49 protein-coding genes (1 of these 49 running past the window's edge) are annotated in these 56729 nt (G+C 72.8%); 20 read left to right on the top strand and 29 right to left on the bottom strand.

Annotated features, from left to right (window positions below; genetic code table 11):
- Both ACFU5F_RS20700 and ACFU5F_RS20695 read right to left on the bottom strand, forming a co-directional pair.
- Window positions 1–193, bottom strand: partial view of a hypothetical protein gene (locus ACFU5F_RS20700; protein WP_383889153.1) — the 5' portion only. 1850 nt of this gene lie to the left of the window's left edge; the window shows 193 of its 2043 coding nt (coding positions 1–193); it begins with the start codon at window positions 191–193; its stop codon lies beyond the left edge, outside the window.
- A gap of 259 nt (window positions 194–452) precedes the next feature.
- On the bottom strand, window positions 453–1580 hold the full coding sequence (locus tag ACFU5F_RS20695) for an alpha/beta hydrolase (RefSeq protein WP_383889151.1): 1128 nt from the start codon (window positions 1578–1580) through the stop codon (window positions 453–455).
- A 167-nt stretch (window positions 1581–1747) separates the two neighbouring features.
- Between ACFU5F_RS20695 and ACFU5F_RS20690 the strand changes: the two genes are divergently transcribed.
- From ACFU5F_RS20690 to ACFU5F_RS20665, 6 genes are all read left to right on the top strand, one after another.
- The gene (locus ACFU5F_RS20690) at window positions 1748–3628 is read left to right on the top strand and encodes a phosphatidylglycerol lysyltransferase domain-containing protein (RefSeq protein ID WP_383889148.1); all 1881 of its coding nucleotides are present in this window, start codon (window positions 1748–1750) and stop codon (window positions 3626–3628) included.
- A gap of 110 nt (window positions 3629–3738) precedes the next feature.
- Window positions 3739–4605, top strand: coding sequence for a dihydropteroate synthase (folP, locus tag ACFU5F_RS20685; protein WP_383889145.1), 867 nt, complete (start codon window positions 3739–3741; stop codon window positions 4603–4605).
- Window positions 4602–5105 (top strand): nuclear transport factor 2 family protein, encoded by a 504-nt coding sequence (locus ACFU5F_RS20680; RefSeq protein WP_383889142.1) that lies wholly within the window; start codon window positions 4602–4604, stop codon window positions 5103–5105. The genes folP and ACFU5F_RS20680 overlap by 4 nt, the downstream gene beginning before the upstream one ends.
- A gap of 141 nt (window positions 5106–5246) precedes the next feature.
- Window positions 5247–5606: a dihydroneopterin aldolase gene (gene folB, locus ACFU5F_RS20675; protein ID WP_383889139.1), complete on the top strand. Its 360-nt coding sequence runs from the start codon at window positions 5247–5249 to the stop codon at window positions 5604–5606.
- Window positions 5603–6214, top strand: coding sequence for a 2-amino-4-hydroxy-6-hydroxymethyldihydropteridine diphosphokinase (folK, locus tag ACFU5F_RS20670; RefSeq protein WP_383889136.1), 612 nt, complete (start codon window positions 5603–5605; stop codon window positions 6212–6214). The genes folB and folK overlap by 4 nt, the downstream gene beginning before the upstream one ends.
- A 123-nt stretch (window positions 6215–6337) precedes the next feature.
- A complete protein-coding gene (locus ACFU5F_RS20665; RefSeq protein ID WP_383889133.1) occupies window positions 6338–6823 on the top strand; it encodes a DUF3180 domain-containing protein in 486 nt (161 codons plus the stop codon).
- Between the two features lie 24 nt (window positions 6824–6847).
- Here ACFU5F_RS20665 and folE read toward each other — a convergent pair whose 3' ends face one another.
- From folE to dacB, 6 genes are all read right to left on the bottom strand, one after another.
- Window positions 6848–7453 (bottom strand): GTP cyclohydrolase I FolE, encoded by a 606-nt coding sequence (gene folE, locus ACFU5F_RS20660; protein WP_383889130.1) that lies wholly within the window; start codon window positions 7451–7453, stop codon window positions 6848–6850.
- A gap of 195 nt (window positions 7454–7648) precedes the next feature.
- Window positions 7649–9664: an ATP-dependent zinc metalloprotease FtsH gene (gene ftsH, locus ACFU5F_RS20655; RefSeq protein ID WP_383889199.1), complete on the bottom strand. Its 2016-nt coding sequence runs from the start codon at window positions 9662–9664 to the stop codon at window positions 7649–7651.
- Between the two features lie 178 nt (window positions 9665–9842).
- Window positions 9843–10403, bottom strand: a complete 561-nt coding sequence (hpt, locus tag ACFU5F_RS20650; protein WP_013001681.1) for a hypoxanthine phosphoribosyltransferase — start codon at window positions 10401–10403, stop codon at window positions 9843–9845.
- Window positions 10404–10499: 96 nt separating this feature from the next.
- On the bottom strand, window positions 10500–11666 hold the full coding sequence (gene tilS / locus ACFU5F_RS20645) for a tRNA lysidine(34) synthetase TilS (protein WP_383889127.1): 1167 nt from the start codon (window positions 11664–11666) through the stop codon (window positions 10500–10502).
- Between the two features lie 190 nt (window positions 11667–11856).
- On the bottom strand, window positions 11857–12981 hold the full coding sequence (locus ACFU5F_RS20640; protein ID WP_383889124.1) for a zinc-dependent metalloprotease: 1125 nt from the start codon (window positions 12979–12981) through the stop codon (window positions 11857–11859).
- A gap of 182 nt (window positions 12982–13163) precedes the next feature.
- Entirely contained in the window at window positions 13164–14816 is a 1653-nt protein-coding gene (gene dacB, locus ACFU5F_RS20635; RefSeq protein ID WP_383889121.1) for a D-alanyl-D-alanine carboxypeptidase/D-alanyl-D-alanine-endopeptidase, read from the bottom strand.
- 79 nt (window positions 14817–14895) lie between these two features.
- Here dacB and ACFU5F_RS20630 point away from each other — a divergent pair, with 79 nt between their 5' ends.
- Together ACFU5F_RS20630 and ACFU5F_RS20625 are read left to right on the top strand one after the other, a co-directional pair.
- Complete coding sequence (locus ACFU5F_RS20630; protein WP_013001685.1) at window positions 14896–15384, top strand: inorganic diphosphatase; 489 nt, start codon at window positions 14896–14898, stop codon at window positions 15382–15384.
- A 187-nt stretch (window positions 15385–15571) separates the two neighbouring features.
- Complete coding sequence (locus ACFU5F_RS20625; RefSeq protein WP_383889118.1) at window positions 15572–17248, top strand: threonine/serine exporter ThrE family protein; 1677 nt, start codon at window positions 15572–15574, stop codon at window positions 17246–17248.
- 69 nt (window positions 17249–17317) lie between these two features.
- On the opposite strand, the gene ACFU5F_RS20620 is transcribed toward ACFU5F_RS20625, so the two are convergent.
- From ACFU5F_RS20620 to ACFU5F_RS20610, 3 genes are all read right to left on the bottom strand, one after another.
- On the bottom strand, window positions 17318–18319 hold the full coding sequence (locus tag ACFU5F_RS20620) for a VTT domain-containing protein (protein ID WP_383889115.1): 1002 nt from the start codon (window positions 18317–18319) through the stop codon (window positions 17318–17320).
- 177 nt (window positions 18320–18496) lie between these two features.
- Window positions 18497–19258: a MerR family transcriptional regulator gene (locus ACFU5F_RS20615; RefSeq protein WP_383889112.1), complete on the bottom strand. Its 762-nt coding sequence runs from the start codon at window positions 19256–19258 to the stop codon at window positions 18497–18499.
- Window positions 19259–19658: 400 nt separating this feature from the next.
- A complete protein-coding gene (locus ACFU5F_RS20610; RefSeq protein WP_383889109.1) occupies window positions 19659–21722 on the bottom strand; it encodes a helix-turn-helix domain-containing protein in 2064 nt (687 codons plus the stop codon).
- 204 nt (window positions 21723–21926) lie between these two features.
- Between ACFU5F_RS20610 and ACFU5F_RS20605 the strand changes: the two genes are divergently transcribed.
- On the top strand, window positions 21927–23369 hold the full coding sequence (locus ACFU5F_RS20605) for a glutamate decarboxylase (protein WP_383889106.1): 1443 nt from the start codon (window positions 21927–21929) through the stop codon (window positions 23367–23369).
- Window positions 23370–23487: 118 nt separating this feature from the next.
- Here the strand turns inward: ACFU5F_RS20605 and ACFU5F_RS20600 are convergent, their stop codons facing one another.
- From ACFU5F_RS20600 to ACFU5F_RS20585, 4 genes are all read right to left on the bottom strand, one after another.
- Window positions 23488–24129, bottom strand: a complete 642-nt coding sequence (locus ACFU5F_RS20600) for a PadR family transcriptional regulator (protein WP_383889104.1) — start codon at window positions 24127–24129, stop codon at window positions 23488–23490.
- A 25-nt stretch (window positions 24130–24154) separates the two neighbouring features.
- Complete coding sequence (locus tag ACFU5F_RS20595) at window positions 24155–24700, bottom strand: DinB family protein (RefSeq protein ID WP_383889102.1); 546 nt, start codon at window positions 24698–24700, stop codon at window positions 24155–24157.
- A 123-nt stretch (window positions 24701–24823) separates the two neighbouring features.
- Window positions 24824–26284 carry an aldehyde dehydrogenase family protein gene (locus ACFU5F_RS20590; protein ID WP_383889098.1) on the bottom strand — a complete coding sequence of 487 codons (1461 nt, stop codon included), beginning with the start codon at window positions 26282–26284 and terminating at the stop codon, window positions 24824–24826.
- Between the two features lie 230 nt (window positions 26285–26514).
- Window positions 26515–27339 (bottom strand): helix-turn-helix domain-containing protein, encoded by an 825-nt coding sequence (locus ACFU5F_RS20585; protein ID WP_383889095.1) that lies wholly within the window; start codon window positions 27337–27339, stop codon window positions 26515–26517.
- A 347-nt stretch (window positions 27340–27686) separates the two neighbouring features.
- Here ACFU5F_RS20585 and ACFU5F_RS20580 point away from each other — a divergent pair, with 347 nt between their 5' ends.
- Window positions 27687–28181 (top strand): ATP-binding protein, encoded by a 495-nt coding sequence (locus tag ACFU5F_RS20580; RefSeq protein ID WP_383889092.1) that lies wholly within the window; start codon window positions 27687–27689, stop codon window positions 28179–28181.
- An 81-nt stretch (window positions 28182–28262) separates the two neighbouring features.
- On the opposite strand, the gene ACFU5F_RS20575 is transcribed toward ACFU5F_RS20580, so the two are convergent.
- The 5 genes from ACFU5F_RS20575 to rpmG all read right to left on the bottom strand — a co-directional run bounded on the left by ACFU5F_RS20575 (window position 28263) and on the right by rpmG (window position 30922).
- Window positions 28263–28529 carry a DUF397 domain-containing protein gene (locus ACFU5F_RS20575; protein ID WP_013001698.1) on the bottom strand — a complete coding sequence of 89 codons (267 nt, stop codon included), beginning with the start codon at window positions 28527–28529 and terminating at the stop codon, window positions 28263–28265.
- 481 nt (window positions 28530–29010) lie between these two features.
- A complete protein-coding gene (rpsR, locus tag ACFU5F_RS20570) occupies window positions 29011–29244 on the bottom strand; it encodes a 30S ribosomal protein S18 (protein ID WP_275456794.1) in 234 nt (77 codons plus the stop codon).
- Between the two features lie 5 nt (window positions 29245–29249).
- Complete coding sequence (locus ACFU5F_RS20565; RefSeq protein WP_383889088.1) at window positions 29250–30488, bottom strand: CobW family GTP-binding protein; 1239 nt, start codon at window positions 30486–30488, stop codon at window positions 29250–29252.
- Window positions 30489–30493: 5 nt separating this feature from the next.
- Window positions 30494–30751 (bottom strand): type B 50S ribosomal protein L31, encoded by a 258-nt coding sequence (locus ACFU5F_RS20560; RefSeq protein ID WP_013001701.1) that lies wholly within the window; start codon window positions 30749–30751, stop codon window positions 30494–30496.
- A 6-nt stretch (window positions 30752–30757) separates the two neighbouring features.
- Window positions 30758–30922 (bottom strand): 50S ribosomal protein L33, encoded by a 165-nt coding sequence (rpmG, locus tag ACFU5F_RS20555; RefSeq protein ID WP_005475851.1) that lies wholly within the window; start codon window positions 30920–30922, stop codon window positions 30758–30760.
- Window positions 30923–30983: 61 nt separating this feature from the next.
- Here rpmG and rpmB point away from each other — a divergent pair, with 61 nt between their 5' ends.
- The 4 genes from rpmB (at window position 30984) to ACFU5F_RS20535 (ending at window position 33055) form a co-directional block, all read left to right on the top strand.
- Window positions 30984–31220, top strand: coding sequence for a 50S ribosomal protein L28 (rpmB, locus tag ACFU5F_RS20550; RefSeq protein ID WP_037702498.1), 237 nt, complete (start codon window positions 30984–30986; stop codon window positions 31218–31220).
- Window positions 31220–31525: a 30S ribosomal protein S14 gene (gene rpsN, locus ACFU5F_RS20545; RefSeq protein WP_383889083.1), complete on the top strand. Its 306-nt coding sequence runs from the start codon at window positions 31220–31222 to the stop codon at window positions 31523–31525. The genes rpmB and rpsN overlap by 1 nt, the downstream gene beginning before the upstream one ends.
- A gap of 255 nt (window positions 31526–31780) precedes the next feature.
- A complete protein-coding gene (locus ACFU5F_RS20540; protein WP_383889081.1) occupies window positions 31781–32314 on the top strand; it encodes a hypothetical protein in 534 nt (177 codons plus the stop codon).
- Window positions 32315–32485: 171 nt separating this feature from the next.
- Entirely contained in the window at window positions 32486–33055 is a 570-nt protein-coding gene (locus ACFU5F_RS20535; protein ID WP_383889078.1) for a DUF4232 domain-containing protein, read from the top strand.
- Between the two features lie 73 nt (window positions 33056–33128).
- Here the strand turns inward: ACFU5F_RS20535 and ACFU5F_RS20530 are convergent, their stop codons facing one another.
- Window positions 33129–34322, bottom strand: a complete 1194-nt coding sequence (locus ACFU5F_RS20530) for a DUF2786 domain-containing protein (protein ID WP_383889075.1) — start codon at window positions 34320–34322, stop codon at window positions 33129–33131.
- Between the two features lie 104 nt (window positions 34323–34426).
- Between ACFU5F_RS20530 and ACFU5F_RS20525 the strand changes: the two genes are divergently transcribed.
- The 4 genes from ACFU5F_RS20525 (at window position 34427) to ACFU5F_RS20510 (ending at window position 40318) form a co-directional block, all read left to right on the top strand.
- On the top strand, window positions 34427–35257 hold the full coding sequence (locus tag ACFU5F_RS20525) for an ABC transporter ATP-binding protein (protein ID WP_383889073.1): 831 nt from the start codon (window positions 34427–34429) through the stop codon (window positions 35255–35257).
- The gene (locus ACFU5F_RS20520) at window positions 35251–37401 is read left to right on the top strand and encodes an FtsX-like permease family protein (protein WP_383889070.1); all 2151 of its coding nucleotides are present in this window, start codon (window positions 35251–35253) and stop codon (window positions 37399–37401) included. The genes ACFU5F_RS20525 and ACFU5F_RS20520 overlap by 7 nt, the downstream gene beginning before the upstream one ends.
- A 394-nt stretch (window positions 37402–37795) precedes the next feature.
- Complete coding sequence (locus ACFU5F_RS20515) at window positions 37796–38545, top strand: Clp protease N-terminal domain-containing protein (protein ID WP_383889067.1); 750 nt, start codon at window positions 37796–37798, stop codon at window positions 38543–38545.
- A gap of 57 nt (window positions 38546–38602) precedes the next feature.
- The gene (locus tag ACFU5F_RS20510) at window positions 38603–40318 is read left to right on the top strand and encodes a bifunctional 3'-5' exonuclease/DNA polymerase (protein ID WP_383889064.1); all 1716 of its coding nucleotides are present in this window, start codon (window positions 38603–38605) and stop codon (window positions 40316–40318) included.
- Between the two features lie 73 nt (window positions 40319–40391).
- Here the strand turns inward: ACFU5F_RS20510 and ACFU5F_RS20505 are convergent, their stop codons facing one another.
- From ACFU5F_RS20505 to ACFU5F_RS20470, 8 genes are all read right to left on the bottom strand, one after another.
- Window positions 40392–43361 carry a BTAD domain-containing putative transcriptional regulator gene (locus ACFU5F_RS20505; protein WP_383889061.1) on the bottom strand — a complete coding sequence of 990 codons (2970 nt, stop codon included), beginning with the start codon at window positions 43359–43361 and terminating at the stop codon, window positions 40392–40394.
- Window positions 43362–43814: 453 nt separating this feature from the next.
- Window positions 43815–44723 carry a glycosyltransferase family 2 protein gene (locus ACFU5F_RS20500; protein WP_383889195.1) on the bottom strand — a complete coding sequence of 303 codons (909 nt, stop codon included), beginning with the start codon at window positions 44721–44723 and terminating at the stop codon, window positions 43815–43817.
- A 168-nt stretch (window positions 44724–44891) separates the two neighbouring features.
- Window positions 44892–46331 (bottom strand): Tat pathway signal sequence domain protein, encoded by a 1440-nt coding sequence (locus ACFU5F_RS20495; RefSeq protein WP_383889058.1) that lies wholly within the window; start codon window positions 46329–46331, stop codon window positions 44892–44894.
- 488 nt (window positions 46332–46819) lie between these two features.
- Window positions 46820–48070: an extracellular solute-binding protein gene (locus tag ACFU5F_RS20490; RefSeq protein WP_383889056.1), complete on the bottom strand. Its 1251-nt coding sequence runs from the start codon at window positions 48068–48070 to the stop codon at window positions 46820–46822.
- The gene (locus ACFU5F_RS20485; RefSeq protein WP_383889053.1) at window positions 48067–49146 is read right to left on the bottom strand and encodes a hypothetical protein; all 1080 of its coding nucleotides are present in this window, start codon (window positions 49144–49146) and stop codon (window positions 48067–48069) included. Before ACFU5F_RS20485 ends, ACFU5F_RS20490 begins: the two co-directional genes overlap by 4 nt.
- Complete coding sequence (locus ACFU5F_RS20480; protein ID WP_383889051.1) at window positions 49143–50492, bottom strand: hypothetical protein; 1350 nt, start codon at window positions 50490–50492, stop codon at window positions 49143–49145. Before ACFU5F_RS20480 ends, ACFU5F_RS20485 begins: the two co-directional genes overlap by 4 nt.
- Before the next feature lie 383 nt (window positions 50493–50875).
- Complete coding sequence (locus tag ACFU5F_RS20475) at window positions 50876–52951, bottom strand: tetratricopeptide repeat protein (protein WP_383889192.1); 2076 nt, start codon at window positions 52949–52951, stop codon at window positions 50876–50878.
- Between the two features lie 584 nt (window positions 52952–53535).
- On the bottom strand, window positions 53536–54876 hold the full coding sequence (locus ACFU5F_RS20470) for a serine protease (protein ID WP_383889048.1): 1341 nt from the start codon (window positions 54874–54876) through the stop codon (window positions 53536–53538).
- Between the two features lie 127 nt (window positions 54877–55003).
- On the opposite strand from ACFU5F_RS20470, the gene ACFU5F_RS20465 reads away from it, so the two are divergent.
- A complete protein-coding gene (locus ACFU5F_RS20465) occupies window positions 55004–55372 on the top strand; it encodes a trypco2 family protein (RefSeq protein ID WP_383889045.1) in 369 nt (122 codons plus the stop codon).
- A 272-nt stretch (window positions 55373–55644) separates the two neighbouring features.
- Window positions 55645–56634, top strand: a complete 990-nt coding sequence (locus ACFU5F_RS20460) for an MBL fold metallo-hydrolase (protein ID WP_383889042.1) — start codon at window positions 55645–55647, stop codon at window positions 56632–56634.
- Window positions 56635–56729: the final 95 nt, after the last annotated feature.

Raw genomic sequence — 56729 nt, 5'->3', positions numbered from 1 at the left:
CGACGTCCCAGCGGCGCATGACCGCCGCGCCCACGGCCGCGGTCGCCGCCGCGACGGCTGCGGTGACCCGGAGCACGGACGGTTCGGAGAACACCCAGGGCCCGAGGGCGCAGACGAGCGAGACGCCGGCGATAGCCGTGGGGGGCAGCAGCCTGTGCAGAGGAGGTGAATGGCGGTGACGTCCACGTGGCATGGCCAGAAACTTACCGCGCGTAGGCGAATGATGGTGGCCCGGGCCGTAAAAACTCAGCCGCCCCTCTCACCTCTCACAAGCCCTCACAAGCTCCCTCACCGCCGGTGCACCAATGCGCCCACCGGCAACTCCTCTGGTGGATCAACCCCATGGAATGCGGATACTCCTTGGCCACATCTGTCGCTCCCCTCGGGCCGGTGAATTCCGCCGAATTGGCGGCGGTCCCGCCGACTGCTCCACGCCGTCGCCCGCACGCCCCTCACCGGTCGCTCAGCCGCCCGCTGATCCACTGCAGAGTCGCCGGGATCTCCCGCCGCCACGTGTTGAAGTTGTGTCCGCCGCTGTCGAGGATGATCGACGAGATCCGTGTCGGCTGCTTCTTCCGCGCCAAGTCGATGAACTCCGACGTGGACCTGTAGTCGGTCTCTCCCTGTTTGCTGCTGGTGACCAGCAGAGAGGTGTCCGGCGCCGGCCTGTGGCGGAGATACCAGAAGAGATCCGCCTCGTTCCGCAGCGTCTTGTCGCCGTGGAAGAGATCGCCGGTCGTCGGGTCGATCGGCGCCCTGTAGTACGGCGAGAGGCCCGCCCCGGCGGCGTACACCCGGGGGTGGTGCATGGCCAGTTTCAGCGCACAGTAACCCCCGGTCGAGTCGCCGACGATCCCCCAGCTGCCGGGCTTTTTGCCGACGCGGTAGTGGTGGCCCACGGCGTCCGGCAGGTCCTGGGCGAAGAACGACTCGGCCGGCGGCCCCCCGGGGACGTCCACGCACTCGGTGTCGCGCGGCGGCGCCACGGTCGGCCGCAGCATGACCAGGATCATCGGCTGGGCCACGCCCTCGCGGGCCAGCCCATGGGCCGTTTGCGGGTAGTGGAGGCCCTTGACGAGCGCCTCGGCGGTGCCGGGGTAGCCGGTGAGGACGACGACGGCGGGGAAGGTCCGGGTGCGGTACCGGGCCTGGAAGTACTCCGGCGGCAGATACACGTAGGCGGGGGTGGCGATCCGGGTCGTACGGCCGACGATCTCGACCTTCTGGATCTGGCCGCCGACCTGGGGGCGGTCGCCTCCGGTCACGTCCACCGGCCGGGTGCCGACGACCTGCAACGGCCCGCCGCCGGTGGCGACGCCGTCGTGGTCGACGACCACGCCCTGGCCGGCCTCCCGGCCGAGGAGGTCGGCCCAGCTGGCGTAGAACCCGAAGGCCTGGTTCGCGACGAGACCGACGCAGGCGAAGAGGGCGATCTGCGTGGCCAGCAGCGCGACGATCCGGCCGCCGACCGCCCGCCAGCCGCGGCGGGCGAGTCTCGGCCACAGCCACACCGTGCCGACGAACAGCAGCACGGCGGACAGAACCGCCAGGACCAGCACGTTGTTGCTCGTTAGACCCATCGGGTTGTCCCTGCCGACCTTTCTTTCCTTGTCTTTCCCTGTCCTTGGGCTGAGCTTTCCGTTGGGGAGTGAACCTCCCTCGCCAAGGCACCGTCCTAGAGGGCGCAATGTCGCCGGATGCCGGAAAGGCACCGGATCCAAGCTCACTCGCGGAACAATGGGATGCGATGTCTGTCAGGACAGATGGGGAAAAGTCGGGCGAGGTTCCGGTGCGTTCGGGCCGCCTCCCGGTGAGCGCCGTCGGGCGCGGATACGGCGCCGTGCGCGGCGCGCTGCGCGGGCCGCGCCCCGAGGCCGTGCCCGCCCTGGTCGCCAGGGCCTGCACGCTCGTCGGGCTGGTGGACATCGCCGCGGGCGTGTTCCCGCGCTTCCGCAACAGCCGGATGCACGCGCTGGCGGAGGTGCTCCCGGGCGCCCTCGGCCCGTTCGCGGCGGCCCTCTCCCTGAGCGTGGGCGTCCTGCTGCTCCTGCTCGCCCACGGCCTGCGCCGGCGCAAGAGGCGGGCCTGGCGCGCGGCCGTGATCCTGCTGCCGGCCGGGGCGATCGCCCAGTTCACCTACCGTCACTCGCTCGTCGGCGTCCTCGTCTCGGTGGCACTGCTCGTCCCGCTCCTGCGCCACCGCGAGGAGTTCCGCGCCCTGCCCGACCCGACCAGCCGCTGGCGGGCGCTCGCCAACTTCGTACTGATGGGCGCCGGTTCGATCGTCCTCGGCCTGCTCGTCGTCAGCGCCCACCCCGGGCGCATGGTCGGCGACCCGAGCCTCGCCGACCGGCTGGAACACGTCATCTACGGTCTGTTCGGCTTCGAGGGCCCGGTCGGCTACCTCGGCAACACGTCCTGGACGGTGGCCTTCTCGCTCGGCGCCCTCGGCCTGCTGACCGCCATCACCACCATCTACCTGGCCTTCCGCCCCGAACACCCGGCGGCCCGCCTCACCGACGAGGACGAGGCACGGCTGCGCGGCCTGCTCGACCGGCACGGCGGCCGCGACTCCCTCGGCCACTTCGCGCTCCGCCGCGACAAGGCGGTCGTCTTCTCCCCCAGCGGCAAGGCGGCGGTGACGTACCGCGTCGTCTCCGGGGTGATGCTCGCCAGCGGCGACCCGATCGGTGACGTCGAGGCCTGGCCCGGCGCGATCGAACGGTTCATGGACGAGGCCAAGGCCCACTCCTGGACCCCGGCCGTCATGGGCTGCTCGGAGACGGGCGCCGAGGTGTGGACCCGCGAGACCGGCCTCGACGCCCTCGAACTGGGCGACGAGGCGGTGGTGGACGTCGCGGATTTCTCCCTCGCCGGACGCGCGATGCGCAACGTGCGTCAAATGGTGAAGCGCATCGAGCGGCTCGGTTACGAGACCCGGGTCCGGCGCGTCCGTGACCTCGGCGAGGCCGAGCTGGAGCGGATCCGGCGCGCCGCGGAGGACTGGCGCGGCACCGACACCGAGCGGGGCTTCTCCATGGCGCTCGGCCGCGTCGGCGACCCGGCCGACGGGGACTGCCTCATCGCCACCGCCCACCGGGCCGACGAGACCCCGGGGGCGTACGGCGACCTGAAGGCCGTGCTCCACTTCGTGCCCTGGGGCCCCGACGGCGCCTCCCTGGACCTGATGCGCCGCGACCGCTCGGCGGACCCCGGCATGAACGAGCTCCTCATCGTCGCGGCGCTCCAGGCGGCCCCCCGCCTGGGCGTCGAGCGGGTGTCCCTGAACTTCGCGATGTTCCGCTCGGCCCTGGCGCGCGGCGAGAAGATCGGCGCGGGACCGGTACTGCGCGCCTGGCGCGGACTGCTGGTCTTCCTGTCCCGCTGGTTCCAGATCGAGTCCCTGTACAAGTTCAACGCCAAGTTCCGCCCCCGCTGGGAGCCGCGCTTCGTCGTCTACGCCGCCTCCCGCGACCTGCCCCGCATCGGCCTGGCCGCGATGCAGGCCGAGGGCTTCGTCCACCTCGCCCTGCCCCGCGTCCTGCGCCTGCGCGCACGGGCCCACCGGCCCTGCGCCCACACGGTGGCGGAGCGGAGCATGGGCGAGCAGAACGTACGCGCGGCCTAGGCGGCCCGGGCCGTGCCGTCACCGTCCCGTCGCCGCCCGTGCCGGGCACGGCCGGCAGACCGCCTCGGCTCGGGTCATGGCCGCCGGCGCCATGGGCCTAGGCTTGACGCATGAGCATGCAGAACGGGCGCGGCCAGGTGGCCGGAATGCCCGTGTGGGACCGTTGCGCGGTCATGGGGGTCGTCAACGTCACCCCCGACTCGTTCTCCGACGGCGGCCGCTGGTTCGACACCACGGTGGCGGTCAAGCACGGCCTGGACATGGTCGCGGAGGGCGCGGACCTGGTGGACGTGGGCGGTGAGTCCACCCGCCCCGGCGCGGCCCGGGTCGACGAGGCGGAGGAACTCCGCAGGGTCGTCCCCGTCGTCAGGGGACTGGCCTCCGAGGGCGTGACCGTCTCCGTGGACACCATGCGCGCCTCCGTCGCCGAGCAGGCCCTCGCCGCCGGTGCCGCCCTCGTCAACGACGTCAGCGGCGGCCTCGCCGACCCCGCGATGATCCCGGTGGTCGCCGACGCGGGCGCCCCCTTCGTGGTGATGCACTGGCGGGGCTTCCTGGAGGGCGGCAACGTCCGCGGCGTCTACGAGGACGTCGTCGCCGAGGTGACGGACGAGCTGCACGCGCGCGTGGAGGCCGTTCTGGAGGGCGGTGTCGCGGCGGACCGCGTCGTGGTCGACCCGGGTCTCGGGTTCTCCAAGGACGCCGAGCACGACCTCACCCTCCTCGCCCACCTCGACCGGCTGCTCGGCCTCGGCCACCCCCTGCTGGTGGCCGCGTCCCGCAAACGGTTCCTCGGCCGGGTCCTGGCGGGCCCGGAGGGCGCCCCGCCGCCGGCGCGCGAGCGGGACGCCGCGACCGCCGCCGTGTCCGCCCTGGCCGCCCGGCAGGGCGCCTGGGCGGTCCGGGTGCACGAGGTCCGCGCCACCGCCGACGCGGTCCGCGTGGCCCGCGCCGTCGAAGGGGCCCGGCAGCGGTGAGCGCTCCCCACACCGACGTCGAACAGGTCGAACTCGCCAACCGGGCCTTCTACGAGGCCATGGAACAGGGCGACTTCGAGACCCTCTCCTCGATCTGGCTGGTCCCGGCCGACGTGGGCGTGGACGAGGAGTACCACGACCCCGCCGAGTCGGGCGTGATCTCCTGCGTGCACCCCGGCTGGCCGGTGCTGACCGGGCGCGGCGAGGTGCTGCGGTCGTACGCGCTGATCATGGCGAACACGGAGTACATCCAGTTCTTCCTCACCGACGTGCATGTGTCGGTCACCGGGGACACCGCGCTCGTCACGTGCACGGAGAACATCCTCAGCGGCGGTCCGGCGCCGGACGGCGGTGACGGGCTGGGGCCGCTGGTGGGGCAGCTGGTGGTGGCCACGAACGTGTTCCGGCGCACGTCCGACGGCTGGAAGCTCTGGTCGCACCACGGCTCCCCGGTGCTGACCGAATCCGATGACGACGAGAGCGAGGACACGCCCTCCTGACGGGGTAGGCGGTCCACCCGAGCCCGCGCGCGTGAGCGTTGTCGTGGCTCGCAGGTAGATTCGAAGGTGGCCGGTGTGCCGACCGCGTACGGACGAGGCGGGTGGCACCGGCCGTTCCCGACGACTGCAGGAGTGATTCGCGTGGATCGTGTCGCGCTGCGTGGCCTCAGGGCCCGTGGACACCACGGGGTGTTCCCGCACGAGCGCGAGGAGGGCCAGACCTTCGTGGTGGACCTCACGCTCGGCCTGGACACCCGGCCCGCCGCCGCCGACGACGACCTGGCGAAGACCGTGCACTACGGGATCGTGGCGGAGGAGGTCGTCGCCCTCGTGGAGGGCGAGCCGGTGAACCTCATCGAGACACTCGCCGAACGCATCGCCCGGGCGTGCCTGGAGCACGACGGGGTCCAGGAGGTCGAGGTCGCCGTCCACAAACCGAACGCGCCGATCACCGTCCCCTTCGACGACGTGACCGTCACCATCACCCGGAGCCGAGCATGACCGCGTCCTTCACCGAGGGTCAGAGCGACCCGACCGTACAGCCGGTGCCCGCCTCCGTCGTGCGGAAGGTGGACGAGGCCGACTCGACCCTGCACAACCCCCGCCGGGCGGTGCTCTCCCTCGGTTCCAACCTGGGCAACCGGCTGGAGAACATCCAGGGCGCGATCGACGCGCTGGAGGACACGCCGGGCGTACGCGTCAAGGCCGTGTCGCCGGTGTACGAGACCGAGCCGTGGGGGGTGGCACCGGGCAGCCAGCCCTCGTACTTCAACGCGGTCGTCGTCCTCAAGACCACCCTGCCGCCGTCCTCGCTGCTGGAACGGGCCCAGGCGGTCGAGGATGCCTTCCACCGGGTGCGGGACGAGCGCTGGGGGCCGCGCACGCTGGACGTCGACATCGTCGCGTACGCGGACGTCGTCTCCGACGACCCGCTGCTCACCCTGCCGCATCCGAGGGCGCACGAACGGGCCTTCGTCCTCGTCCCCTGGCACGACGTCGACCCCGACGCCCTGCTGGCGGGCCGCGGTCCGGTAGCCGCGCTCCTGGACGGAGTCACCCGCGACGGTGTGACGCCCCGAGCCGACCTGGAACTCCACCTGCCCGCGTAGTCGTTAAGGTCTACCGGGTCGGGATCATCCCCGACACCGCCGGGACCGCCGGCCGGGCCGACCACCCGGCGCCCGTGGACCCGGCTTCCGCGGACCATCCATCGGGCTCGTCGAAGGGGCATCGTGAAAGAGCTGCGCATCAGGACGCTGGCCGCGGTGTTCGTCGTGGCGGGGGTGCTGTCCTGGGCCGGGGCCCGGCTGTGGAACTCGGTGGACACCCTGCCGAGCGTCCCGCTGGCCGCGCCCATCGTGCTCGCCCTGATCGCCGCCGTCCTGACGGCCACCGCGCTGTCCCTGCGCAACCGGCTCAAGGCCCAGCGGGAGCGCCGGCCGGGCGCCAAGGGCGTGGAGCCCCTGATGGCCGCCCGCGCGGTCGTCTTCGGCCAGGCCAGCGCCCTCGTCGCCGCCCTCGTCGCCGGGATGTACGGCGGGGTCGGGATCTTCCTCCTGGAGTCCCTGGAGGTCCCGGCCCGCCGCGACCAGGCCATCTACGCCGGGTTCTCGGTCCTCGCGGGCATCGCCGTCATAGTGGCCGCCTTCTTCCTGGAGCGCGTCTGCAAGCTCCCGGAGGACGACGACACGGGTGGCGGCGCGGCCCGGGCGACGTGACCGCCCCGGTGAAGGGCCCCCGGGTCAGCGGGCCATGATGAGGCTCATCGCCTCGTTACGGGTGGCCGCGTCCCGCAACTGGCCGCGCACGGCCGAGGTGATGGTCTTCGCGCCGGGCTTGCGGATGCCCCGCATCGACATGCACATGTGCTCGCACTCCACGACCACGATCACCCCGCGCGGCTCCAGGATCTCCATCAGCGAGTCGGCGATCTGCGTCGTCATCCGCTCCTGCACCTGCGGCCGCCGGGCGTAGACGTCCACGAGCCGGGCCAGCTTCGACAGGCCGGTGATCTTCCCGCTGGTGGACGGGATGTACCCGACGTGCGCGACACCGCGGAAGGGGACCAGATGGTGCTCGCAGGTGCTGTACACCTCGATGTCCTTCACGAGCACCATCTCGTCGTGCCCGAGGTCGAAGGTCGTGGTCAGCACGTCCTCGGGCTCCTGCCACAGCCCCGCGAATATCTCCTGGTACGCCCGCGCCACCCGCGCCGGCGTCTCCTTCAGCCCCTCCCGGTCGGGATCCTCGCCGACCGCGATCAGCAGCTCCCGTACGGCGTTCTCGGCGCGCTTCTCGTCGAACTCGCCGATGGCGCCCCCACCGTCCAGCGTCACGGGGTCGGTCATGCTGTGCCTCGCTCCTGAGCCGAGCCTGCGACGCGCACGGCCACGCGTCTCATTTTTCGGCCATGTTCCGGTTATACGAAAATGCCGTGCCCCCCAGGCTAGAACCTGGGGGGCACGGCATCCATTCCGGGCCTGGTGAGGAGTCCGGGACCGGGAGCCGGGGCTCCCGGTGGCCGGTTCTCACCGGGTGGGGCGTCAGCTCTCCGCGTTCTCCTCCGGAGCCGCGTCGACGGGCGCCTTGGTGGTGATCGCCGGCGTCGCGCCGTTCGCACCGTTCGTCAGTGCCAGCTCCCGGGGGGAGAGCACCGGCGGACGGGTGGAGGGGGTGCGGCGGGAGGAGCCGGTCCAGGCGGGCCGGGGCGGACGCTTGACGATGGGGGCGAAGATCTCGGCGATCTGCTCCTTGCCCAGCGTCTCCTTCTCCAGCAGCTGGAGCACCAGGTTGTCGAGGACGTCGCGGTTCTCGACCAGGATCTCCCAGGCCTCGTTGTGCGCGTTCTCGATGAGCTTCTTGACCTCTTCGTCCACGAGCGCGGCGACCTCTTCCGAGTAGTCGCGCTGGTGAGCCATCTCACGTCCGAGGAACGGCTCGCTGTTGTCGCCGCCGAACTTGATGGCGCCGAGACGCTCGGTCATGCCGTACTGCGTGACCATCGCGCGGGCCAGGCTGGTGGCCTTCTCGATGTCGTTCGACGCGCCGGTGGTCGGGTCGTGGAAGACCAGTTCCTCCGCGGCACGGCCACCCATCATGTATCCGAGCTGGTCGAGCATCTCGTTACGCGTGGTCGAGTACTTGTCCTCGTCCGGCAGGACCATCGTGTAACCGAGGGCGCGCCCCCGGGACAGGATGGTGATCTTGTGGACGGGGTCGGAGTTCGGTGAGGCCGCCGCGACCAGGGCGTGACCGCCCTCGTGGTACGCGGTGATCTTCTTCTCCTTGTCCGACATGATCCGGGTCCGCTTCTGCGGGCCCGCGATCACACGGTCGATCGCCTCGTCCAGCATGTGGTTGTCGATCAGCTTCTGGTCGCTACGGGCCGTCAGGAGCGCGGCCTCGTTCAGGACGTTGGACAGATCGGCACCCGTCATACCGGGGGTGCGGCGGGCGACGGCGCCGAGGTCGACGTCGGGCGCGACCGGCTTGCCCTTCTGGTGGACCTTCAGGATCTCCAGACGACCCTGCATGTCCGGGCGGTCGACGGCGATCTGACGGTCGAAGCGGCCCGGGCGCAGCAGCGCCGGGTCGAGGATGTCCGGACGGTTCGTCGCGGCGATGAGAATCACACCGCCCTTGACGTCGAAGCCGTCCATCTCGACGAGCAGCTGGTTCAGCGTCTGCTCGCGCTCGTCGTGACCACCGCCGAGGCCGGCGCCGCGGTGGCGGCCGACCGCGTCGATCTCGTCGACGAAGACGATCGCCGGGGCGTTCGCCTTGGCCTGCTCGAAGAGGTCACGGACCCGGGAGGCACCGACACCGACGAACATCTCGACGAAGTCGGAACCGGAGATCGAGTAGAACGGGACGCCCGCCTCGCCGGCCACGGCACGCGCCAGCAGCGTCTTGCCCGTACCGGGCGGGCCGTAGAGCAGCACACCCTTGGGGATCTTGGCGCCGACGGCCTGGAACTTGGCCGGTTCCTGCAGGAACTCCTTGATCTCGTGGAGCTCCTCGACGGCCTCGTCCGCACCGGCGACGTCCGCGAAGGTCGTCTTCGGGGTGTCCTTGGTGATGAGCTTGGCCTTGGACTTCCCGAAGTTCATGACCCGGGAGCCGCCGCCCTGCATCTGGTTCATCAGGAACAGGAAGACGACGACGATCAGGACGAAGGGGAGCAGCGACAGCAGGATGCCGACGAAAGCGTTCTGCTTGGTCGGGGAGACCGTGTAGCCGTCGGGGATCTGCTTGTTCTGGAACTTGTCCTGAAGGGTGTTGGCGAGAGTGACGCCCTGGTCGCCGATGTAGCTCGCCTGGATCTTCGAGCTGTCCTCGACCTTTTGGCCGTCCTTGAGCTGCACCTTGATGAGCTGCTCTTCGCCGGTGGTCAGTTTGGCTTCTTTGACCTTGTTGTCATTGATCGCCTGGACCACCTGGCCGGTGTCCACCGTCTTGTAGCCGCCGGACGAGCCGACGACCTGCATCAACACGACCACGGCAAGGACGGCCAGCACGATCCACATGACTGGCCCACGGAAGTATCGCTTCACGTCCATCCATACGGAGCGGTGCCGCCCCGTCCCTCCTGCCATAGTGAGTTTGATAAAAGACTGTTCTTCGGACGGTACCCCAGCATTGTCACCCGAAGCCGCAGGGGACTGCTCGCAATCCCGTCCACGCATGCTCCAACGGCGCGAAACCCGCTGGGGTTCCCGAGCGTCTTACGGGGGTTGTTCAGCCGCCGTAGACGTGGGGCGCGAGCGTACCGACGAACGGGAGGTTGCGGTACTTCTCGGCGAAGTCGAGGCCGTAGCCCACGACGAACTCGTTGGGGATGTCGAAACCGACCCACTCCACGTCGATCGCGACCTTCGCGGCGTCCGGCTTGCGCAGCAGGGTGCAGATCTTCAGGGACTCGGGCTCGCGGGAGCCGAGGTTGGAGATCAGCCAGGACAGGGTCAGGCCCGAGTCGATGATGTCCTCGACGATCAGGACGTGCTTGCCCTTGATGTCGGTGTCGAGGTCCTTGAGGATCCGCACCACGCCGGAGGACTGGGTGCCCGCGCCGTAGGAGGACACGGCCATCCAGTCCATGGTGACCGGGGTGGACAGCGCCCGGGCGAGGTCCGCCATGACCATGACCGCGCCCTTGAGCACTCCGACGATCAGCAGGTCCTTGCCCGCGTACTCCGCGTCGATCTTCGAGGCCAGCTCGACGAGCTTCGCGTCGATCTCTTCCTTGGTGATGAGCACCTCTTTGAGGTCGGCACCCATGTCTTTCGCGTCCACCCGCATCACTTTCGGTCGGTCGTCCCAGGGCCGCTCCCGGACGCGCGCACCCCGTGCGGGGGGTTCGGGGCCCTGTGCGAGGGCCCCCTTCGGCGTCCGGATTCAGCCTTGCCGAATCACCAGTCTGCCACCCTGGCGCTGGGCGACGACCCGGCCGGGGAGATTGATGGCCCCCTGACCGCGCCAGCCGGTGATGAGCCGGTCGACCTCCTCGATGTGCCGGGCGAAGAGGGAACCGGCCGGGGAACCGGCCTCGATCGCGGCCCGGCGCAGGATCCGGCGGCGCACGGCGGGCGGCAGGGCGTAGAGCTTCGCGCACTCCAGCAGGCCCGCGGCGTCCCGGACGCCGGGCTCGGCCTGACGGGCCCAGGTGTCGAGGGCGTCGGCGTCGTCCCGGGACAGCTGGGCCGTACGGGCGAGGGCCTCGACGACGCCCTTGCCGAGCGCCTTCTCCAGGGCGGGCAGGCCCTCGTGGCGGAGCCTGGACCGGGTGTAGGCCGGGTCGGCGTTGTGTGGGTCGTCCCACACGGGCAGCGACTGGACCATGCAGGCCTTGCGGGCGGTCTGCCGGTCGAGCTGGAGGAAGGGACGGCGGTAGCGGCCGTCGGCCCCCGAGACCGCGGCCATACCGGACAGCGAGCGGATGCCGGAGCCCCGGGCGAGACCGAGCAGGACGGTCTCGGCCTGGTCGTCGCGGGTGTGGCCGAGCAGGACGGCGGCGGCGCCGTGGCGTTCCAGCGCGGCGTCGAGGGCGGCGTAGCGGGCGTCCCGGGCGGCGGCCTCGGGGCCGCCGTCGCGGCCGACGGTCACGGCCACGGACTCGACCGGGTCCAGGCCCAGTTCGCGCAGGCGCAGGACGACTTCCTCGGCGCGCAGGTCGGAGCCGGGCTGCAGGCCGTGGTCGACGGTGATTCCGCCGGCGCGGACGCCGAGCTTGGGCGCCTCGAACGCGAGGGCGGAGGCGAGGGCCATGGAGTCGGCGCCGCCGGAGCACGCCACGAGCACGAGCGGCCGCTCGTCCCCGGTGCTCCCGGGGCGGGGGGCACCCGGGCGCGCGGCCGCGCCGCGCCTGACGTCGATGGGTACGACCGCGGGGGGTACGGCCGTGGGGGGCGCGGACGCCGGTTGTGCGCCCGTGTCCGACGACGCGCCGGAGGTCGCGCGGGCGGGCGCGTGCGGGGTGGCGTGTGTGTGGAGTTCGGTGAGGAGGTCGTGGAGTACGCGGCGAACCGCCAGGCGTATCGCCGCGACCGCGGGGTGGGGACCCATGTCCGGTTCCCTTCATGAAATTGTCGGGGGGCGAGCCCGAGTTCGGTCACTCAGAGTGTGTAGATGGTGACAGAACCGGGCGGTTCCCCGAGCATTGCACGCCTACCCCTCGCTCACGGTCCCTCGGACGGGTGATTGGAGGCGCGTTTGCCTGCCGTCGGCCGGTTTCGTTCACCAGCTCACGCGTGGCTCACGACTCCGCCTTGCGATGCACCCGCGCGACCCAGTCCGCCGGTTTGGCGATCTCCGCCTTGGTCGGCAGGGTGTTCGGGGAGGTCCACACGCGGTTGAAACCGTCCATGCCGACCTGTTCGACGACCGCCCGTACGAACCGCTCGCCGTCCCTGTACTGCCTGAGCTTGGCGTCCAGGCCGAGCAGCTTGCGCAGGGCCTGGTCCAGGCGGGAGGCGCCCTTGGCACGTCGTTGCTGGAACTTCTCGCGGATCTCGGCGACCGAGGGCACGACGGCAGGGCCGACGCCGTCCATCACGTAGTCGGCGTGGCCCTCCAGGAGGGACATGACGGCGGTCAGGCGGCCGAGGATCTCGCGTTGCGCGGGGCTCTGCACCAACTCCACGATCGAGTGACCGTCGTCGCCCTCCTCCCCCTCGGGCCGGCCACCCGCGAGTGACTGGGCGGCCTCCCGGATGCGTTCCAGGAAGGTCGTGGGGTCGACCTCGGTCTCCGCCAGGAACGACTGGATCTCGCCCTCCAGGTGGTCCCGGAGCCAGGGGACCGCCGTGAACTGGGTCCGGTGGGTCTCCTCGTGCAGGCAGACCCAGAGGCGGAAGTCATGGGGCCGGACGTCGAGTTCACGCTCCACGTGCACGATGTTCGGCGCGACGAGGAGCAGCCGGCCTCCGCCGTTCTCACCCGCCGGGAGGTCGCGGGTCGCCGGGGCGAACGTCTCGTACTGGCCGAGGACCCGGGAGGACAGGAACGACAGGAGCATGCCCAGTTCGACGCCGGTGACCTTGCCGCCGACCGCGCCGAGGACGGCCCCGCCCGGGGTGCTGCCGCGGCGCTCCTGCATCTTCTCCAGCAGCGGCTTCAGCAGCTCCCGGAAGCCTGCCACGTTGGCCCGGACCCAGCCGGGCCGGTCCACGACGAGGACGGGGGTGTCGTCGCCGGTGTCGGGCAGCATCCGGGTGAAGGCGCGGACGTGCTCCTCGGACGCCCTCGCGTGCCGGCGGAGCTCGGCGACGATGGCCCTGGCCTCGTCGCGGCTCACCTCGGGGCCCGGCCGCACGAGCCGGGTCGCGGTCGCCACCGCGAGATTCCAGTCGACCATCTCGGCACCACCGATACGAGTCATGTCGTCAACCGTACGTGAGCGCTGCCGCTTGGGGCAGGCCGTGACAGGTGGGGGGTGCCCGGGGACCGTGGGTGTGCGGGGGTGGGTTCGTGGTTGCTCGCGCCCACGCGGCGGAGCCGCACGTCGACTCTGCCCCGCGTCCCTGGGAGCTCGGGGCTCCGCCCCTGCCCTCCCCCGCGGCCTCAGCGGCAGCCGCAGGTCGCCAGGGTGGAGGTGGCGTCGGTCAGGGCCTTCTTGGCGAGGTCGGTGTCGGCCATGTCCGTCTCCGTGGCGAGGAAGGCGAAGGCGAGGAGGCGGCCGTCGGCGTCGACGACCGTGCCGGCGAGGGTGTTCACGTTGCTCAGGGTGCCGGTCTTGGCGCGGACGACGCCGGTGCCGGTGGCGTCGCCGGAGTAGCGGCCGCGCAGGGTGCCGGTGAAGCCGGCGACGGGCAGGCCGGTGAGGACGGAACGGAGTGCGGGGTGGGCGGGGTCCGCGGACCTGGCCAGGAGGGCGGTGAGGAGGTCCGGGGTGAGCCGGTTGCCCCGGCTCAGGCCGCTGCCGTCCGCGAACGCGACCCCCGCGAGGGGCAGTTCGAGCTTCTTCAGCTCGCTCTTGATGGCCGCCGCGCCGCCGTCGAAGCTGGGCTTCCCGTCCGTCGCGAGCGCGACGTGGCGGGCGAGGGCCTCGGCGATGTCGTTGTCGCTGTGGGTGAGCATGCGCTCGACCAGGGTCGTCAGAGGCGGCGAGGAGACCGCGGCGAGTTCCGCGGCGTCCTTCGGGGCCCGGGCGGAGCCCTCGGTCCGCGTCCTGATGCCCCGCTCCTCCAGGAGGTCCGCGAACTTGGCGGTCGCGGCCGCCGCCGGATCCGGGTCGCGGTCCGCGCTGCCGCTGGACGAGTCGTTCAGCCGGGCCTCGTCGGCCATGAGCGGGACGACCAGGGCGAGGTTGCCGTTGGGGCCGATGGTGTGCTGCTCGGGGCCCTGGTAGAGGGAGGTGTCGTAGGTGAGGGTGATCTTCTTCAGGTGACGCTTGTCCAGGGCGGCGGCCGTCTCGTCGGCGAGGGTGCGCAGACTCGCGTAGCCGCCCGTGTCCTTGTGCGCGGTGAGGGTGGGATCGCCGCCGCCGACGAGGACGGCCTCGGCGGAGCCGGGGGCCAGGACCACGCGGGTCCTGAGGCGATGGTCGGGGCCGACCGCCGAGAGGGCCGCGACGGCCGTGGCGATCTTGGTCGTGGAGGCGGGGGTCAGGGCGTCGTCCGCGTTCTGGGCGTACAGCTGTTCGCCGGTCCTGACGTCGACGACGGCGGCCGCGCGGCGGGGGCCGAGGACGGATGCCTTCAGGAACGGGTCGAGGGCGGCGGCCAGGGCGCCGGACTCGGGCAGGGGGTTCGCGCCGGAGGCGCCGTCGACGCCGGCCAGCACGGCGGGGGCGCTCGGCGCGGGCTTGGGGGCCCCCGCCGTGCCGGACGACCTTCCCGTTCGGCCGCGCCCGTGATCTGCGCCACCCTGACCGGCCCCCGATGCGGCCCAGTCGCGCTCGGCCGTACGCTGACCGGAGGAGTCCCAGGGTCCGGCGGCGGTCACCGCCCCGGCCGAGAGCACCAGCCCCAGGGTGGCCGCGCCGGCGGTGAACTGGAGGGTCGTGAGCTTCTTCGCGCTCCCCGTGAGCTGCGAGGAGCGTGCCGTGACGGCGCTCGTGACGCGTTCGACGCCGGGTTTCACCGCCCGTGCGACGCGCGCGGCACCGGGTCGTACGGCGCGCGTGACGCGCGCGATCCCCGGTTTCACGCCGTGCGCGACCCGCGCCACATGCGGTCTCGCGGCCCGCCAGACCTTCGGCTCCCGCACGACCACCAGCCCCTTTCGCGATCACCCACCTGCGTGAGGGACACTTAACCACCAGAACTATGTGTTGATCATGGAGGAGCCACCGGTGGAGTTCGACGTCACGATCGAGATTCCGAAGGGTTCGCGGAACAAGTACGAGGTGGACCACGAGACCGGTCGGATCCGCCTGGACCGTCGACTCTTCACCTCGACCGCCTACCCGACCGACTACGGCTTCGTCGAGAACACCCTCGGCGAGGACGGCGACCCGCTGGACGCGCTGGTCATCCTGGACGAGCCGACCTTTCCGGGCTGCCTCATCAAGTGCCGCGCGATCGGCATGTTCCGGATGACGGACGAGGCCGGCGGCGACGACAAGCTGCTGTGCGTCCCGGCGACCGACCCGCGTGTGGAGCACCTGCGTGACATCCACCACGTCTCGGAGTTCGACCGCCTGGAGATCCAGCACTTCTTCGAGGTCTACAAGGACCTGGAGCCCGGCAAGTCCGTCGAGGGCGCCGACTGGGTCGGCCGCACCGAGGCCGAGGCCGAGGTCGAGAAGTCGTACCTGCGCTTCAAGGAGCAGGGTCACTGACCCCGGCCACTCCGGTCGGCTGATCGTACGAACGGGCCGCGTGACCCCTTGTGGGGCGCGCGGCCCGTTCGTGTGCCGGTGCGTGTCGGTGCGCATACTGAGGCGTACCGAGGTGTCGTTCAGGGAGTGCGGCGAAGTGGGAGTGACGGAACCGGGGAAGCGCGGACCCGGGGAGGGTCGTAAGCCGGTGTCGGACGAGGCGGGCGGGGCGTTCGTGCCCGTGGGCGTGGTCCTGGGGATCGACGGCGACGCGTCGGTGACCTCGGAGTTCCAGGTCCCGGCGGGGCTGGACGTACCGGTCGCCGGGACCGAGTCGGAGGCGCAGACGACCTCCGAGTTCGCTCTGCCGGAGGGGCTGGCTCCGCCCGAGCCGGTGGCGGCGGAACAGGAGGTGTCCGCCTTCAGCGTGCCGCGGACCTACAGCGCGCGGCACGCGCCGGTCGCCTTCACACCGGCGGGCGGGGTCCCGGCCGTCAGCCTGACCAAGGACGTGCCCTGGCAGGACCGGATGCGCACGATGCTGCGGATGCCGGTGGCGGAGCGGCCCGCGCCGGAGCCGCCGGCGCGCGCGGAGGGCGACACGGGGCCCGCCGTACCGCGTGTGCTCGACCTCACACTGCGTATCGGCGAGCTGTTGCTCGCCGGTGGTGAGGGCGCGGAGGACGTGGAGGCGGCGATGTTCGCCGTCTGCCGGTCCTACGGCCTCGACCGCTGCGAGCCGACCGTCACCTTCACCCAGCTGGCGGTCACCTACCAGCCGTCGCTGGTGGACGACCCGGTGACGGCGGCCCGGATCGTGCGGCGCCGGGCCACCGACTACACCCGGCTCGCGGCCGTCTTCCATCTGGTGGACGACCTCAGTGCCCCGGAGAGCGCGATCTCGCTGGAGGAGGCCTACCGGCGGCTCGCGGAGATACGGCGTAACCGGCACCCCTACCCCGGCTGGGCGCTGACCGCGGCGAGCGGACTGCTCGCGGGCGCCGCGTCCCTGCTGGTCGGCGGTGGGGTCGTCGTGTTCGTCGCGGCCGCGCTGGGCGCGATGCTCGGCGACCGGCTGGCCTGGCTGTGCTCGGGGCGGGGGCTGCCGGAGTTCTACCAGTTCCTCGTGGCGGCGATGCCTCCGGCGGCGATCGGAGTGGCCCTGACGGTCACGCACGTGGACGTGGCCGCGTCCGCCGTGATCACCGGTGGGCTGTTCGCGCTGCTGCCCGGACGGGCGCTGGTCGCGGGTGTGCAGGACGGCCTCACCGGCTTCTACATCACCGCCTCGGCCCGGCTCCTGGAGGTCATGTACCTCTTCGTGGGCATCGTGGTGGGGGTGCTGCTCGTCCTGTACTTCGGCGTGAAGGTGGGCGCCGAGCTGAACCCGGACGCGGCGCTCGGCAGCGCGGACCGGCCGCTGCTGCAGCTCGGGGCCTCGATGCTGCTGTCGCTGACCTTCGCGGTGCTGCTCCAGCAGGAACGATCCACCGTGCTGGCGGTGACCCTCAACGGGGGTGTCGCCTGGGCCGTCTACGGGGCCATGCACGAAGCGGGCGGGATCTCGCCGGTGGCCTCCACGGCGGTGGCCGCGGGGCTCGTGGGGCTGTTCGGGCAGCTGCTGTCGCGCTACCGGTTCGCTTCCGCCCTGCCCTATACGACCGCGGCGATCGGACCGCTGCTGCCGGGCTCGGCGACGTACTTCGGGCTGCTGGGGTTCGCGCAGAACGACGTGGACGCGGGGCTGGTGTCGCTGACGAAGGCGGCGGCGCTGGCGATGGCCATCGCGATCGGGGTGAATCTCGGGTCCGAGGTGTTCCGGCTGTTCCTGCCGGGCGCGGCGCGGGCGGGACGGAAGGCCGCGAAGCGCACGCGAGGCTTCTAGCGGCGCCGGGTGCCCGTGGGACCGAGCGGCCCCGTGCCCCTCACGAGCGGGGCGCGGGGCCTTGGCCGTTCAGTACCGCGGGTAGTCCTGGCCCTGGCCCTGGTGACCCTGCTGGTTCTGGTTCGGGGGGTACTGGTTGTTCTGGGGGTACTGCTGGGCGTACGGCTGCTGTTGGGGCTGCTGGTAGCCGTAGTCCTGGTGGCCCTGGTCGCCCGGATGACCTTGGTGCCCCTGGTGGCCCTCGTTGCCGTAACCCTGCTGCGGGTAGCCCTGGTTGCCGTAACCCTGGTTGCCGTATGCCTGGTTGCCGTAGCCCTGCTGGTCGTAGCCCTGGCCGGGGTCGTACGGCTGCTGCTGGGGGCGGTCGGAGGAGGGGACGCGGCGGAGCTGGGTCGTCGCGTCGTCCATGGCCGGGGCGGCGGAGGGCTGCGGGGACTGCTGGGGCTGGTTCTTCTTCGCCTTCCTCGCCTTGAGGAGTTCGATGATGATCGGGAGCACCGAGACGAAGACGATGAGCAGCAGCATCGCCTCGATGTTCTTGCGGACGAAATCGATCTGCCCGAGCCAGGAGCCGAGGAGCGTGACACCCGCGCCCCAGAGGATGCCGCCGACGATGTTGAAGATGAGGAACGTGCGGTACCGCATGCCGCTGACGCCGGCGATGATCGGCGTGAACGTGCGCACGATGGGCACGAAGCGGGCCAGAACCAGGGACTTCGGGCCGTGCTTCTCGAAGAACTCGTGGGCCTTGGTGACGTTCTCCTGCTTGAAGAGGCGGGAGTCGGGCCGCTTGAAGAGTGCGGGGCCCACCTTCTTGCCGAACATGTAGCCCACCTGGTCGCCGACGATCGCGGAGACGCAGATCAGGACGATGGCCGCCCAGAGCGGGAAGTCCAGCACGTCGGTGGCGATCAGCATGCCCGCCGTGAACAGCAGCGAGTCGCCCGGCAGGAAGAAGCCGATGAGGAGGCCGGACTCGGCGAACACGATCAGGAGCAGGCCCCAGATGCCGAACGAGTTGAGCAGATAGTCCGGATCCAACCAGCTCGGTCCGAGGGCGATCGTCGTCACGGTTCCGGGCTCCTGGGGGGTGAGAGACAGTGCGGGCCTGTGGGCGGGGGCCCACGACGGTGGGGCCCACAGGGGTGACCAAAGCTATCAACGCACGGTCACCCCGCTAGGTTCCACCGGCTCCCCCAGGGTGCCCTGTGGCCGCACTGAGACCAAGCTGTGTGGTCAGCGGTGGGATCAGGGGCGCCGCCGGGCCGCGTTGGCGTGGATCGCGTCCCGCAGATGCTCGGCGAGACCGGGGCGCATGGCGTCGTAGAACGCCTTGAAGCGCTCGTCGGCGACGTACATCTCGCCCAGGTTCCCGTGCATCTCGTACGGGCAGTCGTAGAACCAGGTGCAGATGTGCTGCCGGTGCTCCTCGGCCATGGCCATGGCCGCCTCGCCGGCCGGCTCCTCGCCGGCGGTCATCAGGGCGTCGTAGCGCGCGCCCCAGGCGGCCACCTCGTCCTGCATGCGCTTCCAGTCGGCCTTGGTGTACGAGGCGGCCCGGCGCTGCGACTCGGCGTACGCCTCCGTGCCGCCCCAGCGCTGTTCCGCCTCCTCGGCGTACTGGTCGGGGTCCTTGTCGCCGAAGACCTCGAACCGTTCCTCGGGGGTGAGGTTGATGCCCATCTTGCGTGCCTCCATGGCGTGCTCCACGGCCGCGGCCATCTTCTGCAGCTTCTCGATCCGGGCGGTCAGCAGGTCGTGCTGGCGGCGCAGGTGCGTCCGCGGGTCCGCGTCCGGGTCGTCGAGCAGGGTCGCGACCTCGTCGAGGGGGAAGCCGAGTTCCCGGTAGAACAGGATGCGTTGGAGCCGGTCGAGGTCGTCGTCGCCGTAGCGGCGGTGACCGGCGCCGGTGCGCTCGCTCGGGACGAGGAGTCCGATCTCGTCGTAGTGGTGCAGCGTGCGCACCGTGACCCCGGCGTAGCCGGCGACCTGTCCCACGGTGTGACCCATGCTTCCGCTCCCTTTCTCGGTACGAGTCCCAGCGTGGGCCCTCACGTCACGTGAGGTGCAAGTCCCTCGTGCCGTAGGCGCCGGCCGGTGCGGACTGTGCAATTCCGCAGGACTCGGTGCTGGTGAAACGCACTGGCGTCGGGTCCCACGCGTCTCACTGTGCACAACGCGAAGCCTGGGCGCCGGGACTGTGCATCTGTGCCATGGCCCGCTGCCGGGCGGTCCTCCTACGGTGTGTCCGTCGACGAGACGCCCGGCCCGCCACGGGGGTGCGGGCCAGGCGTTGCGTCGACGGTCCGGCCACTGAGCCTGCGCCGCCGGGCACCCGAACTGCCCGCGCACGTGTGGGGGCACGTGCGCGGGTTCGCTTCCCGGTGGGTGGGGCGAGGGGGCGTACGGGTCAGGAGCGGGGCGGCTGGGTCAGGGCCGGGCGGCCCAGCAGGACGTGCAGGGCGAGGGCGATGTCGGCCACCGTCACCACGTCGGTGTCGGTGATGCCGACCGTCCGGGTCGAGAAGTCCATGCCGAGGAGGGCCGCCGCGTCCCGGGTGTGGTTGCGGACGGTGGCCTCGGAGAGGCCCAGTGCGCGGGCGGTCGCCCTGGTGCTGAGGTCGGTCTCCAGCCAGACGCACAGGGTCTCGACGAGGCCGCGCTGATCCGCCCGTACGGGGCGCAGCCGCTCCTCCGCCCACGCCGTGGGACCGCCGTCCTCGGCCGCGGCCGCCATCAGCGCCGCGAAGTCCGGTGCCCGGGAGTGGTCGGGGACGTCGGCGTCCGAGGGGGTGTCCGGGTCCGGCAGGGCGAGGATGTCGAGGGCGAGCAGCGTCAGGACGCGGTCGTTGGCCGAGCCGCGGAGGTCGAGGGAGAGGATCTTCCCGGCCCGGGTGAGCCGCTGGGTGACCGTGTTGCGGTGGACGCCGAGGCCGCCGGCGGCTTCGGTGTGCTTGAAGCTGAGGGCGGTGGGGAGGGTCTCCAGCAGGAGCTTCCGCTCGTCGCCGCGGCCGGGGAAGTCGTCGAGGAGCGGGGACATCAGGGCCGCCGCCCATGCCTTCGCCTCCCGCCGGGGCAGGAGTGGGGCGAACTTGGCCTTGGAGCCGCCCAGCCGCACGCGGTGCGGGGTCCCGGCCGCGTCGCCGACCGCGGTCAGGGCCTCCAGGTAGCCGACCGCGGTCTCGGCGAGCGGATGCAGTCGGCTCTGGCCCATCAGATGGCCGTCGCGGGCCGCGATCATCTCCTTGAGGACCGTCTCGACCCGGTCGCTCTCGCGGACGGGGTCGAGGATGAGGATGTGCTTGGGCTTGCCCGGACAGGCGGAGACGATCGCCTGCTCGGCCAGGGCCCGCTCGCACCAGCTGAGGGTGGCCTCGCGCTCCTGCGGGCCGGTGTCGACGATGTAGACGCGTGCGGTCTCGGTGTCCAGCAGGGCCTGCGCGGCGCCCGTGTAGACCACCTGCGCCAGAACCGTTTCTCCGCGCATGAGCAGCTGGAACGCGGCGTGCCGCACCGCCCTCGGGGTCTGCGTTCCGGCCTGGTGCTCACGGCGCGCCTGATCGCACAGGCCGAGGAGCTTCGCCGCGTGCTGGATCAGGGCCGTGCCCGCGCTGTCGAAGGGGGTGCGGGAGGCGAGGGCGAGCCGGACCTCGTCCGCGTCGGCCGGGAAGCCCGGGGCGCCGGGAGCTGCGGGGGCTCCCGGGGAGACGGGCACGATACGGGTGTGCAGGGCGCCGCCGGGGGCGCCCGGCTCCGGTGGGGTCTCCGCTCCCAGCCGCATGGCGTGCTGCGCGCTGTGCTGGGCGCCGTGCGCGCCGTGCTGGGCGCCGTGCGCGGCGGTGATGACGGCGTGGGCGAGCCCGGCGGGTGCGCTGTCGGGTACGGCCGCCAGGACGCCGCGGCGGGCCGAACTGACGAGCACCTCGGCCTCCAGGGTCACGGAGAGCCAGTCGGCGATGCGCCGGGCGGCCGTGGGGTCGGCGAGACGGGCCGGCAGCCGGTTGAGGAGACCGTCGAGGCGGGCCGCCTGGCGCTCCGCGAACTCGGCGCGCCGCAGCCGCAGATCCTCGTTGACACGCCCCCAGGCGGCGGTCTCGGCGGAGGTCGCCAGCAGGGGCAGCTCCAGGCGGTTCGCGGCGGTGAGGACGGCCTCGGGGAGGGTGCTCAGGACGTGACCGGGGGTGCCGATCACCAGACCGGCGGCCTTGCGCCTGGCCAGGAGCCGGATCAGGTGGTCGAGCGCGCGCAGGTGCGCCCGGGTCGGGCCGGGGGTGCTCAGCGTGACCAGGAACAGCGTTCCGCTGTCGGCCGGGGCGTCCACCGCGAGGTCGCCGGGCGGGTGCGGCGGGTCGGGCAGCGGGTGGGTGACGACCTCGGTGACCCTGGTCGCGCCGTAGCGGGAGGCGTGGCCCGGCTGGAGGAACCTCAGTCGCAGCCGCTGCCGCTCGTTGATCAGATAGTCAAGGGTGGGCAACTCCGCCGTCCCTCCCCGGTCGCGCACGTGGGTCCGCGGAACGCTCAACTCCACCTGCTGTGTTCACTCTTGTCATATGTGATGTGCATTCGGCAGCGTAATCGACGCGGGATACGGCCGGCACCTCGTCCTCACGCACCACCCGCACCCCTGACGCACACACGTGAGATGCGCGCCCCCGGCGGCGGACCTACCGTCGGACCCATGCCACTGCACCGATGGGACAGCGACGAAGCGCAGGACGGCGGGACCGGCCGGAAGGACGGACACCGGCTCGCCGTGAACCCCTTCTACGGCCAGGCCGCCAACCCGGTGGGCGGGATGACCGAGGCCCCGCCCAAGCACCGGCTCCCGGACGCGCCGCTGCCCCCCTCGACGGCGTACCAGCTCGTCCACGACGAACTCATGCTGGACGGCAACTCACGGCTCAACCTCGCCACCTTCGTCACCACCTGGATGGAGCCGGAGGCCGGGGTCCTGATGGGTGAGTGCCGGGACAAGAACATGATCGACAAGGACGAGTACCCGCGCACGGCCGAGCTGGAGCGGCGGTGCGTGTCGATGCTCGCCGATCTGTGGAACGCGCCGGACCCGAACGCCGCCGTCGGCTGCTCGACCACCGGGTCCAGCGAGGCCTGCATGCTCGCCGGGATGGCCCTCAAGAGGCGCTGGGCGAAGCGGAACGCCGACCGGTATCCCTCGGCGGACGCCCGGCCCAACCTCGTGATGGGCGTCAACGTCCAGGTGTGCTGGGAGAAGTTCTGCAACTTCTGGGAGGTCGAGGCCCGCCAGGTGCCCATGGAGGGCGACCGGTTCCACCTCGACCCGGCGGCGGCCGCGGCACTGTGCGACGAGAACACGATCGGGGTCGTGGGCGTCCTCGGCTCCACCTTCGACGGGTCGTACGAGCCGATCGCCGAGCTGTGCGCGGCACTGGACGACCTGCGGGACCGTACGGGGCTGGACGTGCCCGTCCATGTCGACGGCGCGTCCGGCGCGATGGTCGCCCCCTTCCTCGACGAGGAGCTGGTGTGGGACTTCCGGCTCCCCCGGGTGGCGTCGATCAACACCTCGGGGCACAAGTACGGGCTGGTGTACCCGGGAGTCGGCTGGGCGCTGTGGCGGTCCTCCGAGGAGCTGCCGGAGGAGCTGGTGTTCCGGGTGAACTACCTGGGCGGCGACATGCCCACGTTCGCGCTGAACTTCTCGCGGCCCGGGGCGCAGGTCGTCGCGCAGTACTACACGTTCCTGCGGCTGGGGCGTGAGGGGTTCCGGGCCGTGCAGCAGTCGACGCGGGACGTGGCGACGTGGCTCGCGGAGCGGGTCGGGGCGCTCGGCGACTTCCGACTCCTCACGCGGGGCGACGAGTTGCCGGTGTTCGCCTTCACCACGGGTGAGGACGTCACCGCGTACGACGTCTTCGACGTGGCCCGGCGGATGCGGGAGAGGGGGTGGCTGGTGCCGGCCTACACGTTCCCGGAGAACCGGGAGGATCTGTCCGTGCTCCGGGTGGTGTGCCGCAACGGGTTCACGTCGGATCTCGCGGGGTTGTTCATGGAGGACCTCGGCAGTCTGTTGCCCGAACTGCGGCGGCAGCGAGGGCCGTTGACGCGGGATGCGGGGGCGGCGACGGGGTTCCACCACTAGGGCGCGCTTGGGGGCGCGGGTCGGCCGCCTCAGGGGGCGGGGGTGGCCGTTGGTCGGCGGGTGCGGGTGGGGTGTGGCTTGTCGCGCAGTTCCCCGCGCCTCTCAGGAGCGGGGGCGTTCAGTGGTTGTCCTCCGGGTGGCGTTCCGCCGTGGCGTACGGGTTCTTCTGGCCCGGCGGGAGGATGCCGATGAAGGGGGCGCCCTCGCCGGCGAAGGTGTAGGCGCCGGCGCGGATGCGGTCGATGAGGGCGCGGGTCCAGTCGGCGCCCGTGTCGGCTGAGTGGATCCAGTAGTTCATGATCTCGCCGATGTGGCCGAGCTGCCCGGGGCCGTCCTCCGGGATGTAGTACTCGGTCACGGACCTGCGCCACTTCTCGATGGAGCGCAGCCGCTCCTCCAGGAGCCCCAGCACCTCCTCGCGGCCGAGGTCGGTCATGGTGCCGAGGCCGGCGGAGAGGACGTCCGGCTGCTGGTCGTAGGCGGTGAGGGACTCGCGCACGAGCCGCAGGTACTCCTCGGTGCCCTGCTCCGTGATCTCGTACTCGGTGCGGGGCGGCCCGCCGGCAGTGGAGGGGGCGATCTCGTGCGCGAGCAGCAGTCCCTGCTTCGCCATCTGCTTGAGGGCGTGGTAGATCGAGCCGGGTTTGGCGTTGGACCACTCGTGCGCGCCCCAGTACTCCAGGTCGTTGCGCACCTGGTAGCCGTGGGCCCGCCCGTGCTGGCGCACGGCGCCGAGCACGAGAAGACGGATCGCTGACATGCGCCCAGCGTAGGACCACCGGGGGTCACCCCCAGCTCGTCCCCTGCTCCTTCGCCACCAGCTCGAAGGCGGTGGCACCGTCCAGCGACTCGCGGATGATGTCGGCGTGACCGGCGTGCCGGGCCGTCTCGCGGATCAGGCACAGCATCAGCCAGCGCATCGAGACCGACTCCTTGGGGAACCAGGCGGCCTCCGGCAGCGGGAAGGTGTCGTCGAGGCTCGGCACCGCGCGGATGAAGTCCTCGGTGTCCGCGGCGACCTTCTCCCAGTACGCGAGCTGCGACTGCACGGTCTCGTCGCGGACCAGGGCGAAGGTCTCGTGCCAGTTCGTGTCGTCGCGGTGCACCGCGGGAGCCTCGCCCTTGGCCCGGGCCACCCAGCTCTGCTCGGCCTCGATGACGTGCTTGAGGAGCCCGGCCAGATTGAGTTCGCTGGCGCTCGGCCTGGCGCGGGCCTGCTCGTCGCTCAGGCCCAGCAGCGCGCGCCGGATGCCACCGCGCTGCTCCTCCAGGAAGGCGAGCAGCGCCCCCCGCTCGTCGCCCTTGGCCTCTGCTGGCACGTGCTTGACCATGACCGGTTGCCCTCCGTCGGGATCGGGGGCCCTGGAGCCCCTCTGACACCGACCAAGCTACGGACCCTTGCGGTCAGGTTCTGTCCGCAAGGGTCCGGGGGCGGGAAACCGGTCGCGAGAGGATCAGAACGGGAAGAAGCTCCGCTGGTGCTGGACCGAGATCCACTTCTGGGAGGTGAACGCGTCCACCGCCGTGTCGCCGTTGAGGCGGCCGACGCCGGAGTGCTTCTCGCCGCCGAAGGGGACGAGGGGCTCGTCGTGGACGGTGCCGTCGTTGACGTGAAACATGCCGGTGTCGATCTGCTTGGCGAAGTTCACGCCCCGCTCGATGTCGGCGGTGTGGACGGCGCCGCTGAGCCCGTACGGGGTGTCGTTGACGAGGCGGACGGCCTCGTCCTCGCCGTCGAAGGGGATGAGGAAGGCGACCGGGCCGAAGACCTCCTGCCGGAGGAGGGAGGAGTCGGCGGGCAGGCCGGTGAGGACGGACGGCTCGACCAGGTTGTCGGTCGTGGAGCCGTGGACGAGCGCCGTGGCGCCCTCGGCGAGGGCCTGCTCGACGACGGCCCTGAGGGCGTCCGCCTGGGAGGCGTTGATGACCGGGCCGATGACGGTGCCCGGGTCGCTCGGGTCGCCGACCTTCAGGGACCTCACCTTGGCCACGAACTTCTCGGTGAACTCGGCCTGGAGGGAACGGTCGACCAGGACGCGGTTGGCGGCCATGCAGACCTGGCCCTGGTGGACGTAGCGCGAGAAGACGGCGGCGTCGACGGCGTAGTCGATGTCCGCGTCGTCCAGGACCACCAGGGCGCTGTTGCCGCCCAGTTCGAGGATCGCGCGCTTGAAGTGCGAGGCGGCGACGGTGGCGACGTGGCGGCCGACCTTGTCGGAGCCGGTGAAGGAGATGACCTTGGGGATCGGGTGCTCGATGAAGGCGTCGCCTATCTCGGCGATGTCGGTGACGACGACGTTGAGCAGCCCGCCGGGCAGGCCGGCCTCCTCGAAGATCTTCGCGACCAGGGTGCCACCGGTGATGGGGGTGTTCTGGTGCGGCTTCAGCACGACGCCGTTGCCGAGGGCGAGGGCCGGGGCGACCGACTTGATCGAGAGCAGGAAGGGGAAGTTGAAGGGGCTGATGACGCCCACGACACCGACCGGTACGCGGTAGAGGCGGTTCTCCTTGCCGTCGACCGGCGACGGAAGGATTCTGCCCTCGGGGCGCAGTGCCAGCTGGATCGACTCGCGCAGGAACTCCTTGGCGAGGTGCAGTTCGAACCCGGCCTTCAGGTGCGTGCCGCCCAGCTCGGCGATGATCACCTCGGTGATCTCGCGCTCGCGCTCCTCGATGACCTTCAGGGCCTTCTCGAAGACCGCGCGACGCGCGTAGGCGTTGACCTGGGCCCATTCCTTCTGGGCCGCCTGTGCGGCCCGGTAGGCCTCGTCCACCTCGTCGACCGTGGCGATGGTGATCGACGCGAGCTTCGCGTCGTCGTACGGGTTGAAGTCGATGATGTCCCAGGAGCCTGAGCCCGGGCGCCACTCGCCGCCGATGTACTGCTGAGCCAGGTCGGTGAAGTAGGACGACATGTGATCCTCAATCAGTCGGCATCGATCAAGATTGATCACTCGTCATCGTACGTGCGCGTAAAGGGAGTTGGAGAGCAACTCGGGAGACTCTGTGAAGACCCTGAGAGAACCCGGAGAGAGACGCGGGTACCCCGGGGAGGGCCCGGCGGACGTGCGGCAGGGCCAGGCGCTCAGGAGAGCTGCAGCAGCCCCCGCAGCACGCCCGGCGGACGTGCGGCAGGGCCAGGCGCTCAGGAGAGCTGTAGCAGCCCCCGCAGCAGGTCCCGGCTCTCGGCCGTGGAGGGACAGTCGTCCTGGAGCTGGCCGATCGCCCGCTCGTAGTGGGCGATGTCCTCGCGCTTGTCCAGATAGAGGGCGCTGGTGAGCTGTTCGAGATAGACGACGTCGGTGAGGTCCGACTCGGGGAAGCTCAGCACGGTGAAGGCGCCGCTCTCGCCGGCGTGGCCGCCGAAGCGGAAGGGCATGACCTGGATCCGTACGTTCGGGCGCTCCGAGATCTCGATCAGATGCTGGAGCTGACCGCGCATCACTTCACCGCCGCCGTACGGCCGGCGCAGCGCCGCCTCGTCGAGGACGCAGTGGAACTCGGGGGCCCGCTCGGACACCAGGTACTTCTGGCGCTCCATGCGCAGGGCGACCCGCTTGTCGATCTCCGCCTCGCTCGCGCCCCGCATGCCCCGGGAGACGACCGCGTGGGCGTACGCCTCCGTCTGCAACAGGCCGTGCACGAACTGGACTTCGTAGCTGCGGATGAGGTGGGCCGCCGCTTCGAGGCCGACGTAGGTGGGGAACCAGCTGGGCAGGACGTCCGAGTAGCTGTGCCACCAGCCGGCGACGTTGGCTTCCTTCGCCAGGGAGAGCAGCGAGGTGCGCTCGGTCTCGTCGGTGACGCCGTAGAGGGTCAACAGGTCCTCCACGTCACGGGTCTTGAAGCTGACCCGGCCGAGTTCCATCCGGCTGATCTTCGACTCGGAGGAGCGGATCGAGTACCCGGCCTTCTCCCGGGTGATCCCCTGCGACTCGCGCAGCCGCCTGAGGTGCGAGCCCAGCAGCATCCGCCTCACCACCGACCCGCTCGATTCACCGGCGCCCACGTTCGTCCAGCCTCCCCAACTTCTTCAAGGGCCGCAGTCTGCCACTAAACCACTCCGATCCGCACTCGCCCGGTTACAGAAATGGAAAGTCTTCAACATCCGGGACGGACGGGACGCGGGAGGAGTACGAGCAGAGTGCCAGAAGAAATGTTGAGCAAGCGGTATGGGCAGGTCCAATTCGGGCGCGTGCACGTGCATCTGCCCTTGCATCTGCTGTACGCATCAGAAACCATGGTCCCGCGCCACCGCTGCATCGCAACGACCGCAGACACCCGGGAGTGCCTCGCATGGGGACGAATGGATCGACCATGCTCGAACCCTTACGGCAGGGACTTCCGCCACTCGATCCCGCGACCGTGTCGGACGCCGCGTCCTGCGCGCTGCCGCCGCGCTACGAAGCGGTCCGCGAGGCACGGCAGTTCACCCGCGGCACGCTCGGCCAGTGGCAGTTGGACGACCGCTTCGACGACGTCTGTCTCGTGGTCTCGGAACTCGTCACCAACGCCCTGCGGCACGGCCTGCCCTCCGGCGACGGGCCGCGCCCGGACCAGGACCCGCCCGTACGGCTGCACCTGATGCGCTGGACCGAGCGGCTGGTGTGCGCGGTGCGCGACCCCAGTCACGACAGTCCCGTCGCGGGCGACTCCGAGGACTTCGCGGCGGAGTCGGGGCGCGGGCTGTTCCTGGTCGACTCGTTCGCGGACAGCTGGGGCTGGCACCCGCTCGGCGGCGCGCTCAACGGCAAGGTGGTGTGGGCGCTGTTCCAGGTGCCGCCGGCACCGGGCCCGCACTCCGCCCATTGAGAACCGCGGCGCTTTTCGGCGCCGCGGTTCTACGCGTGTCACATCGGCGGCTTCCGTCACTCCCCCGCCATCGGGCGGGGGTTACCCGACCAGATGGTCGAACTCGCCGTCCTTGACGCCCAGCAGCATCGCCTCGATCTCGGCGCGCGTATAGACGAGCGCCGGGCCGTCGGGGAAGCGGGAGTTGCGGACCGCCACCTCACCGCCGGGCAGCCGGGCGAACTCCACGCAGTTCCCCTGCGAGTTGCTGTGCCGGCTTTTCTGCCAGGCCACCGCGTGGAGCTGGGTCAGCTCCGTCGCGGCCATGCCGTTGTACACGTCATCCACGCCGTACACGTCGTGGTCCACAGGTCGCTCCCCGGGGTGGTGCAGTGGTGCGCTGATGCGCATTGGCACTGGTGTGGCCAGTGATTCCCGTGCTGCCGGTGATGCAGCGGTCAACTGCCCCGGATCATAGCTTCGTTCACGTGCCCCTGCATGAGCGAATGCACCTGCGTCTGCACGGGCAGATGCACGTGCACGAGATGTGATCCCGCAGTCACAGCACTGGGGCACTGGAGAGACGTATGTCGGGGCGGTCCTGTTCCATCGCCGGCTGGGGAGATTCGGTGTCGTCCTGGTTCGTGTCCCCCTGCCCCTCCCTACGGCGGGCGGGTCCCGGCGGTTCAGGGAGCGGGGCCGGTGCGGGCAGGATGGCGGGAAACGAGTGCCCCCGGGGAGGCCGTGGAGCCTCCCCGGGGGCCGGGTGGGGGTGATGGTTCGAGGGTGACGGGTGGCGCTCCGGCTGGGTACGGGACGCCAGGTGCCGGGGGTTCGCCGGTGACCGTCGTCAGCGGGAGGCGTACGGCAGGAGGGCCATCTCGCGGGCGTTCTTGATGGCACGGGCGAGCTGCCGTTGCTGCTGGGCGCTGACGCGGGTGACCCGGCGGCTGCGGATCTTGCCCCGGTCGGAGATGAAGCGCCGCAGCAGGTCGGTGTCCTTGTAGTCGATGTAGGTGATCTTCGCCTGGTCCAGCGGGTTGGGGCGGGACTTGGCGGGCTTGCGCTCCGGCTTGCGGGGCATGGCGGTCAGACCTCCAGGAAGGTGTCGAAGGGGCGCGGCAGCCGTTCCCAGGCGGCGCGGCCTGCGGCGTACTCGGTGTCGGTGAGCAGGCAGGACTCCAGGAGCTGTTCGAGTCCGTCGCGGTCCAGGCCCGGGGAGGTGAAGACGAGGTGCTGGCAGCGGTCGCCGTGCTCCGGATGCCAGTCGAGGGCGGCGGCGGCCCGGCGGACCGGGGGGACCAGGTCCCAGGCGGCGTCCGGCAGCGAGGCGAGCCAGGGGCCGGCCGTCTCCACGCACAGGGCGCCGCCGGCCGCGTCCCAGTGCAGCAGGGTGTCGGGGCGCTCGGCCAGCCAGAACCTGCCGCGGCTGCGGGCGGCCGCGCAGCAGAGGTCCTCCAGTGCCGCGTACAGCCGCTCGGGATGGAAGGGGCGGTGGCGGCGCCAGACGAGGGTGGTGACGCCGTGCTCGTCGGCGTCCGTGGGGAGGAGGGCGCAGGCGGGGTGCTGGGCGGCGGCGGCCGCGTCCACGTCGAAGCCGGCGAACGCTGCCGCGAGCAGGGAGCCGGGGGGCGCCATGGGGGTGATGGTGCGTTCCGGTGTGCGGGTGCGTCGTGGCTGGTCGCGCAGTTCCCCGTGCCCCTCAAAGCCGGGGGGCGCCCCCTGACTTCGGATGGGCACCCGCTGGGCCGTCGGGTGGAGCTGGGCGAGGAGGGCGCGGTCCTCTTCGTCCGCCTCCTGCGAGTCGAGTACGGCCAGGACCGGGGCGTATTCGAGCTGGCGGGCGAAGGTGTCGGCGACCGTGCGCTGGTCGGTGGAGGCCGCGGCGAGGCCCGCCTCGGCGAGGTCGTCGCCGTTGCCCAGGTAGGGCAGGAGGAGGGCGGGGTCGACGGCCGTGATCACGGAGGTGAGGTGCAGGCCGCCGGCGGCGATGACCTCCGCCATGGCCTTCGGCTCCACCGAGTCCCAGAGTTCGACCACGGCCAGGCGGGTCAGGCCCGCGTCGGCCAGGCGCTCCAGTTCGGGGACGAGGTCCTCGCGCAGGGCGCAGCAGGCGCAGTCGTTGACGAGCCGGGTCTCTCCGGTGGAGACGACACCCCCGGCGTCCCGGACGGTCCGGACGACCTTGGCGTCCGGACCGTCGGCGGCGGTGGAGAGGTCGTGGTGCAGCGCGACGCTGCCCGGGACCCCGGCGAGCAGCGCCTCGACGGCGGCCCGCCGGGCGTCGGCGTGCAGCCCGCCGACGATCGCGACAGACAGCTGGTACACGTCGGTCAGCCCCGCTTCTTTCCGGTGCCGTACCGCTTCTCGAACTTCTCCACGCGGCCCGCCGTGTCCAGCACGCGCGCGGTGCCCGTGTAGAAGGGGTGGCTGACGTTCGAGATCTCGACGTCGACCACGGGGTAGGTGTTGCCGTCCTCCCACTCGATCGTCTTCCCGCTCGTCATCGTCGAGCGGGTGAGGAAGGTGTGGTTCGCGGCGCGGTCCCGGAAGACGACGGGTCCGTACGGGGGGTGGATGTCCTTCTTCATCGTCGGTCAGCGCTCCTCTCGGAAGTCGACGTGGCGGCCGGCCCTCGGGTCGAACTTGCGCAGCGTCAGCCGGTCCGGGTCGTTCCGGCGGTTCTTGCGGGTGACGTAGGTGTATCCGGTGCCGGCCGTGGACCGGAGTTTGACGACCGGGCGGAGTTCGTTGCGTGCCATGCTGGTATGTTACTGAAAATGAATTCCATTTGCACTGCCTGATCGAGAGAGGTGCGTCACCTTGTCCGCCCACTGCATGCTGACCGGAGCCCAGCCCGGCTTCGGCAACCGCATCTCGCACTCCCACCGGCGTACGTCCCGCCGCTTCGACCCGAACATCCAGTCCAAGCGGTACTGGCTGCCGAGCGAGAACCGCCACGTGCGGCTCCGGCTGAGCACCAAGGGGATCAAGACCGTGGACGTCATCGGCGTCGAGGCCGCGGTCGCGCGGATCCGCGCGCGGGGGGTGCGGGTCTGATGGCGAAGAAGAGCAAGATCGCGAAGAACGACAAGCGGCGGGAGATCGTCGCGCGGTACGCCGTGCGGCGGGCCGAGCTGAAGGAGGTCCTCCGGCGGCCGTCCAGCACGGACGCCGAGCGCGACGCCGCCCGCCGGGAACTGGCCGCCCAGCCCCGCGACGCGAGCGCGACCCGCGTCCGCAACCGGGACCAGGTCGACGGCCGGCCCCGGGGCTACTTCCGCACGTTCGGCCTGTCCCGGGTGAGTCTGCGGGAACAGGCACACGCGGGGTTCCTGCCGGGGGTGCGGAAGTCGTCCTGGTAGGGAGTTCGGCGCCCCCCGGGGGATGGCGCTCGGCAGCACCCGGGGGCGCGGGGGCTCGGCTCACCGGGGGGCAAGGGCGCGGCGCCCGGGGTTCTGGCGAGCGCCGGGCAGTGCACAGGATGGGTGCCGGATGCGGTGGGGTCAGGCCGTCGTCCGGGTTCTCGCTGCTGGTAGCTTGCCGCTGGCGGTGCGGCGAACGGGGCCGGCCACGGCTTTGGGAGATCTCCAGTGACTACGGCGACTACGGCAAGGCCCGTGAGCAGGGCGTCCTCCGCTCGTCGGCGCGTGCGCGTCGCGGCCGCGGCGGCCGGGCTCTCGGCCGCCCTCGTACTGACCGGGTGCAGCGGTGGCGGCGGCGACTCCGACGCCAAGGAGCCGTCGGCCGCCCCGAAGGCGAGCGACAGCGCGGACGGCGGCGGTTCCACGGACTCCCCCGGCGTCGCGACCGAACTGCAGGGCAACTGGCTGGCCACGACCGACGGCAAGGCGGTCGCCCTGTTCGTCAACGGCGACGAGGTCGCCGTCTTCGTGGGCACCTCGGTGTGCAGCGGCAAGGTCGCCGACGAGGCGGACATGCAGATGATCAGCCTCAAGTGCCAGGACGGCAGCGACGCCCGCACCGAGGGCATGGTGGACAAGGTCGGCTCCAAGTCCCTCACCATCACCTGGGAGGGCGAGGTCGGCCAGGAGAAGTTCCAGAAGGCCGCGGGGTCCCTGCCCTCGGGGTTGCCGACGGACCTGCCCACCGGCCTCCCCGGCGATCTGCCCACGGCGAGCGCCGGATCGTAGATCAGGTCGTAGATCAGGTCGTAGATCGGATCGCGATCGGGCCCGCGGTGGGGGCGGGATCGTAGATCATGTGAGGAACGGGCCGCGGAGCCGCCGGGTTTCGGGGCCCGTTGGTCCTCTCATGTCGTCACCGGCTGTGCTGCGACAGCCACGAACACCACCGGGAACTCCATGCGCACCGCTTCGACCGCCATCGCCGCCGCCCTCCTCGCGGCCCTCACGCTGACCGCCTGCGGCGGGAGCGACGGAGGCGACGGAGGTGGCGGCGGACAGGACGGCAAGACCGGTGCCGCCACTCCCGAGAGCGCGAAGGGGGGCGCGTGCACGGCCGCGCAGGCCGGTTTCGCGCTCGGCCCGAGCAGTGCCGCGCCCGCCGCCGGTGACGAGGGCGGCGTACCGGTCACCGTCACCAACAAGGGAGACTCCGCCTGCACGCTGAAGGGCCTCGCGGGGGTCGACCTGTTCGCCGGGGACAAGTCCTGGGCGCTCAAGCCGCAGGAGGGCGCGTCCCAGGACACCGAGGTGAAGCTGGAGGGAGGTCAGTCGATGACCTTCACCATCACGTACGTGCGCGGGGTCGCCGGGGACGCGGAGAAGAGTGCCGAGGTGGACACGGTGAAGCTGACCCTCCCCGGAGACAGCAAGATCAGCAGCTTCAAGTGGCCGGACCCGGAGGTCGCGGTCAAGTCGGAGAGCACGCTGGAGGCGACGGTGGGGCCGTTCCTGCCGGCGGGCGACTGACCGGCCCGGGGAGTGCGCCACCGCGTGCGTCATCGCGCCCGCCACCGCGTAGGCGACCGCGTACGCCATCCCGTCAGGACGGCAGCCGGGGCCGCGCCCTGACCTGGGCGCGGTCGGCGGCCTCCGCACCCTGCTGCCAGCCGGCCAGGTCGCTGACGCCCCGGACGCGCGTGGTGACCGTGTCCGGGAACATCCGGCCGACCTGCTCGCGGACGGCGACGTCGCGCGCGGCGAGGACGGGCAGCAGGTCCTGTTCCGGGGCGCCCGCCCCGTGCGCGCCCCCGCCCCCGGCCTCCGCCTCGGCCACCTGGGCCTCGGCGACCTCCGCCAGCCGGTCCCCTATGCGGTGCGCGTAGGCGGCCAGGAACGACTGCCGGAAGGTCTTGGTCCGCTTGCGGCCGGACCTGCGCTGGGCCGCCTCCGCCTTCGTCATCGCGGTGGTGGCCTGGACGAGGAGCGAGGTGTGGAGCAGTTCGACCACCTCCAGATCGGCCTCGAATCCCACGACGGTGGAGAAGCCGAGGGCTTCGTTCCAGACGGCCTCACAGCGGTTGGCGCGCGCCACCGCGTCGAGGAGCACGGCCTTGGCCGTCTCATACGGAGGTTCGACGCCGATCCGGCACGCGCCGGGGGTGTCCTTGCTGTGCGCGCGAGCGGCCAGCAGCGCCTCGTCGATGCTGTGCCGCGCCATCAGTTCCTGCGCCTTCGCGCTGAGCGCCTCCGCCTCCTCCGGGAACCCCGTCGCCTCCGCCTTGGCGAGCAACGCGCGGATACGGCCGAGCATGCGCGATTCGGGGTGGGGCGAGTTCTGGGCGCCGCCGGGTGCCTGCGGGCCGTCCAGGGGTTCGAGCGTGGGCAGCCGCAGGAGGAGGCGGTACAGCTCCAGGGCCGTGGTGGCGTACGAGAAGCGGTCCGCGCGGGCCGGGTGGGCGGTCAGTTCCCTGATCTCGTCGAGCTGGGCGGCCCAGCGGGGGCCGGGTGAGCGCCGTTTCGCCTGTCCCTGGTCCTCTTCGTGCTCCTCGACGACCAGCCGCGCGACGAGCGTGACGTGCTCGTCCTCCAGCTCGCGCCGAACGAACCGTACGACGTCGGCGGGCTGCCAGCCGCGCCGCCAGGCCCCGGCGACGAACTCCCTTCCACGCCGGGCCAGTTCCCCGTCGGCCGCGGGGTCGGCGGCGAGCAGGGAGGCGCCGGTGTCGAGGGCGGTGTCGGTGTCGGCGTAGAGGGCCGCCTCGAAGGCGCGGTCCACCGTACTGGTCGTACTCACGTGTTCGATCGTGTCACGAGGTGCCCGGGGGTAGGGCCGGCCCTACCCCCGGGACGCCCTCCAGTGGTCGTGTGCGGGCGGGGCGCGGACGGTTGGCTTGGAGCATGACCACGACAGATACAGCACGAGCGGCAGGGATGGCGGCGGAGGCGGCCCGGGGGGCGGGGGCGGCGGGGGCCGCCGCCGTACGCGTACGGGGCCTACGGCGGTCGTACGGGGAGGTCGCCGCCCTCGACGGGGTGGATCTCGATTTCGGGGCCGGGACCTTCACGGCCGTCATGGGGCCGTCGGGGTCGGGGAAGTCGACGCTCCTGCAGTGCGCGGCGGGGCTGGACCGGCCCTCCGGCGGGACGGTACGGGTCGACGGGGTGGAGCTGGCCGGGCTGAGCGAGCGGCGGCTGACGTTGCTGCGCCGGGAGCGGATCGGGTTCGTGTTCCAGGCGTTCAACCTGCTCCCCTCGCTCACTGCCGCGCAGAACGTGGCCCTGCCGCTGCGGCTCGCCGGGCGGCGGCCCGCGCGGGGGGCGGTGCGCGAGGCGCTGGCCCGGGTGGGGCTGGCCGAACGGGCAGGACACCGGCCGGCCCAGCTGTCCGGCGGGCAGCAGCAGCGGGTCGCGTTGGCCCGGGCCCTGATCACCCGCCCGGCGGTCCTCTTCGGCGACGAGCCCACCGGGGCGCTCGACACCACGACCAGCCGTGAAGTGCTCTGTCTGTTGCGGGAGTTGGTGGACCGGGAGGGCCAGACCACGGTCATGGTGACGCACGATCCGGTGGCCGCCTCGTACGCGGACCGGGTGGTGTTCCTGGTGGACGGGCGGGTGAGCGGGGAGCTGGCCCGACCCTCGGTGGAGGCGGTGGCGGCACGGATGGCGGGCCTGGAGCGGCAGGCCGGCGGCGCCACGGCCGGGACGGTGGCCGGGGGTGTGACGTGCTGACGCTGTCGTCGTTGCGTACGCGGTGGGCCGCGCTCCTCGGCTCGTTCGTCGCCGTGGCGCTGGGGGTCGGGGTGATGACCGCCATGGGGCTCGGGCTCGCGGCGACGCTCGACCCGCCCGCGCGTACGCCGGAGCGTTTCGGTTTCGCGCCGGTCGTGGTGGCGGGCCAGGACAGACTGACCGTCGAGGTGCGGCGGGGGCCGGGGACGGCCCGGGTGTCACAGAAGCTGGCGTATCCACACCCTGTGGACAAACTCTTGGTGGCGGAGCTGCGCGCGCTGGGGCAGGTGACGACGGACGCGGCCGGGCGGGGCCCGGCCGGGCCCGACGCGGTCGGGGTGGACGCGCCCGTCGGTGAGGTGCGGGCGCTGGTCGGGGACCGGGCGCGGGTGCTGACGGGTGACGCGCGGCGGCAGGTGGATCCCTCCTACGAGCGGGACGCGCAGGCGCTGGTCGCCGTGAACTCGCTGCTCGGCACGGCGGGCGGGGTCACGACCTTCGTGTCGGTGTTCGTGACGGCGTCGACGTTCGCCTTCGTGGTCGCCCTGCGGAGGCGGGAGTTCGGACTGCTGCGGATGGCGGGCGCGACTCCCGGGCAGGTGCGGCGGATGCTGCTCGGCGAGGCTCTGGCGGTCGGCCTCATGGCGTCGAGCGCCGGGTGTGCGCTGGGGGCGTGGGGGGCGCCCGTGCTGGTACGGGAACTGGTGGACGGCGGGATCGCGCCGACGTGGTTCGCGGTGCCGGACGCGGTGGTGTGGCCGTACCACGTGGCGTTCTGGACCGGGGTGTCGGTGGCGCTCGCGGGGGCCTGGGCGGCCGCGCGGCGGGCCGGACGGATCGGGCCGGTGGAGGCGTTGCGCGAGGCGTCCGTGGACACCGGGGTGCTGCCGCTGTCACGCCGGGTGATCGGCGCCGCCCTGCTCGCGGGCGGACTGGGACTGCTGGCCTGGAAGGTGGGGACCGACCCCGCCGACCTGCTGAAACGCAAGACGTACACCACGCAGCCGATGCTCCTGGTGACGGCGGCGGCCGCGCTCGCACCGCTGCTCGTGCGGCCCGTCGTACGGCTGGTGGGCGCGGGGCTGCCCGGGGCGACCGGGCTGCTGATCCGGGAGAACGCGGCCACCTCGGTGCGTCGCACCGCCGCCGTGGCCGCGCCGGTGCTGGTGACCGTGGCACTGGCCGGGTCGCTGCTGGGGGCCGCGGGCACGGTGACGGAGGCGAAGGGGGCGGAGGCTCGGGCGCGGACCCGGGCGGACTTCGTGGTGACGGGTGAGGGCCTGCCGGCAGGCGTCGGGAAGGTCCCCGGGGCGACCGTGGCCGGGTCGGCCGCGACCGCCGTGTACACGGTGGAGGAGCGGAGCGCGCTGGTGCGCTCCGAGGCGCGGGCGGTGACGGACGTGCCGGCCTTCGCGGCGGTGTCGCGGCTGCCGGTGGTCGCCGGTGACGTGCGCGATCTCGACGACCGGTCGATCGTCGTGAACGAGGAGTGGGAGCGGCACGGGGTGGGGGACCGGGTGCGGGTGTGGCTCGGGGACGGGCGTCCCGTACGGCTGCGCATCGTGGCGGTGCTCGCGCGGGGCACCGGGGACAACGGCGCGTACGTGACGGCCGCGAACGCCGGCGGGGCCCTCGTGGACCGGGTCGAGGCGCGGGTGGACGGCGGGGCGGACCGGGCGGGGGTCGCCGCGGCGCTGGAGAGGACGACGGCCGGGACCGGCGCGACCGTGCGGCCGGCCGGGGAGTGGCTCGCGGCGAACCGTCCCGGCACCAAGGCGCACACCCGGCTCGGGTTCCTGGTGGTGCTGGGGATCGCGCTCGTGTACGCGGCGATCTCGCTGGCCGGGACGCTGCTGATGGCCACGTCGGCGCGGGGCGCGGAGCTGCGGTCGCTGCGGCTGGCCGGGGCCACGCGGGGGCAGGTGCGGGGGGTCGTGGTCGGCGAGGCGCTGGTCGCGGTCCTGGTGGGGGTGATGCTGGGCGCGGTGGTCACCGCGGTGAATCTGGCGGGCGTGACGGGCGCGCTGGGCATGCTGTCGGCGCCGGTGGGGGTGGCGGTGCCGTGGGGGGTTGCGGGGGCGTGCGTGGGGGCGTGCGGGCTTGTGGCGGTGGTGGCGGCGGGCGGGGCGGTGGGGAGGCGGTGAGTCGGCGAGTCGGCGAGTCGGTGAGGGGTGGGGACGCCAGCCGGGAGGCCTGTGCCGGGGGGTGCCTGTGCGGGGGCGAGTGCGGGTGTGTGGGGGCTGGCCGCGCAGTTCCCCGCACCCCTGGAGGGGGCGGCTGCGGCCGGGCCATCGCTCATGGGTGGCCGGCGGTCAGGGCGCCGACGCCCATCGGGTGGCACTGGGCGTTCGACGTGCGGGTGCGGGGCGTGTGGAGGCTGGTCGCGCAGTTCCCCGCGCCCCTGGAGGGGCGCTCCCGGCCGGGGATTGTCCCAGCGCAACCGCTCGGCGGTGGACGTCGGCGGCCGGGTGCCGAGGACCATCCCTGCACTGTCAACTCAAGGTTGACAGTGCAGGAGTGTCAACCTAGGGTTGACGCATGACGACGAACCCGCGAGTCACCGCGTCCATCCGTCTCGACGAACTCATCGACGCCATCAAGAAGGTCCACCCGGAACCCCTCGACCAGCTCCAGGACGCGGTGATCGCCGCGGACCACCTCGGCGAGGTGGCCGACCATCTGATCGGGCACTTCGTGGACCAGGCCCGGCGCTCGGGCGCCTCCTGGACGGAGATCGGCCGGAGCATGGGGGTGACCCGGCAGGCCGCGCAGAAGCGGTTCGTGCCGAAGGCCGAGAACGATCTCGACGCCAGCCAGGGGTTCAGCCGCTTCACCCCGCGCGCCCGGAACGTGGTCACGGCCGCGCACAACGAGGGCAAGGCCGCCGGTGCCGTCGAGGGGCTGCCGGCCCACCTCGTCCTCGGCCTCCTCGCCGAGCCGGAGGCCCTCGCCGCCAAGGCGCTCGCCGCCCAGGGCGTCTCCCCCGAGGCCCTGCGGCAGGCCGCGACGGCCACCCTGCCGCCGGCCGCCCCCGAGGTGCCCGAACTCATCCCCTACGGCCCCGACGCCAAGAAGGTCCTCGAACTCACCTTCCGCGAGGCCCTCCGCCTCGGCCACAACTACATCGGCACCGAACACATCCTGCTCGCCCTGCTGGAGTTCGAGAACGGACAGGGCGTGCTGAGCGGCCTCGGGGTGACCAAGGAGGCCACGGAGGCGGACGTGACCGAGGCGCTGCGGTCGATCGTGCGGGAGCAGGCCCAGGAGCAGGGCCAGGGCGCGGAGTAGGGGCCGCCCGGCCGTACCTCGGCCGCGTTGTCAGACCCCCCTGTCACACTCGCACCCATGGCCGACAGGTGGGCGCTCGCTCCGGCCGAGGACGGTGGCGTGGAGGTCGCCCCCCTCGGGCCCGACGGGCTGCTCGCGGGGCCCGTGACGCGGGAGGCCGACCTGGCGGGAGCCGTGCGGCGGCGGGCGGACGTCGGGCGGTGGGTGTGGGGGTCCACCTCCGAGATCTATCCGCGGCTGCTGGCCGAGGGCGTCCGCGTGGAGCGGTGCTACGACGTCGAGGACGCCGAGTCCCTGCTGCTGGGGCACGAGGGCCGGCTCGGGGAGCCCCGCTCCGCGGCCGCCGCGCTCGCCCGCCTCCGGCACGCCCCCGTTCCGCCGGACCCGCCCCTGCGCTCGGCCGGCACCGGCGCCCAGCCGTCCCTCTTCGAGCCCCGGCCGGTCCACGTCCCGCTCGCCGACCTCGTCGAGGTGTACGCCGACCAGCAGCGCCGGCACGACGCCTGCGCCCACCCGGACCGGATGCGGCTGCTGACCGCCGCCGAGTCGGCCGGGATGCTCGTCGCAGCCGAGATGAACCGGGCCGGACTGCCGTGGCGGGCCGACGCGCACCGCGAGGTGCTGCGCGAACTGCTCGGCGAGAGGTACGCGGGCGGGGGCGAACCGCGGCGCCTCGCCGAGCTGGCCGAGGAGGTGTCCAGCGCCTTCGGGCGGCGCGTGCGGCCCGATCTGCCCGCCGACGTCGTCAAGGCCTTCGCGCAGGCGGGGATGCGGGTGAAGTCCACCCGCCGCTGGGAGATCGAGAGCGTCGACCACCCCGCCGTGAAGCCCCTCCTGGAGTACAAGCGGCTCTACCGGATCTGGGTCGCCCACGGCTGGTCCTGGCTGCAGGACTGGGTCCGGGACGGACGGTTCCGCCCCGAGTTCCTCGCGCACGGCACCGTCACGGGGCGCTGGGTCACCAACGGCGGGGGCGCCCTGCAGATCCCGAAGGTGATCCGCCGCGCCTGTGTCGCCGACCCCGGCTGGCGGCTCGTCGTCGCCGACGCCGACCAGATGGAACCCCGGGTGCTGGCCGCCATCTCCCGCGACCCCGGCCTCATGGAGGTCGCCGGACGCCCCGGCGACCTCTACCAGGCCGTCTCCGACCGCGCCTTCTCCGGCGACCGCGCGCAGGCCAAGCTCGCCGTGCTGGGCGCCGTGTACGGGCAGACGTCCGGGGACGGCCTCAAGAACCTCGCCGCGCTCCGCCGCCGCTTCCCCCGCGCGGTGCGGTACGTCGACGACGCGGCCCGCGCGGGCGAGGAGGGCCGCCTCGTACGGACCTGGCTCGGGCGTACGTGCCCGCCGGCGGCCGGCGACTCCGACGCGGCGGGCGAGGAGGCGGGGATCCCCCAGGCCGACGAGGGCCTCGCCTCCCCGGAGCAGGGCCGGGGGCACGGGCAGGAGACCGAGTGGGTGCCCGGGTACGCCTCCACCGACTCCCGCGCCCGGGGCCGCTTCGCCCGCAACTTCGTCGTCCAGGGCAGCGCCGCCGACTGGACCCTGCTCCTCCTCGCCGCCCTCCGCCGCACCCTCGACGGGATGGCCGCCGAGCTGGTCTTCTTCCAGCACGACGAGGTGATCGTGCACTGTCCGGCCGCGGAGGCGGACGCGGTCGTGGCGGCGATCCGGGAGGCGTCGGAGCTGTCGGGGCGGCTGGCGTTCGGGCAGACGCCGGTGCGGTTCCCGTTCACCACGGCGGTGGTGGAGTGTTACGCGGACGCGAAGTGAGCGTGTGGGGCGGCGCCGTTCGTCCGGTGCCGTTCGGCGGCGCCCTTCGTCCGGCGCCGTTCGGCGGCGTCCCTCACCCGGCGCGGTCCTTCAGGAGTTCCCTCAGTTCCACCGCCACCGTCGAGTCCGTGCCGTCCAGGACCGCCCGGGCCCGCTCCCATTCGCGGTACGCCTCCCCCTCGCGCCCCTCCGCCCGCAGGAGCAGTCCCCGCTGGTGGCGGGCGAGGCCGACGGCGTACTGGTCGGCCCGGCGTTCGGCGAGGTCGAGGAGGAGGGCGCACTCGTGGGACGCGCGGTCCGTCCGGCCCAGCTCGCGCAGCGCCCGGACCAGACCGAGCCGGGACTTCGACTCGCCCTGCCAGTCCTCGTCGTCGCCGAGGATGCGCAGGCTCTGCTCGAAGTGGCGGACGGCGGCGGCCGGTTCGTCGAGCCGGAGGTGGGCGTAGCCGATGTTGCAGTGCGCGGTGTGCCGGACCACGAGACTGTCGGCGATCTCGCCCAGCGCCAGGCTCCGCTCGTGGTGGGCGATGGCGGCGCGCGCGTCGGTGTGCTTGTACAGGTTGCCGAGGTGGCTGAAGGTCACGGCCTCGCCGTACGGGTCGCCGAGCTGCCGGGACAGCTCCAGGCTCTGCCGCAGCGTCTCCTCGCTCTCCTCGTACCGGCCGAGGCTCTCCAGGACGAGCCCCCGGTTGTTCAGGCAGCGCCGAACGCACGAGACGACCCCGAGTCTGCGCCACAGGGTCAGGCCCTCGTCGTTGAGGGCGAGCGCCTCCGAGGCCCGGCCGGTCATGAAGTGCAGCCCCGCCCGGTCCGTGAGCGCGAACGCCTCGGCCTCGGCGTCCCCGAGCGACCTCGCCGCGCTCAGGGCCAGTCGTCCGAGCACGTCCAGCTCGGCGAGCCGGCCGCCCCGGTGCAGATAGGGGAAGAGATGACGGACGAGGGCGGGGACGAGCGCCGCCGCCGGACCGCCGCCGCGTTCCACCAGCGCGACGATGTTGGGGAGTTCGCGGTCGCCCCAGGCGAATGCCTCCTCGGCGGAGGCGAACGGCTCCTCCGTGGGCGGCGGTTCCGGCGTGGACTCCGTCGTACGGAGGCGTTCGTCGCGTTCGTAGCCGGGCGGGAGCAGCACCAGCAGGCTCTGGCGGGCGCGGGCCGCGTACCAGCGCAGGGCCTGCTCCACGGCCTCGGCGGTGTCGGCCGTGCCGGCGAGTTCGCGGGCGAAGTGGCGTACGAGGTCGTGGGGGACGTACCGGCCGTAGGACGTCTCGTCGAGGAGGGCCACGTCGACGAGGCGGTCGAGGGCGGTCTCGGCACGGAACTCGTCGGTGCCGGTGAGGCGGGCGAGGAGGGGCGCGCCGTACGCGGGCAGGTCCAGGGCGCCGATGCGGCGCAGGGCGTGGGCGGCGTCGCGGTCGGCCTCGCGGTCCGAGGCGCGCAGGGCGTCGTGGGCGACGGCGAGGGAGCGGCGCACGCTCAGGTCGTCGTATTCGAGATGGCGCAGCCTTCCGCCCGTGGCGGTCAGTTGGCCGGCCAGCGCGTCCGGGGTGAGCGCGCGGCGGGCGGCGAGGCGGGCCGCGACGACGCGGAGGGCGAGCGGGAGGCGGCCGGTGAGCGCGACGAGGGGGTGCGTGGCGTCCAGGCCCGCCGCACGGCCGGACGCGGCGCGCAGCAGGGCCGCGCTCTCGTCGTCCGACAGCGGGGCGAGCGGGAAGCGGTGGGCGCCGTCCAGCGCGGTGAGCGGCGAACGGCTCGTCACGATGACCGCGCAGCCGGCGCCCGCCGGGAGCAGGGGGCGTACCTGGGCGGCGTTCGCGGCGTCGTCCAGCACCAGCAGGGTGCGGGTCGGGGCGAGCGTCGAGCGCAGCAACGCGGCCGCCGCGTCGGGGTGTTCGGGGATGCGTCGCGGGGCGGTGCCGAGGTCGCGGAGCAAGGCGGCGAGGGCCTGGGCGGGGGTGAGGGGGGTCATGCCCGGGGTGGCGCCGTGGAGGTTGATGTACAGCTGGCCGTCGGGGAAGTGCTCGGCGAGTTCGTGGGCGAGGTGGAGGGCGAGGGCGCTCTTGCCGACCCCGGCCATGCCACTGAGGACGACGGTCCCCGAGGCTTCGTACGGGCCCCGCCCGAGCGCCTGCCGCAGCTCCGCCAGCGCCTCCACCCGGCCCGTGAAGTGCGCCGGTGGCGGCGGCAGTTGAGCTGGGAGGGGCGGGGCGTCGGAGGGGGTGTCCCCGGCCGGGGCCCCCGGAACCTCCTCGGTGGGGGCCCGCAGGATCTCCACATGGGCGTCGCGAACGGCGGGGCCCGGTTCCACGCCCAGTTCGTCCAGGAGACGGGCCCGGAGGTCCCGGTGGACGGCGAGGGCCTCGGCCTGGCGGCCCGTGCGGTGCAGGACGAGCATGAGAAGGCGGTGGAACGCCTCACGCAGGGGGTGCTCGGCGACGAGGGCGGTGAGCTCGGGGGCGAGCGCGCCGAGCGGGTGCGCCCCGGTGGCGTCCTGGCCAGCCGTGCGGGGCGCGAGGTGGAGTTCGGCCTCGTACCGCCGCTCCAGCAGCAACAGCCGTGCCTCCTCCAGGCGTTGGACGAACGCCTGGGCGCGGGGTTCCTCGGCCGGCAGACCGCCGAGCGGTGTCCCGCGCCACAGGGCGAGTGCGGCGGCGGACTCGCGGACGGTGCGGGCCCAGTCCCGCTCGGCGTGGGCGGCGCGGGCGGCGCGGGCGTGCGCCTCGAAGACGCGGACGTCCAGCTCGCCGTCGTCGACCCGCAGCAGATAGCCCGGCGGGACCGCGCGCAGCCGTTCGGGGTCGTCCAGCAGCCGCCGCAGCCGCGTCACGTGGTTCTGCAGGGACGCCTGTGCGGAGGGGGGCGGTCCGGCGTCCCAGAGCACGTCCTTCAGGGTGTCGACGGAGACGATCCGCCCGGGTTCGAGCAGCAGCGCGACGAACAGGGCCCGCATCTTCCCGCTGCCGACGGACCGTGCGCCGCCGGCGGCGGCCCCGGCCTCGTACAGAACCGGCGGACCGAGCAGTCCGAACCGCAGCCCGTCCCGCATAGAACAGCCGCTGCCTTCCCGCACCGTCGTTCCGGGCCCGCCCCGCGGCGACCCGCCGCCGCCTCCCGTACGGCTCCCCGTGAAACCGTTGGGCCCATGTTAGCGATCCGTTGGCGGGACCTGATGTGATCACTTCATCGGATCCGGCGGCGACGGCGCACGCGTAGACGCGTAGCTCGGGGGAGTGCCGCCGCCGCTGCCGGATCCGGGAACCGCACAAAGCGCTGTGCCCCGGTCGGTGGAGGTGAACGACCGGGGCATTCGTGTGTCGCGAGAGGGCCGGGTCCGGACGCCGGACGCGGCTGTGGAGTCCGGGCCGAACCCGGTGCGCGGGCAAGGCAATTGCCGGGCAAGGCAGTTGGCGAAAGCCCCTTGCGCCAAAGGCGGTGGGGCAAGGCGGTTGACGAAAACCCCTTGCACCGACGGCCGTTGAACAAGGCCGTCGAAGTGGCCCTACAGGACCGGCGGCCGTCCCAGCCTCGTCAGGCGCCACACCGTCCGCCAGCTCATGGGCCGCCGTTCGCCGCCCGACTCGCGCCAGCCCTCCACGAACCCGCCGAACCACGCCTTCAGTCCGCCCGCCGAGCGCGTCCGCAGCAGGGTGATGAGGACCCACACCCCCAGGTGGACGGGGATGAGCGGGAGCGGGAGGCGGCGGCGGGCGAGCCAGACGCGGTTGCGGGCGTTGACGCGGTAGTAGATGGCGTGCCGGGCCGGTGAGGTCTTCGGGTGCTGGAGGAGCAGCTCGGGGGCGTACAGCACGGTCCAGCCGGCGTCGAGCGCCCGCCAGGCAAGGTCGGTCTCCTCGTGCGCGAAGAAGAACTCGGCGGGCCAGTCGCCCGTCTCACCGAGCATGGCCATGGACAGGGCGTGTCCGCCGCCGAGGAACCCGGTGACCGGTCCGCCGCGCATCGGGTCCTTGGCGCCGACCCTCGGAACGTGCCGCCGCTGGGTCTCGCCGTGTTCGTCGGCGATCCGGAACCCGACGATGCCGAGGCGGGGATCGGCGACGTACAGGTCCCGTACGCGGCGCAGCACATCGGCGTCGACGAGCAGGCCGTCGTCGTCCAGTTCGACGACCACATCGACGTCGCCGAACTCCCGCAGCCGTTCCAGGGCGACGTTCCGGCCGCCGGGGCAGCCGAGGTTCTCGTCCACCTCGATGAGCGTGACCTCGCCGGGCAGGCCGAGCCGGTCGGCGAACTCGGGGAGGGGGCAGCCGTTCCCGACGACGACGATCCGTGCGGGCGCGACGTCCTGTTTGGCCACCGAGGAGAGCAGCGCGTCCACCTCGGCGGGCCGATTGCCCATCGTCACCACGGCGACAGCGACCCGCGGCCCGGCCTCCACCACGACACCCACCCCATCCGGTTCACGACCGCCGACGACCGCCGGTCCGCACGCCGTCTTCCACGGCGTGTTCACGGCCGGGATGCTAGCCGTTCACGTCGGGTCCTTCGCACCGACTCCCCGGATTGGGGAGGGGCGGCGGCCCGCCGCCCCTCCCCCGCGGCCTGCCGTGCGGGCAGGTCAGGCCCGCAACGGGTTCGCACGCACCGCCGCCATCAGGTACCAGGCCGTGGCGCCCGTGTGCCGGTACGGGTAATAGCCGAAGCCGAAGCCCGTGTCGAGGGGGCTGCTGGCGGAGACGACACCGGAGCGGGCGGGGAGAGCACGGCCGCCGACGGTCTGGGCGGTGCCGAGGTGGTCCTGGGCGCTTTCGAGGGAGGCGATCAGGCGCCGGGCGCGGGCCTCGTCGCCGCGCGCGCCCCGGTCGCGCAGGGCGAGGGCGAGATGCGCGGTGCCCTCGAACCAGACGCCGTTGCGGTTCGGCCTGGGCTGGAACTCGGCGATGGGCGCGTCCTCGTTCGCGAGGAGACTGGCGGAGCTGAAGGTGACGCCCTCGTACGACTGCCCGGCCGGGACCGTGCTGTTGCGGCGCTCGGCGTGGTCGAGGACGGCCAGTTCCCGGGCGGCCCAGTCGAGGGAGCGCGCGTACCGGCCGGAGTCGAGCGCGAGGTGGGTCCAGGTCTGGGTGTCCTCGGGGATCGGGGACCTGTTGACGGTCACGCCGTCGTTGGTGCCGGTGTAGAAGAAGCCGCCCGTCGCTCCCCGGGACGGCTCCCACATCCGCTTCACGAAGGCCTCGGCCCGAGCGCGCCGCTCCCACCACACCCGGTCACCGGTGAGCCGGGCCAGCCGCCCGAACAGGCAGACCAGGTCGGTGTTGTGCTCGGTCGAGGTGAACGGCAGCTTCTCGTTGGCCCCGTTCACACCGAACTTGTACCCGCCGAGGGGCTCGTCGGTACGGCCGGTGCGCTCGATCCACCGCCCGATCCGCACCGCGGCGGCGAGGAACCGCCGGGCCCCGGTCCGCCGCGCCAGCGCGCTCAACGCGATGCCCGCCCAGGCCATGTCCCCCACGGCCGTCCCCGTGAAGCCGAACTGGGTGCCCACGTTGGCCGTCCCGTCCGCCCGGACGAACCCGTCCGGCTGCGGCACGCCGTCGTAGTAGACGTACGGCCCGACGTTGTACGCCTGGCGCAGCCGTCCGTCGTCGTACGCCGGGTCGTGCTCCTGCGCGTAGATCAGCGCGTCGCCGAGCGCCACCGCCCTGGCCCGCCCGTCCGCCGTGCGCACGGCGAGGTGGGCGAGGATCGCCAGCGCGTTGTCGTACGTGAACGCCGTGCTGAACAGGCCCGCCTGGTCGGTGTAGCTCTGGGTCAGCCGGACGGTGCCGTGGTCGGGGTAGGCGTCCATGGCGGCGGCGAGGAAGGCCTGCCCGCGCCGCGGGGCCGAGGTCCCGGACGCCGTCCGGGGCGCCGCGTGGGCCGTACCGGAACCGAGGGCGGCGAGCGCCGCCGCGGCCCCGAGACCGGTGCCGAGGAGCGCCCGGCGTCCGAACTCCGGTGCCGGGCCGGGTCTGCCGGTGGCACCGGTCATGCCGGTGCTGTCGATGCTGCCGGTCATGGATCTCCCTAGGGGTGCGGGCCTGGAGGGCGCGCCCGGGGTCGCGTTCTGAGAGCGCTCTCAAGCGGGTGGGGGCTCATTCTGGCGGGGCCGCGGGGGTGGGTCAACGCCCTTGCCCTCCGGGCTGGTTGCAGCAGGGGATTCGGGCTCCGGGGGCGCACGGGACACGGCCGTCCCGCGCACGTCCTGGGTGCGCGGGACGGCCCCGTGATCCTGGGCCCGGTACGCGGACTCCGCGACGCGGACTCCGGCCCCGGATCCCGGAACCGCGAGGCCACTCCTCCACGACAGAGACCTCACGGCCGCGGCCCGCCGGATGCCCCGGCGGGTGCCGGACACCACTGTCCGCTCCGCCGGGCCAACGCCGGTGCAGGTGAGGGCCAGGTCAGGGACAGGCAGGGCAAGGGGGCGTACAACTTTCGGCGCGCGGGGCCTCGTGTCCTGCCGGTGGGTGCGCCTCGTCCGGCGGTCGTGTCGCTGTGCTGCGTCTACGTACTGCACACCCTCCGCAGCGCCGGCCGCCGGTCCGTCTGGGTGGCCGCTACCTTCTGTACGTCTGCCAGGAGGCCCGGTACGTCGGTGTCGTCGCCGGCCGCCGCGCGGGCGATGGTCAGGAGGACGGCCTCGTAGAAGGCGTCGCGGACGGCGGGGGGCATGACGTCGGAGGCGTCGAGGCAGCGGGGGCCCGTGCCGGTGAGGCGGTCGGCGATCTGCTGTTCGACGGGGCGGTCGCGCGGTCGCACCCGGCGGTTGGCCGAGAAGACGTCCGCCGCGTCGGCCCACTGCTGCTGGCCCTCCCGCGAGGCCAGCCGTTCGATCAGGTCGCGGGCCTGCGGGCGGTCGCTGAACAGCGCGGCGAAGTCGCCGGTCACCTCGTGGGCCCGGACCCGGTAGGCGCCGCCGGGCAGTAGGGGTGCGGAGTCCATCAGGGCCACCCGCCGCCGCTCGTCCCGGTAGAAGGAGCGGGCGAAGGAGCCCTGGTGCTCCAGCGCGCAGTTGTCCGTACCCTCGAAGAGCAGGCCGTACCCGTCGGGTGGGCCCCGGTGATCGGTGAGCAGGGCCCGCCTGGCCGCCTTCTCGTCCTGGCGGAGCAGCCCGGCCCACGCCTCCCACGCGCCCCGCACCTCCTCTCCGGTCCACGGCACGCCGGCGTCGCCGAGCGCCCACCTGCCGTAGACGTCCGGGCCCTCCCGTTGCAGCACGAGGTCCTCGATCCAGTCGCTGCCGGGCCAGCCGGACGCCCCGTCGTCGCCCATCCCGATGCACCAGCGCTCCAGCGGGGCGGGCGAACCGGCCGGACGCTCACCCTCGCGGTACCAGACGATGCTCTTGAGGTCCGCCTTGACCGGCACCCAGTACGCGTTCTGCGAGGGCTCGTTCACCGGCTGCCACGGGGCCCCGTACTCCTCCTCGGCGTAGAGGCCGTTCAGCGGCTTGAGGCGGCCCTGGGCGGCGTACTCGGCGAGTTCGCCGACGCCCGGCATGATCGCGATGTCGGGCGGCTCCCCCGACTGCACCTTGGACAGCAGCACCTCGCGCTGGGCGGCGGTGCCCTGGTACTCGAAGGGGACACCGAAGCTCCGCAGCACGTCCTCGAACTGTTCGCCCTGCTCGTCGGTCCACGGCCCGAGGACGGTCACCGGCTCGTCCTCCTGCTGCGACCAGACCGCCACCATGCTGCCCGCCGAGACCAGCAGCAGCGCCACCAGCAGCGCCAGCACCTTGAACCGGCGGGTCACCGTCGCCTCCAGTAGTCGCTGTCGAGCCGGAGTCCGAGCCCCACCACGGGCAGGACGACGAGCAGCAGGCCACCGGTCAGGGTGCCCTGGTACACGCGGTCGGTCCAGGTGTCGTCGGCCAGCACGTCCCGGACGTCCTCGGACCGCTCCGTGACGGTCTGCTGGAACCTCTCCAACTCCGCTCTGTCACCCTCCCGTTGGGAGACCTCGGTGATCTCCCGCAGCCCCCCGGCCACCCGGTCGAGGCCGGCCTGCGCGGACGACATCGTCAGCAGCGGCACGATCCCGAGCAGCGCGGTCAGGGCGAGGGCCGCCAGCAGGTACGGGTTCCAGTCGCGGCCGCAGCGGTCGCGCAGCACGAACAGCGCGGACAGCAGGGTCAGCGCCAGGGCCAGCAGGGCGAGTTCGGCCAGCCACCAGCCGCCGCGCTGCAACCACCCCTCGGTCGCGGTGACCTCGGCGTGCCTCGTCTGGATCCGCTGCATCTCGTCCAGGCGGGGTACGAGTCCCACGCTCCCGCGCAGGAGCAGCGAGTGCGCCTCGGCGAGCTTCTGGTCCCGCATGAGCGGCCGGTCGTGGTACATGACCGTACCGAGGTTGAGGGAGTTGCCGTAGGTGGCGAGCAGACCGTTGACGGTGCTCAGGTCCTGGTCCGTACGGTCCGCGATCCTGGACAGCCCCTGGTCGGCGGCGGAGAGCTGGGCCCGGTACAACTCGCCCGTGCCCGCGACGTCGGCGAGTTCGGAGGCCACCAGCGCCCGGGCCTCGTGGTCGGCGCGCAGCACCGCGAGACGGGTCGCGGCGAGCCCCTGTACGGCCGGCGCCTCCTCGGTGGCCAGCGTGTCCGCTCCGCCCTGGATCTTTTGGCAGGACACGAACAGGGCGCCGGCGGCCACGAGCGCGCACACCGCCAGGACCAGCAGATGCGCCTCCAGCAGCCACCGCGTGCGCCGCCCGCGCAACCGCGCGCGCCAGAAGGCTCCGAGGGAGTACGGCGCGTGGCGCCGGCCCGGGAGGTACGAGGAGCGCGGGGCGGCCGAGGAACCCGGGGCGTACCGGGAGTGCCCTGTGGTCACAGCAGTTTCTCCCCGCAGGCGACGCAGTGGCGGGCCTCGGCCCCGGCCGGGGTGGCGCACCTCGCGCAGCGCGGGCCCGGGAGTGGACCGGCGCCGTCGGTCAGCGGCACGGGACGGGACCCGGCGCGCAGGATCATCGGGCCGAGCGTGTCGGCGTCGACGGCGCTCCGCAGCCGGACCCGGCCCGCGGGCGCGTCCTCGATGTCGGCGACCGCGCGGATCTCGTCCAGCACCCAGTCCGTGCCGAACCGGTCCGCCAGCCGCGCCGCACGCCCCAGGTGGCCCCGGGCGGCCTCCCGCCGCTCCTCGCCGAGGGCGACGAGTCCCCGGCGCAGGGCCTCCCGCATCACGGTGGTGGACTTCTGGTCGCGCACACTGGCGGCGCCCGTCGGCAGGTCGGGCGGCGGGGGTCCGGGGTGGTGCCAGCGGGCGGTGACGGCCGCGTGGACGTCACCGACGGAGACCATGGCGAACTGCAGGTACGTCTCCAGCGGGTCGTGGTCGGCGTCGGCGACGAGGGTGAGGAGGTAGTCGCGTCCGCCCTCCTCCCACTGGTACGTCGGGAAGCTCCACCGGTGCGGACGGCCGGGCTGGGGCAGCCCGCCGAGGCGGTGCGGCCGGGGCGCCTTCTCGTTCAGCGCGACCTGCCGCACCGAGGGCCGTACGGTCACCTCGATCGGCAGCTGCGGGGCGTGCACCCGGCGCAGCCGCCGGATCGCGGCGGTGACCGCCGTGCCGAGACCGTCGTCCACGAACTCGGCGGTGCCGTGCAGCCGTTCGGCGAGCGCGAGCAGCGGTTCGGGGGTCCAGTCCGCGCCCACGGCGAGGACGTCGCAGGTGAAGTGCCCGGCGCACGCGTCGAGTTCTTCCTCCAGACGGGTCTCGCCGGGGGCGCTGCTGCCGTCGGTGATCAGCAGCAGATGGCGTACGGACAGGGGGCGGGCGGCGAGCAGGGTGCGTGCCCTGGCGGCCCAGGCCGCGTATCCGGCGGGGCGCGGGCCGTCCCGGTGCAGCGGGATCGCGCCCATCGCGAAGGCGGCCCGGCGTTTCTCGCGCGCGTCGGCGACGGCCCACTCGGTGTCGCCCCCGGGGTGGCACCGGACGGGCTCGGGGCCGGCGCCGAGCACGGTGAAGGAGATGCCGTCGGGCAGGGCCCGCAGCGCGGCCGGCAGGGCGTGCCGGACGGCCGCCCGGAGGGGCTCGGCGACATCGACCGCGATGATCACGGCGAGTTCGATCGCGGGCAGCTCCGCCGGCGCGCCGCCGGCGCTCACCTCGACCCGCAGATGCGCCTCGATCTTCGCGCTGCGGTGCGGACGCAGATCGCGGCCGAGGTCGACGCGCAACCGGATGTCCGGCCGCGACGGCCGCCCGCTTCCCTGCCGCGCCGGGTGCCGGCTCGGGGGCGGGTGCGGGTGTGGGGGCGGGCCCAGGTGTGAGGGCGGGCTCTGGTGCGGGGGCGGGCTCTGGTGCGATTTCAGGTGCGGGTTCAGGTACCCGCCGGGGTCTCCGCCCACGTCGTGCGTCACCGTTGCCTCCTCGTCGTCACCGTCGCCGCTCCCTCGTCTCCGGCGCCGCCCCTGCCGTCACCTTCGCCTCCCCTTCCGTCACCTTCGCCCGTCACCTTCGCCGCGCCTGCCGTCACCGTCCGACGGGCCAGTGCCGCGCGTACCGCGGCGCGGCGTTCGCGCCCCCTCCGCTCCCCCATACCCCGCTCGGCCGCACGCCCTCAGACCACCGTCTGCGGCCGGACCGCCTGCAGCAGGTCCACCAGGTGTTCGTGGGTGGCGGCCGATCCGTCGTGCCGGGCGGCCAGTTGGCGGTAGTGGGACTCGATCCGCTCGCGCAGCCTGCGCTCCCGCGCGCTCAGGTGGCGCAGGCCGCGGGGGTCGAGCCGGGCGCCGCCGCGGGGGCCGGGATGGTCGTCGCGGCTGTAGAGGGCGTCGAGTTGCCACTCGTGCAGCTCGGTGCTCAGGCGCAGCGCCTCGTCCTCGGACAGACCCGGGACCCCGGCACCGGGCTCCCGGCGTACCAGGCCGCGCAGTTCGGTCAGCGCCGCGTCCACCTCGCTCGGCTCGGGCAGCGGCGCGGTGTCCCGGGGCAGCCGGGCCGCGCGGATCCGTAACGAGGCGATGCGGGTGACGGTGTGGTCCAGGGTCCCGGGGCGGACCCGGTCGAGCACGTCCAGGGCGGCCCGGCGGTCACCGGCACGGAGCGCGAGCCGGGCGAGGCCCAGGGCGGCGCCGCCGTGGGCGGGGTTGCGGGCGAACACGGCCTCGTACAGCTCCTTGGCGGTGGGCCCGGCCGTGTCGTCGCCGAGCCGCTCCCCGCAGTAGGCGAGGGCCAGCTTGGGCGCGTACTCACCGGGCAGTTCGAGGCGGACCTTGGTGAAGTGGCTCTTGGCCGCGGCGATCTGCCGCGGGTCGTCGTCCAGATCGGCGCGGCGCAGCGCGACCAGGGCGCGGTGCCACTCCAGCCGCCACCGGCGCACGGCGGACGGCCCCGGCAGGGAGTCGGCGGTGTCGAGTTCCTCCTGGGCCCGCTCCAGGTCGTCCCGTGCGTCCCGGCCCAGCAGGACACGGACGTTGTGCAGACGGATCTCCACCGAGGGCGGTTTGCCGTCCTCCTGGTCGAGGAGGCGGCCCGGGTCGTAGCCGCTGCTCACCTCGAAGCGCGTGGTCTGCGGGTCGCCCGGGTAGCGCCTGGGCACCGGCAGCCGCCGGGCGATCTCGGTGGGGGTGGGCGCGCCGAGGTCGAGGGCGGGGGCCAGCGGCGGGTCGTAGCGGTCGCGGCGGGGGCGCTCCAGCCAGTGCTCGATGCCGGGGACGGTGCCGAGGCGGGCGCCGAGCAGTTGCGGGGACGGCCAGAAGTAGTCGGAGGGTTCGGGCGGGTCGCTCTTGCCGCGCAGGGCGCGGATCTCCCGCAGGGCACCCCGCAGTTGGCCCGCCATCTCCCGGGCGTCGACGAAGCGCAGGCCGGGGTCGGCGCGGGTGGCGCGGTCGACGACACCCCGGAAGGAGGCCGTGCCGAGGCCGGGCACCTCGTCGACGGCCCAGCCGGCGAGTTCCCGCAGGGTGACCCCGACCGTGTGCAGGTCGTGGGCGGTGGTGGGCATGGGTGAGGACGCCGTCTCGGGAGCCATGTAGTCGGGGGTGACGTGGGCGGGCGGCTGACTCTGGCCCTGTTCCCGCATCCCGCCGAGGTCGATGACCTTGACACCGTCTCCGTGGTGGACGACGTTCGAGGGCTTCATGTCCCCGTACACGAAGACCCGTTCGCCGCCGGCGTGCAGATGGACGAGGGCTTCGAGGATCTGACAGCCGTACGCGGCGACGTGCTCGATGTCGAGGACGGACTCCCCGCGCCGGGTCTCCTTGACGACCTTCTCCAGGGTGCCGTCGCCGACGTCGTCCATGACGATGTAGCCGCCGGTGACCTGCCCGCTGTCGTCGCGCCGGGCGACGAAGTCGCGGATCTGGACGATGCGGGGGTGCCGGATGGCGACGAGGTTGCGGCGTTCGACGTCGGCGAGCCGGGCCCCGTCCTGCTCGTAGCGGTTGAGCATGCCCTTGACGGCGACGACGTCTCCGAGATGGGTGTCCTCGGCGAGATAGACCCAGCCCTGGCCGCCGTGCGCGATGGGCCCGAGGATCCGGTACTGGTCGCGCAGCACGTCTCCCGCGGCGAGTTCGGGCCGGTACGAGTAGGGCACGCCGCAGGCGGGGCAGTACCCCTCGACCGGCACCCGGCCCACCGTGTAGGGCGGCGCGAAGGTGATGCCGCACTCGGGGGACGAGCAGCCCATACGGACCCGCAGCGGTGCCTCGGGGTGGATGAGGCGTTCCCGCGCGGGGCGCGGCGCCCGCTCGGGCAGCGCGAGCAGTTCCGCGGGGCCGAAGTCGCGCGGGTCCTCGGGCAGGGCGGGCAGCCGGGGGCCGTCCTGAGCCCGCCCGCACACGGCACAGTGCCCGGTGGGCAGGACGCTGCCGCCGCAGGGTGCGCCGGTGAAACGCCGGTGCGGGCAGGACGCCCCGCGCTCGCGGTCCGGCGTCGGCGCGGACGGGGGCGGCGGAACGGGCCGCGCGGGCGGCTCGGGCGGCTCGGGCTGGGCCGGCGGGACGTGCGGTGCGGACCGGGCGGGTGGTGCGGCCTGAGCAGATGCCGCGGGCTGGACGGGTCGTGCGGGCGGCTCGGGCTGGAGGGGTGGTGCGGGCTGGACGGGTCGTGCGGGCTGGGCGGGCGTCGCGGGCTGGACGGGTGGTGCGGGCTGGGCGGCAGCACCCTTGTCCGGCCCGGCACCGTGCCCCGCACCCGCGCCCGGCTCCGGCCCAGCGCCCGCCCCCGGCTCCCGTTCCGGCTCTGCTCCGGCCCCCGCACCCGCCCCCGGCCTCATGTCGCGTCCCCGGAGCGCCGCAGGTCACCGCGCAGGGTTCTGATCAGTTCGCGCAGCCGGGCGAGCCGCCCCTGCGGGTCCTGGCCCATGGTGGTCTCGTCGATCAGACGGCGCTCGGCCCGGCGCCGGTCGGCCGTCTCGGTCATCGAGCCGAGGGAGGCGCTGTCGACGACACCGTGCCGGACCGCACGGCTGAACTCGGCGCGCTCCAGCCGGGCCAGGAGCGTGTCCGCGTGGGCGAGGAGCGCGGGTTCGAGGAGCAGGTCACGGGCGGCGGTCCAGCCGGTGCCGCCCTCGTGACGGAAGACGAGCAGCAACCGGAAGCCGAACGACCGTAATCGCGCGAGGAGTTCGATCAAGGGTCCCGGCTCCGGCTCCTCGTCGAGGCCGTCGACGAGGACGGTGACCGGGCCGCCGGGCACCGGGGCGGCCGTCCGGGCGGGCCGGGGCCGGGTGCCGAGCAGCCAGTCCCAGTAGGCCAGGTACTGGCCGGGTGGAAAGGCGATGTGGCCCAGGGCGTGGTCGGCCAGGTCCGGCCTGCCGGACGCGCCGCCCCGGTGGACGAGCGCGGCCCGGTGCGCCAGGTGTCCCAGGGAGCGCTCCTTGCCGCTGCCCGGAGGCACCACGGTGATCTTCACCGGTTCCTCGTCGGGGTCGTCGAACCACCGGGTCAGCCGTTCCTCGAAGTCGTGGTCCCAGGCGTGCGGGCCGCTCAACTCGCGGATCGGAGGCGAGAGTTCGGCTATGCGCTCGACGGGGATCAGGTACGAGAAGGCGAGCCGGTTGTTCTCGGGCAGCAACTCCCCCATGTCCCCACGCCAGCTGACGACCAGTCCGACCACACGCGCGGGGTCCCCCTCGCCCGGCCGTGTGCACACGGCGGCGCCGCTGAAGCCCTTGCGCACGACCTCGGCCTTGGTGACGGCGTCCAGTTGCACCCGCTCACCGCTGACCCCGCCGATCCGGCCCCACAGGGACATGCCGTCGTCGAAGCCCTCCGCGTACCCGGTGGCGGACACCTCCGCCCCGCCCCACAGCGCGGACTCCAACCGGGCGGGACGCGCCCGTGGCCGGGGGCTGTCCAGCCGGAGGACGGCGACGTCCTCACCGCCCCCGGGAGCCTCGGGCAGCCAGCCACCGGGGGCGACGCGCGCGGACACCGGTTCCAGGTCACCGTTCTCGGCGAACTCCAGCCACATCACGGCGTCCGGCTCGCGCACCACATGCGCGCAGGTCAGCGCCGTGTGCTGGTCGACAAGCACGCCGGCGCCGCAGATGGGTCCGTCCGCGCCCCCGCGCCGCAGCCTGAGCCTCCAGTCCGCACGCAATTCCCCCATGCTGCCTCACACTACGCGCGGGGCATCGTGCGTCCCTAGACTCTGTGACCCACGGATGTTTCCGTAACCCACCGACTCCGTGGCGAACTTGGATCGACCGGTCAACGCGACAGGACGGGATGGTGACATGGGCGAACCCGAACCGGTCGGCCTCGCGGAGGCCATCGGCACGGTCCGCGCGGAGCTGGCCAGGGCGCAGGCCGAAGGCGCGGCGAGCGACTGGCGGTTCAGTGTGGAGCAGGTCAGCCTGGAGTTCTCGGTCCAGTTCCACCGGGGCGGTGATGGCGGCGCGGGCCTGCGTCTCGGCGTCGTCGAGGCCCGTCTCGGCGGCTCGGTGAGCCAGGACTCCACCCACCGCGTCCAGGTCGACCTCAAGCCCCTCCCCGGCCCCGGCGGCCACCACCACGAGGTGAGCCGCGAGGCCCGCGCCACCCCGGGCCACCCCGGCCCGCCGGAGGGCTCCCTCGCCCGCGACGACCCGCCGACGGGCCCCTAGGGGCCCGCCCGAGGGCCACCTCAGGACCGTCCCAGGGCTGTCGCCGCGGATGGGCCGGCGCAGACGCCGGGCGATGACACGTCCGACGTGACCGGGTGCAGACGTACGTCTCGTCGCCGACCTCCCCGGGGAGCATGTCCCGTCCCCTGCAGCACCTCGTCGCGCGGGGGCTGCCGCCGGCCGGCGGCGGGCACGGAAAATGCCGCAACCGGTCCGGTGCCGCCCCGTACGATCAGCCGACATCCGTCAGCCGGGCCGGGGAGTGAACCAGAATGACGTACCCACCGGACCCGCGGCACGTCGAGCACCCCCAACGACTGGACCAGGGGCACCCGTTCCGCCAGTGGAAGACCTGGCGCGTCCCCGGCACCGGCCTGACCATGACCGGTTACTCCCGCGCGAACGACAAGACCTTCTTCCACCTCCCCGAACTGCGCTGCTCCCTCGACGCCGGGCTGGCCGAGGGCCGGCAGGTGGAGGCGGTGCTCCTGACCCACACCCACCTCGACCACTCCAAGGACCTGGACTATCTCGCCTCCAGGGACGCCGGGGTGGACATCTATCTGCCCGCCGCCGAACCGCACGCGGCGGCCTACCTGCGCGCCGCGAGCGAACTGAACCACGGGGCCGGCTTCGACGCGTCCCGCGCACCGGACTGCCGTCTGCACGGTGTGCGTCCGGGCGCGGAGTTCTCCGTGGGCCGCCGCGGGGAGTACGCGGTCCGGGTCGTCGAATGCCTGCACAAGGTGCCGTGCGTGGGCTACTGCTTCGCGGAGAAGAAGACCGTCCTGAAGCCGGAGTACGAGGAGTTGAAGGCGTCGATGGTCGCCGCCGGCCGGGCGGGTGAGTTCGGCCGGATCATCGCCGAGCGGCGCAGGGAGGGCCCCGGCACGGTCGACCAGGAGATCCGCCGCCCCGCCTTCGCCTTCCTCGGCGACACCCACCCGAGCGTGTTCGCGCGCAACCCCTGGCTGTTCGACTACCCGGTCGTCATCACCGAGTGCACCTACCTCGACGACGGACAGCTCAGCCGGGCGCGGCAGGTCGGACACACCGTGTGGAGCGAACTGCGTCCGGTGGTCGAGGCACATCCGGAGACCCTGTTCGTGCTGACCCACTTCAGCCTGCGCCACTCCGACCGGGAGGTCGTCGAGTTCTTCCGGCGCGAACGGGAGAGGGGCGGGGCCGGACATCTCGGCAACGTCGTGCTGTGGGCCCACGCCGAGAGCCATCTGCCCGAGCAGCACCAGAAGCGGGGGTGACGGGCCGGCCGGCTTCGGGCCGTGGCCGGCCCGTCCGTCACCGTGCGGCGACACGCCACCTCGCGGCGGGCTTCGTGGGACGCGCGTCCCACGAA

This window comes from Streptomyces sp. NPDC057438 (genome assembly GCF_042802995.1).
In the GTDB taxonomy this organism is placed as follows: Bacteria; Actinomycetota; Actinomycetes; order Streptomycetales; family Streptomycetaceae; genus Streptomyces.
This window is presented reverse-complemented; position numbering and strand designations above follow the sequence as displayed.

Excerpts from the sequence above, each read along its gene's own strand:
- ACFU5F_RS20580 (WP_383889092.1), top strand. The coding sequence starts at position 27,687 with ATGCTCGAACCCTTACGGCAGGGACTTCCGCCACTCGATCCCGCGACC.
- ACFU5F_RS20560 (WP_013001701.1), bottom strand. The coding sequence starts at position 30,751 with ATGAAGAAGGACATCCACCCCCCGTACGGACCCGTCGTCTTCCGGGAC.
- folE (WP_383889130.1), bottom strand. The coding sequence starts at position 7,453 with ATGACCGACCCCGTGACGCTGGACGGTGGGGGCGCCATCGGCGAGTTC.
- ACFU5F_RS20640 (WP_383889124.1), bottom strand. The coding sequence starts at position 12,981 with ATGACTCGTATCGGTGGTGCCGAGATGGTCGACTGGAATCTCGCGGTG.
- folK (WP_383889136.1), top strand. The coding sequence starts at position 5,603 with ATGACCGCGTCCTTCACCGAGGGTCAGAGCGACCCGACCGTACAGCCG.
- ftsH (WP_383889199.1), bottom strand. The coding sequence starts at position 9,664 with ATGGACGTGAAGCGATACTTCCGTGGGCCAGTCATGTGGATCGTGCTG.
- ACFU5F_RS20505 (WP_383889061.1), bottom strand. The coding sequence starts at position 43,361 with ATGCGGGACGGGCTGCGGTTCGGACTGCTCGGTCCGCCGGTTCTGTAC.
- rpsN (WP_383889083.1), top strand. The coding sequence starts at position 31,220 with ATGGCGAAGAAGAGCAAGATCGCGAAGAACGACAAGCGGCGGGAGATC.
- ACFU5F_RS20595 (WP_383889102.1), bottom strand. The coding sequence starts at position 24,700 with ATGGTCAAGCACGTGCCAGCAGAGGCCAAGGGCGACGAGCGGGGGGCG.
- tilS (WP_383889127.1), bottom strand. The coding sequence starts at position 11,666 with ATGGGTCCCCACCCCGCGGTCGCGGCGATACGCCTGGCGGTTCGCCGC.
- ACFU5F_RS20460 (WP_383889042.1), top strand. The coding sequence starts at position 55,645 with ATGACGTACCCACCGGACCCGCGGCACGTCGAGCACCCCCAACGACTG.
- ACFU5F_RS20615 (WP_383889112.1), bottom strand. The coding sequence starts at position 19,258 with ATGGGTCACACCGTGGGACAGGTCGCCGGCTACGCCGGGGTCACGGTG.
- ACFU5F_RS20605 (WP_383889106.1), top strand. The coding sequence starts at position 21,927 with ATGCCACTGCACCGATGGGACAGCGACGAAGCGCAGGACGGCGGGACC.
- ACFU5F_RS20495 (WP_383889058.1), bottom strand. The coding sequence starts at position 46,331 with ATGACCGGCAGCATCGACAGCACCGGCATGACCGGTGCCACCGGCAGA.
- folP (WP_383889145.1), top strand. The coding sequence starts at position 3,739 with ATGAGCATGCAGAACGGGCGCGGCCAGGTGGCCGGAATGCCCGTGTGG.
- ACFU5F_RS20470 (WP_383889048.1), bottom strand. The coding sequence starts at position 54,876 with ATGGGGGAATTGCGTGCGGACTGGAGGCTCAGGCTGCGGCGCGGGGGC.
- ACFU5F_RS20585 (WP_383889095.1), bottom strand. The coding sequence starts at position 27,339 with ATGCTGCTGGGCTCGCACCTCAGGCGGCTGCGCGAGTCGCAGGGGATC.
- ACFU5F_RS20535 (WP_383889078.1), top strand. The coding sequence starts at position 32,486 with ATGCGCACCGCTTCGACCGCCATCGCCGCCGCCCTCCTCGCGGCCCTC.
- ACFU5F_RS20695 (WP_383889151.1), bottom strand. The coding sequence starts at position 1,580 with ATGGGTCTAACGAGCAACAACGTGCTGGTCCTGGCGGTTCTGTCCGCC.
- ACFU5F_RS20525 (WP_383889073.1), top strand. The coding sequence starts at position 34,427 with ATGACCACGACAGATACAGCACGAGCGGCAGGGATGGCGGCGGAGGCG.
- ACFU5F_RS20515 (WP_383889067.1), top strand. The coding sequence starts at position 37,796 with ATGACGACGAACCCGCGAGTCACCGCGTCCATCCGTCTCGACGAACTC.
- rpsR (WP_275456794.1), bottom strand. The coding sequence starts at position 29,244 with ATGCCCCGCAAGCCGGAGCGCAAGCCCGCCAAGTCCCGCCCCAACCCG.
- ACFU5F_RS20475 (WP_383889192.1), bottom strand. The coding sequence starts at position 52,951 with ATGGGCTGCTCGTCCCCCGAGTGCGGCATCACCTTCGCGCCGCCCTAC.
- rpmG (WP_005475851.1), bottom strand. The coding sequence starts at position 30,922 with ATGGCACGCAACGAACTCCGCCCGGTCGTCAAACTCCGGTCCACGGCC.
- ACFU5F_RS20690 (WP_383889148.1), top strand. The coding sequence starts at position 1,748 with ATGTCTGTCAGGACAGATGGGGAAAAGTCGGGCGAGGTTCCGGTGCGT.
- ACFU5F_RS20590 (WP_383889098.1), bottom strand. The coding sequence starts at position 26,284 with ATGTCGTCCTACTTCACCGACCTGGCTCAGCAGTACATCGGCGGCGAG.
- ACFU5F_RS20510 (WP_383889064.1), top strand. The coding sequence starts at position 38,603 with ATGGCCGACAGGTGGGCGCTCGCTCCGGCCGAGGACGGTGGCGTGGAG.
- ACFU5F_RS20600 (WP_383889104.1), bottom strand. The coding sequence starts at position 24,129 with ATGTCAGCGATCCGTCTTCTCGTGCTCGGCGCCGTGCGCCAGCACGGG.
- ACFU5F_RS20465 (WP_383889045.1), top strand. The coding sequence starts at position 55,004 with ATGGGCGAACCCGAACCGGTCGGCCTCGCGGAGGCCATCGGCACGGTC.
- hpt (WP_013001681.1), bottom strand. The coding sequence starts at position 10,403 with ATGCGGGTGGACGCGAAAGACATGGGTGCCGACCTCAAAGAGGTGCTC.